The sequence below is a fragment of the Microbacterium sp. NPDC055357 genome (assembly GCF_053644835.1).
In genome coordinates this window covers 6,740-63,617 of record NZ_JBSHLZ010000009.1, presented here as the reverse complement: position 1 = coordinate 63,617, position 56,878 = coordinate 6,740, and the positions used below count along the sequence as shown (strand labels likewise).

The window sequence follows — 56,878 nt, the reverse complement described above, 5'->3', positions numbered from 1 at the left end:
CGGTGACCACGAGACTGAGAACGCGCCTTTGCCTCGGAGGTGCTCGATGTCGAGCCGTCCAGCCGCGAACGAGTGCTGTGACAGCGCGTGTCGTGCTGCCCGGCACCATCCGTCCGCGACGATATCGTCTGCGTCACAGAAAGCGATCCACTCCCCTCCGCTCTCTGAAACCCCGATGTTGCGCGCGGCGCCAGGCCCGCGCCTCGAGGAAGCATCCACGAGACGGATCTCGGGGTACCGTTCCGCCATCGTCCTGACGACGTCGACGGTCCTGTCGGTCGAGCCGTTGTCGCAGACGAGGATCTCACGTGGCGCGCTTGCTTGACGGGCGAGTGCCTCGAGCTGACGCCCCAGCGTCTCGGCCGCGTTGTACGCGGGGATGATGATGCTCATCATCGGGCGATCCGGCTCACCTGCCATGATGAGCCCGTCGGTCATCTCGACGGGCGCCAAGAGCGGCGAATACCCCGCTGATCAGCCCTCGTGCCTCAGTGAGGATCAGAGTCGGCCCAGCGAAGACACGCAGTCGTTGCAGCGGCGACAGTCGTGTGTCTTGGCGGGTGCGTGCGCGCAGCTCACTCCTCAGCCGGGAGAAGTGGCGGGGCTGATCGCGCAGCGCTGACCAGATGTATCGCGTCAGGAGCGGATCGCGCCATCCGAACAGGCGCACGAGCAGTACGACGTGGTTGCGTCGCGCATAGTAGATGTGACGCCGATCGAGCCGCTTCCTCCTGAGCATGTCGCGCGTAGCAGTCTGCGTCACGATGGCTGTGGGTTGCAGCACGAGCTTGCCGCCTGTCAGGCCCAGCCGCAGCGAGATGTCGGATTCCGCGGCGTGGCCCGTTCCGGGGTATCCTCCGCGGATGCCGCCGATAGCATCCAGCGCAGTGCGGCGGAAAGACATGTTCGCCGCGCCCTGGTGATCGACGTCGATCTGTCTTCCGGGATCTGCGGCGAAGTTGTCGGTGAGTCGACCGTCGGGTAGAAGTCGGCCGATTTCGCCGCGACCCTTGATCGCCTCGCCTTCGATGCCATGTAGGACGCGGCCGCACACCGCGACGACTCGTGGATCGGCGTACGGCACGGTCAACTCGCCGAGCCACCGTTCGTCGACGTGGGCGTCATCGCCGATGAAGGCGACGATGTCGCCCGACGTCGCGGCGTAGCCGGTGTGGCGAGGTTCCGGGGTGGGGCCGGAGTCTGACTTGTGCCGCACGAACCGTACGTCCGGAAACTCATCCGATAAAGATCTGCTCATCCGATCATCTGATGAATCGTCGACCACAACGGCCTCGAGCGGCGCGGGCACGAGCTTTTCGATGTGCTGAAGACAGGTTCGAAGGTGTTCGGGTCTGTCCGCCGTGACGATCACAACACTCACTGAAGCTGTCACGTCACGACTCCGGCGGACCGACACGGACGACACGGAACCAGTCTCGCCGCCGTAGGGGCGAACTGAGCGATGTCCGCCACGGGTGACGCTGTCGCTTCGCCCAGCGGGCGTATACGGCCGGTTTGGTGTAGTCGGCGGCGTGCCCCGACCAGCCGAACTTGCGGCGGATGGTGTCGTGGTCCCGCACCCACGAGTAGTGCAGCACCGCGGACTGCGGTGAGACGACCTCGTGCACGATCGTCTCGTGGTGGTGCGCGGGATCCGTGTTCCACGCACGCAGGTCGACTCGGTGAAGGGCGACGTCCGCTTGGCGGGCGTGCACGAGCGTGGTTCCCGCCCGCACCGCGAGGGGGCCGGGATACGACGCGGCAGGACGCAGGAAGCGCGTGCTGGCTTCCAGGTAGCGGTTACCGCCGACGTGTGCATACAGCCAACGCGACGGGTAGTACAGCGCGGATGCTCCCCTCGCCTCAGCGCGCAGGAGGGAGCCGAAGAATCGCGGTGCGTCGAGCATCACTTCGTCGGTGTCGAGTTGCAGCACCCAGTCCGCCCCGTCGGATGCGACGTCCAATGCCGTCTGACGCTGGAAGGTGTCGTTATCGAGGGGATGCTCATCGAGCCTTGCGAAGCTGCCCGGTGCGCGGACGCATTTGCCCTCGACGTCGAGCGCGTCGACGATGGCGAGACATTCTTCGACGGGCAGGTTGGTGCCGGTCCACGACTTCGCGTCCTGGTCGTAGGACAGCACGATGCGGTCCACGTGCGCGTAGTACGCCTTCAGGCTCTCGGCGAGGAACGCCGGGTCGGCCATGAGGGCGTACGCGGTGACGCGCATGTCAGATGTAGTCCGCGAACTCGCGCTCGTTCTTCTGGAAGACGAGCGTGCCGAGGAAGAACACGAGGGGCGCTCCGATGACGATTGCGAGGATCTGCCAGAGGGGAGGCGCGGGGGTGCCCAGTGCCGACCAGCGAAATGCCTCCAGGAACCACGTGACCGGGTTGATCTGGAACAGCCATCGGATGCTGTCCGGCACGGCCGACAGCGAGTAGGCGAGCGGACTGGCGTACATGAGCACCTGCAGGAACCACGGCAGCACGTACCCCACGTCGCGGTACTTGACGAGATACGCCGCAGCCGCGAGACCGAACCCGAGCCCGAGCAGCAGGATCAGCATGACCCATACCGGCAGCAAGAGGATCGCCCAACCGGGGTTGATGCCGAAGATGAACAGCAGCACGACCAGCAGAACGAAACCGACGAGGAAGTCGACGACGATCGACGCCAGGCTCGAGATCGGCACGAGCATGCGCGGAAAGAAGACCTTCTGCACGAGTGATTGGTTGGCGACCATCGACGATGAGGCGCGACCCAGCACACCGTTGAAGAGATTCCACGCGAGCATTGCGGCGAGGGTGAAGACGAAGGTCGGGATGCCGTCGGTCGAGAGTCCTGCGATGACGCCGAACACGATCGTGAAGATGCCGGCGGTGACGAGCGGCTGGAGGATCACCCACGTGACACCGAAGATCGTCTGGCGGTAGCGGACGATGATGTCTCGCTGCGCGAGCCGGACCGCTACTTCGCGTGCGCGCCAGATCTCGCGCCACGGCGGAAGATTCAGTCGCCCGGGAGGTGTGATGACGGTGCGCTGCACATCAGGTTCCATGTCAGACCCCCTCGTACTCGAAGTTCACGAACACGAGCCCCTTCTCGGTGCTGGAGGATTCGGTGAACTCGGGGTACGGCAGGTCGGGCAGCACTTCGAAGCGCCACGCGCCCTCCCAGGCATCGAGAATGCCGGCTTGGCAGGCGTAGAGATCGACCGTGTACTGTCCGGGCTTGAGCCAGAGGTCGCGAATGATGAGCCGGCCGGACTGGGGCTCTGCGGGATCGAACCAGGCGCCGACGAGCCGGGAGTCGCACTGGGCGATGACGGACCCCTGGTCGTTGTTGATGTGAGCCGACACGAAGTACGACCCGATGAGCTTCTTGCCTGGCGGAGCAGTGAAGTCGATGACGATGTCCTCGCCGGACTTGACGAACTCATCTTCCATCGAGACGCGTTCCAGGCGGAGTCGCCCATTGCCCGGCCGCTTGGTCGCATCGCTCTGCGCGAGCGCGAAGCTCTCGAAGCTGTCGCGATACGCCTGCAGTGTGCCCTCAACGCTGCCCGAGTACGCGAGCTTGCCGCGGTCCAGCAGCATCGCCGAACTGCACAGTGCTTGGACGGTCTGCAGCTGGTGGCTCACGTAGAGAACGGTTCGGCCGCCCGACGCCGCCTCGCGCATCTTCTGGATCGACCGCCGCTGGAACTCCGCGTCACCCACGGCGAGCACTTCATCGATCACAAGGATCTCGGTGTCGAGGTGCGCCGCGACCGAGAACGCCAGGCGCACGTACATGCCGGAGGAGTATCGCTTCACCGGCGTCGCGAGGAACTTCTCGATGCCCGAGAACTCGACGATCTCGTCATAGCGCTTCTGGATCTCTTTGCGGGTCATGCCGAGAATGGCGCCGTTGAGGTAGATGTTCTCCTTGCCGGTCAGCTCGGGGTGGAACCCGGTGCCGACCTCGAGGAGCGACCCGACGCGACCGTTCAACTCGATGCGCCCGCGAGAGGGTGCCGTCACCCGGGTGAGCAGCTTCAGCAGTGTCGACTTTCCCGCACCATTTCGTCCGACGATGCCGAGCGCCTCGCCTTGCGGCACGTCGAATGACACGTCGTCGAGCGCATCGAAAAGCGTGAACTTCGCGCGTCCGGTCGAGCGCACCCACTGGATCGCCGCTTGCGCGGCCGTCGTCGGTCTCTCGCCGAAGGCGCCCAGACGGTACGTCTTACCCAGCCGGTCGACCTTGATCGCGGCATCCCCCACAGTCTGCACAGGGAGAATCTACATGGTTAGAGGGCTCTCATCGTGTCGCGTCGGCGACATCGGCTCGTCGGAGCCTATAATTTCGCGACCCGCCGCCATACCTCGGCATGGTGTGCGGCGCTGCGCTCCCAGGTGAATCCCTGCGCGCGCAGCCGTCCCCGCTCGGCGAGCGCACCCACCGATGATTCGTCGGACGCCGCGTACACGAGGCCTTCCGCGATCGCCGCGCCAGACGGCTCGACGAGCACACCCGCATCGCCCACGACCTCGACGAGCGAGCTCGTGCGAGCCGCGACCACCGGGACGCCGACGGCCATCGCTTCGAGCGCGGGGAGTCCGAAGCCCTCGTAGAGCGAGGGCACGACGACGGCGGATGCTCCGGCGAGGAGTCCTGGGATGAGATCACCGCGCACGCGGCCCAGGAGGCGTGTGCGCGGCAGCTGTGCGAACAGTCGCGTGCGTCGTGGATGCTCCGGCCCGGACAGCACGAGAGTCAGATCGGGGCGTGCGGAAGCGACGTCAGCCCAAGCCTCCGCGAGCGCGTCGAGGTTCTTCCGTTTCGACGCGCCACCGGCGTGAAGAACATAAGAGCCGGTGATCCCCAGGTTCGACAGCGCACGCGAATCGAGAGCCTCAGCATCGAAGAAGCGCTGATCGACACCGTTGTGAATCGCTTCCACGCGATCGATGCCCAGGTACTCGGCAACGTCGTCGGCCGCGAACTGCGACGGGGCGATGACCGCGGCCGCGCGGCGCAATTCGTCGGCCGCGAACGGTTCGGGTAAGGACTCGTCGTCGAAGCGCCAGGCGACGGTGTCGTGGATCGTGATGATCTCGGGTACGCGGGCGGGGGGCATTCCGAACCCCATCCGGTGAACGATGTCGGCGCCGCGGTACATGGTGGCGCCGATGGCGCGTCGCACCGGTCGGGGCGCCCGCGAGAGCACCCACGTCGGCAGGCGCGTGGTTCCCGGCAGTTCGGAGCGCATCGAACGGACGATCTCGCGGCTCACCGACGAACCCGACCCGAGCGCGCGTGGTGCACGACGGATGATCTCCTCTTCGTACACCTGCTGACCCATCGGGGCAGCGGTGGCTATCGTGGCGAATGTGACGCGAATGGCGCGTGACCTCCGAATCGGTGCGGCGCAGGGCGCCAGGGTATCGAAGCGAGCGTAGTGGGAGAAGGTGCCGTGGCCGAGGTCGTGCTGGTGGCGAGTTCCTTCCTGCCCCGTGTGGGGGGCGTGGAGGAACACGTCCTGCACGTCGCCCGAGAGCTGCGCCGTCAGGGCGTCGACGTCGCGATTTGGACGGTCGATCAGCGGGATGACGTGCCCGCCGATGTCGACGGCATCCCGATTCGCGTGCTGCCGTGCCCGCTGCCCGCACGCTCGCTTCGCGCGCTCGCGTCTTTCGCATGGCGTGCGCCCCGTGCGCTGGGCAGATGGTTCGCCGCTGTGCGGCACGACCGCCCCGCGGTCCTGCACGTGCACTGCTTCGGGCCGAACGGAGTCTGGGCATCGGCGATCGCCCGGATGACCCGCCGGCGTCTGGTCGTGACGAGTCATGGCGAGACTCTCGGTGACGCCGACGACGTGTTCGGCGGTTCGGCACTGCTGCGTCGCGCACTGCGCGAAGCGCTCTCCCGTGCAGCAGTCGTGACCGCGCCCTCGCGCTCGACGCTCACCGACCTCGAATCCCGGTTCGGCTTGCGCGCCGGCGGCGGCGTCATCGTCGCCAACGGTGTGAACCTCGACGAACCGGCGGCCGATCCGCCCGCTGGCCTGCCCGAGCGCTACGTGCTCGCCTATGGACGACTGGTCAGGACGAAGGGTTTCGACCTGCTCCTCGACGCCTTCGCGGCGGCCGAGCTTCCGCCGGACGTGCACCTTGTGATCGGCGGCGACGGACCGGCGCGAACGGAACTCGAATCACTCGCCGAGCGTCTGGGAGTCCGCGAGCGGACCCATTTCTGCGGGCGGCTCTCCCGCGGCCAAGTCGTGACGGTGACCCGCGGGGCGCTCGCGCTCGGCGTGCCGAGTCGCGCGGAGTCTTTCGGCATCGTCGTGCTCGAAGGATGGCGGGCCGGCATCCCCGTGATAGCGACATCCCATGGCGGGCCGCCCGAGTTCGTCCGAGACGGGCGGGACGGATGGATCGTGGACCCATTCGACACGCCTGCGCTCGCCGCCGCGCTTCGACGAATCGTGGATGACCCCGAGAACGCGGCGACGGTGGCCTCCGCCGGCCGAGCGCGGGCGAAGGAGTACAGCTGGCGACGCATCGCACTCCAGTACGCGCAGCTTTACGCCCACGTCGGTGGCGTGCGCGCTCGCCGATAGCATCGCGGAATGACCCCGCGTGCCGACCTGGTGAGCGTCATCATCGCCACCAACCGCACCAGCCCGTTCCTCGCGGAAGCGCTGGACTCCGTGCGTGCCCAGACGCACCCGCACGTCGAGGTCATCGTCGTCGACGACGGATCACCGGACCCGAAAGAGGTCGCCGCCGCCGTATCCGTGCTGCCAGAGGTGGAACTCATGCGGCAGGAGTCGTCCGGCGTGAGCACCGCTCGCAACAGCGGCGCGCAGGTATCGACAGGCACGTACTTGGCCTTCCTCGACGACGACGACAGATGGCACCCTGATCGGCTCGCGGCGCACGTCGCGTTGCTCGAGGAACACGGTGATGCCGTGGCGGCATACTGCGGGATGCGCACGATCGGGGAAGACGGCGAGGTGCTGCTCGACGCGGATCAGGTGCCTGTCGACGGTCCGTCCGACATCGCGCGACGTCGCACCGGCATCATTCTGCCGAATCTCGTCATCCGGCGTTCGGCCTTCGACGCGGTGGGTGGTTTCGACCTCGGCCTGCAGTTCGCCGAGGACCTGGATCTGCTCATCCGGCTGTCTGCGCTCGGGCCTGTCGTGTTCGAGCCTCGGACGCTCGTCGACTACCGCGCTCACGAGCACAACACGACGCGTCGGCACCGCGACCTCGTGCGCGGCATCGCGACGGTGCTGAGTCGTCACCGCGAGCGCGCCGCCGGTGATGGTGACGCCGAGCTCATCGCGGCATTCGATGAGAGCATCCGCAAGAATGCGCGATTCGCGTGGTGGTCGGCGTCGCGCGCCGCGAAGGCGGCGCTGCGTGAACGCAAGCCGGCGAGGGCGATCGGTGAGCTGGCCTGGGCTCTGCGCGTCGCACCGGGCGGCCTCGTGGACGGCGCCTGGCGTCGAGTCCGCGGGATCCGTGGCTGACCTCGTCGCTAGGCTCGTGCCGGGAAGGAACGGCCAGTGAGAGTTCTGCGAGTCGCACATCATGCGGTGGTCACGGCCTGGCGTGAACGCGAGCGCCGGCTGCGGGCCCGCGGGGTCGACCTGCTCCTGATCTCCGCGAAGCGGTGGAACGAAGGCGGGCGCCGCGTATCGCTCCAGCCCGGCGCCGACCGATTCGTGCGGGGCGCAGCCACGGTCGGCACCCATCCGAACGCGTTCCTGTACGACCCGCGGCCGATCTGGCGTGCCCTGAAGCGCCGGCCCGACGTCATCGACCTGCACGAAGAGCCGTTCTCACTTGCGACCGCCGAGATGCTTCTGCTGCGTCGCCTGCGTCGCAGCCGCGCGCCGTACGTGCTCTACTCCGCGCAGAACATCGACAAGACCTACCCGATCCCGTTCCGTTGGCTCGAGCGCTACGCCCTGCGCCATGCCGCGGGCGCCTATGTCTGCAACCGCGAGGCGGGCGAGATCCTCGTGCGAAAGGGTCTGCGCGGTCCCGTCTCGCTCATTCCGCTGGGCGTGGATACCGCGGTGTTCGCGGCCGCGGACAAGACGGCTGCCGCGCCGACGCCGGTGATCGGATACGTGGGCCGGCTCGAGCCGCACAAGGGCGTCGCGACGCTGCTGCGCGCGGCAGCATCCAGACCCGACTGGCGCATCGAGATCACGGGCGAGGGGCCGCAGGAGCAGGAACTCGCCGCGCTCGCCGCCGAACTGGGCGTGTCCGACCGGGTCCTCTTCCTCGGCTTCGCGCAGGGCGCCGAGCTCGCCGAACGCTATCGCCGCCTGGATGTGGTCGCCGTGCCGTCGGTGCCCTGGCCCGGTTGGCTGGAGCAGTTCTGCAGGGTGGCCGTCGAGGCGATGGCATCCGGTGTCCCGGTCGTGGCGAGCCGCTCGGGTGCCATCCCCGACGTCGTCGGCGAGGCCGGCATCCTCGTCGAACCGGGCGATGCCCACGCGCTGCGCGACGGCATCGACCAGGCGCTCGAGCCCGGCACGTGGCGCGGCCTGCGTGCGCGCGGTCTCGAGCACGCTCAGAACTTCACCTGGGAGCGCGTCGCCGAGCAGCAGCTCGCTCTGTATCGCGAGGTCGCGCCGGCCAACGACACCGGTCGCGATCGTCCCGTCGAGGTCGTCGCGATCGCGTACGGGGATCCCGAGCTGCTCGACGGGGCGCTCGCGCACCTGGGTGACGGTTTTCCCGTGACGATCGTCGACAACTCCTCGTCTGCTGAGACCCGCGCGATGGCAGAGCGGCGCGGCGCGCACTACATCGACCCGGGCCGCAATCTCGGCTTCGGCGCCGGCGTCAACGTGGCGCTTCGCTCGCTCGCCGATCGCGGCGCCGAGGGGGCTGACGTGCTCCTTCTCAACCCCGACGCGCGCATCGCGCCGGACGCCGTCGGCGAGCTGCACCGCGTGCTGCACGGTTCGGGACGCATCGCGACCGTCGGTGCCACCCAGACCGAGCCCGGCTCAGGCTCACCCGTGCGGGTGTGGTGGCCGTTCCCGCGTCCTTTCCGTGCCTGGCTCGACGCCGTGGGGCTCGGGCGGCTCGACAGGGCGAAAGGGTTCGCGATCGGGTCGGTGCTGCTGCTGCGCGCCGAAGCGATCGCAGAGATCGGCCACTTCGACGAGCGGTTCTTCCTCTACGCAGAAGAGGTCGACTGGCAGAAGCGGGCGACGGATGCCGGTTGGCGTATCGCCGTGGCATCCGTCGAGGCCACTCACATCGGGGCAGGCACCGGAGGTGACGGCAGCGTGCGCGAGGCGCTGTTCTTCGCCAGCACCGAGGAGTACCAGCGCAAGCACTTCGGCGCTTTCGGATGGCAGTCGTTCCGTGTCGCGATGATCGTCGGTGCGACCATCCGCGGGGTGGTGCTGCGCGGCGCACGCGGTGACGACGCACGGCGCCGCCGCCGCATCTTCGTGCGCGGGCCGGTGCGGTACCGCACCGAGCTTCAGCGCTGATCCGGCAGGGGACTCGCGCGCTTCTCGTCGAGCACCTGCCGATAGACATCGAGCGTGCTCTTCGCCACGGCATCCCAGGTGTACGCGGACACGTCGCGCTGTGCGCGCGCGCCCATCGAACGACGCACGGCGGCATCCGTCACGAGGGGCTCGAGCGCACGCGCGATCTGCCGGCCGTCGCGCTCGATGAAGACGCCGTTCTCGCCGTCGACGACGAACTCCTCGGTGCCGTTGACCCGGGTCGTCGCCAGCGGCAGGCCGGCGCTGGCGGCTTCGAGCGTGACCAGCGCGAACGCTTCGTAGAGGGTCGGCAGCACGAAGACATCGGCGGCCTGGAAGTAGTCCTCCACGGTGCTCGAATGGCCGGCGAAGACGATCCGGTCGCCGACGCCGAGCGCCGCCGCTCGCGCTCGGTACGAGGTCTCGTCATCTCCTCCGACGACGAGCGCGCGGGCGGTCGGCGGCAGATGCGGCAGCGCGTCGATGAGAGGGGCGAGTCCTTTTCGTCGGAATTCCTTGCCCACCCAGAGCAGCACGACATCGTCGTCGGCGAAACCGTGACGGTTGCGGACTGCCTGGCGTCGCTCCGCGGCGTCCTGAGGCTGGAATCTGGCGGTGTCCACGGCATTGGGGATCACGGAGATGAGCTCAGGAGGAACGCCGTAGTGCTCGGTCACCTCACGGCCCACGCCATGAGAGACCGCGATGACGCGCCGGAATGCACCGGGGCGGTAGTTCGCCTTCTCGACATGCAGCACGGCGTGATGCAGAGGGTTCGCGATCGCGCGGACCGCCTCGCCGTTGCGGAACTTCATCTCCCACCACGCCCGATGACAGCTGTGCGCAGTGATGACGTCCTGAGTGCGCAGCGCGCACCCGCCCTGGTTGTGGAGCAGATCGAAGTGCTTGTGCTCGAGGTGCCGTGTCGCAGCCGAGGAGTATGTCAGGGGAACGAGGAAACCGGGCCCCCGCGGTTCCGGGACCCGCTCCCAGGCGAGTTCGGGACCGGGAACCGGGTCGACCCCGGTAGCCACCAGCGTCATGTCGATCGACGATGAGAGTCGACGGGCCACCTCGTATGACGCGCGCTCGATGCCCCCTTCGTTGTTGAAGCGGTATGACGACATCGCGACACGCACACGGCCATGCTAGCCAGCGGCTCCGCCGGGGCATCTCTCATAGACTGCAACCGGCCGAAGCGGAGGGCGAACGTATGCGAGTGACGCATCTGGTCTGCTCCGATGGGTTCGCCGGTGTGGAGCGCTACCTCGCAAACGTCGCGACCGGTTTGACCCGTGACGGCGTCGAGGTCACGGTCATCGGGGGCGACCGGCGGCAGATGACGTCCGCCCTCGCGAGCACGGGGGTCCGATGGATGCCCGGCGACGATATGCGCGAGGCGATGCGCACGCTCCGCGCCACCGCCGCGCCCGACGTGCTGCACACGCACATGTCCCAGGCCGACCTCGTGGGCTGGCTCTATCGACGCGCGCCACGTGCTCGTCGCGTGCGCCAGGTGAGCACGCGACATTTCGCGGGGCCGCGCGGACGCAGCCCGCTCTCTCGGGCCGCGTTCCGGCCCGTCGGCAGGTCGCTCGCCGCGCAGATCGCCATCTCGCAGTTCGTCGCCGAGAACGTCGAACCGCCCGCCGAGGTCGTGTACTCCGGCGTCGACTCGACGGATGCCGCACGCCCCCGCGAACCGTTCGTGCTGGCCGCGCAGCGCCTCGAACCCGAGAAGCACACGGCCGACGTCATCGATGCCTGGGCGCAGTCGCGCGGACCGCTCGACGGGTGGACGCTCAAGATCGCGGGCGACGGCGCCGAGCGGGCTGACCTGGAGAAACGCGCGAAGGAGCGCGGCGTGGGCGACAGCGTCGAGTTCCTGGGCCATCGCCCTGACGTTCCCGACCTGCTCGCGCGCGCGAGCATGGTCATCGCTCCCACCCGGCGCGAAGGGCTCGGAATACTCGTGCTCGAAGCGATGGCGCACGGTACTCCGGTCGTCGCCTCCGCGGGCGGCGGACACCTCGAGACCGTCGGAGTCGCGACCCCAGAGCTTCTCTTCCCGAGTGGCGACACGGCATATGCCGCACGAGTCATGGACTCGTTGATCGCCGATGACGGCCTGCGTGCTCGCGCGGGGGAGGCGGCCCGCGCGGCACAGCGCGGGCGCTTCACTCTCGATGCGCAGGTGCGTGGCATCCGTGCCGTTTATGACCGTCTCGGAGTCGGCGAATGAGCCGCGATCTCGTCGTTCTGTCGCTCGAGCCCTGGGACGACGTGTGGCGCCGGAACCAGTACCTCATCGACGGTCTTCTCCGCGGTGACGAGGATCTGCGCGTGCTGTTCGTCGAGCCCTCCAACGACCTGCTGCATTCCGCGGTCAGTGGACGCCGGATCCACCGCGGACGAGGCCTTCGTACGGAGCCGGGATATGAGGGGCGGCTGCACCTTCTGCAGCCGGACAAGCTCTTGCCGCGCCTCGCGGGACCGGCCGCCGACGCACTGTTGCGACGTCGCGTGCGAGGGGTGGCGGCATCGTTGGGGATGCACGCACCCGTGCTGTGGGTGAATGATCCCGGGTGGGCTGGCCTCGTCGCTCGGACGGACTGGCCGAGCCTTTACGACATGACCGACGATTGGCTCGCCGCGGATCGTCCGTCGCGCGAACTTCGACGGATCGCGGCCAACGAAGAGATCCTCATGCAGCGCACGGACGCCGTCGTCGTGTGCTCGACGGGGCTGCGCGACACTCGCGCGCCGCGACGCGACGTCGTGCTCATTCCCAACGCCGTCGACGTGGAGCGGTACCGGTGGCTCCGTGAACGTCCCGCCGATCTGCCGGAGCGCAGTGCGCTGTATCTCGGCACGCTCCATGAGGACAGGCTGGACGTCGGACTCGCCCTGCGCGCCGCCGATGAAGCGGCATCCGTAGGGGGGCGGATCGTCTTCGTCGGACCTGTCGCGCTCGCCGCCGAGAGCGCCGATCGGCTGGTGGATCACCCCGCGATCACGCTGCTCGGGCCTCGCGCGTGGACCGACGTTCCCGGCTATCTGCAACACGCGACGGCGCTTATCGTGCCGCACGTCGTGAACGACTTCACCGACAGCCTCGATCCCATAAAGCTGTACGAGTACCTGGCGGTCGGGCGCCCTGTCGTGAGCACCCCCGTCGCCGGCTTCCGTGATCTCGACACGGCTGCTGTGACGGTCGCCGGCGGCAGCGATTTCGTCGAGGCGGTCTCGGAGGTTCTCGTGAGCGAACCGGCACGGGCTGCGATGCCCGACGTGCCTGACTGGGCGGAGCGGGTCACGGCATACCAGCAGGTGCTGGAACCGCTACTCGAGCGCTGACGGCGTGGTAGGCCACGTGACGAGGAGTCGGGTCACCTCGTCACGTGGCCGAGTCGATGGGTCAGTACGCCCCTCGGGGGGCGATCATGACCTTGGCCGTACGCCACATGATCATCAGGTCGCTCATGACCGACCAGTTCTCGACATAGCGCAGGTCGAGGCGCACGCTCTCTTCCCACGAGAGGTCGCTGCGACCGCTGATCTGCCAGAGACCGGTGATACCGGGCTTGATGAACAGACGGCGATAGACCTTGCCGGCGTACTTGCGCACTTCGCTGGGAAGCGGTGGGCGGGGGCCGACGACGCTCATATCGCCGCGCAGGACATTCCAGAACTGAGGCAGCTCATCGATGGAGTACTTCCTCAGGAAGGCGCCGATGCGCGTCACCCGCGGATCGTTCTTGATCTTGAACAGCACGCCACTGCCCTCGTTCTGTGACTCGAGCTGGGCCCGCTGCTGTTCGGCGTCATTGCCCATCGTGCGGAATTTGAGGATGCCGAACTCCTGGCCGTCGCGGCCGATCCGCGTCTGGCGGAAGAAGACGGGTCCGCCGTCGTCGAGCTTGATGAGCATCGCCACGACAGGCATGACCAGCAGAGAGATCGGGATCATCACGAGGAGCGAGAACACGATGTCACCGACGCGCTTCAGCGCGTGATGACCGCCTTCGAACTCGGGGATCTTCACGTGGATGAGGGGGAGTCCATCGACCGGTGCGAGCGAGATGCGGGGCCCCGCGACATCCGCGATCCGACTCGACAGGACGAGCTCGGATGCCGTGCCCTCGAGCTCCCAGCTCAGCCGCTTGATGAAATCGGGGTCATCATCGGGGCGATTCGCCACGATGATCGTGTCGGCGCCGTGCGTGCGCGCGTGAGAGGCGACGGAGTTCATCGTGCCGACGACATCGTAGCTGCGGTCATGGGCGATGATCCGGTCGCGGGGGCCGTCGGAAGGCGCGACTCCGATGATCGTGTAGCCGCCGGACCCTGCCTCATCGAGCGTGCGCAGGACGTACTCGATGTCGTCACTCGATCCCGCGACGATCGCGCGCTTCGTGAAGGCGCCCGACGCCCGCTGGTTGTGGAGCCATTTGCGCAACATCCAGCGGCCGGCGATCAGGGCGACCGTGCCGGCCGGCAGCGCGAACAGGAGATCCGGCCGCAGCTGTTGCCACTGGAAGATCAGGAACAGCGCCGCAAGCAGGCCGAACGTGTGAGCGGAGGCATGCGCGACCCGCTTGTACTCGGTCGACCCCGACCCCATGACAGAGGTGGCGCGCGACTGCACGACCGTCAGCATGAGCATCCAGGTCGCGACGGTGAGGACGGCGATCAGCCCGCCCGTTGCGGACGCGCCGTCGACGAAGAAGGTGACACCGGTGGTGGCTGCGACCGAACCGATGATCACGAGCCCGTCCGTCACCTGCAGCCGCAAGGCGTACTGCCGTTCCCAGGCGCGGCGGCGTTCGAGCGCCTGCTCGACGCGCGGCACGAGCGTGAGTGTCGGTGCGGTGTCCACCGCGCGAGGTGCGGCGACAGGCGTGCCGAAACCGGCGAGCGTGTCGAGTCCTCGAAGAGTTCCTGCGCCCAGTTCGATCGCGCTCACGAGCCACCACCGCTACGGCGGGGGTCGCTGCGCAGGGCATCCCCAAATGCCATTGCCGAAAATTCCCCAGTGTTGCGCGGCGCCTATGCCATCGGGCTCCGCTGCCCCAGTGCACTCACGACAAGGCCCCAAACCTTATCTCGGGAGTGCATCCCACTGCGCCCCCCGGTGCGCCTATCACACTAGCGTGCAAGGTCGCTGGGGGGAAGGGTGAATTGTGCGTGACGTCTGGGACAACGAGAAGCGGGGGTGACGCACGTGGTGTGCGTCACCCCCGCGAGGGGTACTGCGGTTTACTCGAACAGTGACAGGGTCATCACCGAGGTGTAGCTGCCGGATGCGGCGGCCGATGCGGCGACCTTGAGGGTCAGGTCGGCGGTCGCGTCCCAGGCTCCCTGGTCGTAGGTGCCTTCCTGGTCGACGTTGGCGTAGAGCAGTTCCTGGTCGACGAGGCCGGGGCCTTCGTCCAGGACGCCGGGGACGTCGCCGCCGACGGAGACGGCGCCGTCGGTGTCCTGGGCGGTCTGCGGCGACCAGCCGAGGTGCTCTGCACCGATCGAGTTCGCACCGGAGGTGAACGCGCTGGCGGTGCCCATCACGTACCAGGGGGTGGTGGGAACGACGGCGCGGGTGTCGGTGACGGTCACGGTGGGCAGGGTGCCGGTGAACGAGCGGACCAGCGGGTCGCCCGAATCCTGCTCGGTGAGCGAGGTGTCGTTCGCGGCGACGCTCATGGCGAGCACGCCCGAGGGGTAGCGGTCGGTGACCTCGACGTTGATGTTCACCGAGCCGTCGTCGACGACCTCGTCGGCGGTGGCCACAGCAGCACCGGCCGAAGCCAGCAGCAGCGTGCCGAAAGCCATCGCGCCCACACGGGTGGCAGTCATTTTCTTCATGGGTATGTTCCTGTTCTTCGGGTCGTGGATCGGGTGATCCGGGAGTAGAGCTTGCGGTGAGCTCCCCGGGGTCGGATGCGGACACCCGACCCCGGGGAGACTATCGGGATGGGTTAACTTGCGGGGAACGCGCCGAACGGAGCGGTCTTCGTCTCGGTCACCGTCTCACCGTCGATGGTCCACGTCGTGGTGACCGTGGCCTCGCCGGCCGGAGCCGATGCGAGACGGGTGTTCATCGACACGGACACCGTCTTGCCGGGGGCGACGTTGGTGAACGTCTTGGTGCCGTAGGCGGTGGTGATGACGATGTTCGCCGGGACGTGCTCGTTGTTCGTCGCCGAGACCGACAGGTAGACCTTGCCGGCGAGGGTGCGCGGCTCGGTGCTGGTGTCGAACGTGGTCAGCGAGTCGGCAAGCTCACGCAGCGCGTCAGCGGCAGCACCCGAACCGGCCGCGACAGCGGCAGCCTCGAGAGCGGCCTTGGCCTGCGTGGTGCCGCCAGCCTCAGCAGCAGCGATCTGCGAACGCACCGTTGCCAGAGCGTCGCCCGACAGCGTGCCCGCACGCTCAGCCTGATCCACGAACGACTTCGCCACGTTGTAGCTGGCGTCGTGCGAGAACGACTCCTGGCCCTGGACGTTGACCTGCGGCGAAGCGAATTCGCTCGCTGCCGCGATCTCGTTGGCCGAGAGGTGCGCGCTCGGCGTGAGCTGGAACGTGTCGAAACCACGCGTCAACTCGGAGCCGTAGATGTTGCCGTTGTACCAGTACGTCGACCAGAAGCCACCGCTCGCGGCGCTCGTCGCGCTGATCGGGCCGCGGTCGAAGTAGCCGATCTCGACCGGGTTGGCCGAGTCGGTGAAGTCGAACACCGAGAGACCGCCCTGGTACCAGGCCTGGACCATGATGTCGCGACCCGGAACCGGAACCAGCGAACCGTTGTGCGCGACGCAGTTCTCGCGGTTGGTCTGCACGTTCGGGATCTTGTAGTAGCTGCGGAACTCCATCTTTCCGTCGACTATGTCGTAGATGGCGTTCGCGCCCCACTCCGGACGGTGGATCGACTGGCAGTAGGCACCGCCGCCGCCGCCCCACTCGTCGGTGAAGACGACCGTCGTGCCGTCGTTGTTGAACGTGGCCGAGTGCCAGTACGCGAAGTTGCCGTCGGCGACAGCATCGATGCGCTGCGGGTTGGCGGGATCGCTGATGTCGATCAGGATGCCGTTACCCGCGCACGCGCCGGCCGCGAGACCGATCTCGGCGTACACCGTGATGTCGTGACACTGGTTAGTGTTCGGGCTCGGCGACCAGCCGCCACCTGACGGGTGACGGGGGGCCGTGGGGCCGTTCTGCAAGCCGTTGACGGCACCGGTGACCGGGTCGGCGAACAGACGCGACTCCGTCACGACCGCGGCAGCTGCCGGGTCGGCGACGGGGACCTTGATGACCTCGATGCGCCAGCGCGACGGGTTCTCGGTGTCGGCTGCGCCGTTGCTGCAGCCCGCGAGCTGCGATGCCGCGCGGACGCCCGCGGTGCCCGAGACGTAGATGTAGATGTTCTCGGTGTCATCCGGGTCCTGCAGCACGGTGTGCGTGTGCGAGCCACGGCATGTCTGGACGGCCGCGACCTGCACAGGGTTGTAGATGTCGCTGATGTCGAACACGCGAACGCCGCGGAAGACCGTCGACTGCGGGTTCGTCGTGCAGTCCAGACGCGCGCTGGTCGCTTCGACCGACAGGAAGAGCAGGTCGCCGACGACGGAGGCGTCGTTCTGGCTGCCGGGACAGATGAACTGCGTGAGCAGTTCGGGGTTGGCCGGGTCTGCCACGTCGTAGAACTGGACGCCGTTGTAGTTTCCGACGATCGCCATGTCGTCCTTGAAGGCGAGGTCGGAGTTCGTGCCGAGGCCGGCGAGCTTCGGAAGCGTCGCGAGGTGCTCGACGTTGCTCGACGCGGTGCCCGCGTCGTACAGGCCTGAGCTCAGGCCTTCGCGGGGGTCGGCCGGAGCCGGGTCGGCGACAGCGGACGTCGCCGCCATCATCGAGACGCCGAGGGTGAGTGCGCCGGTGACGGCAAGCGCTCGCGTCCTCCAGCGCGCTCGGGGGGTGGTGCGTGAGTTCATGCGGGGGTTGCCCTTCGTGTCGGTCTTCATCGATCTGACAGGTACTAACTCAAGCGAAAGTGCGTTTCTCCGAGCGGGTTGCCCGGCCTCTGCGCACTTCGCGTACAGCACGGATATGCAGTTGTATGTTCGGGAATCTATAGGTTTGCTGAGAATCTCCGCTACCTTTCTCGTTACATTTCTGTTTCGACCTTCCAATCGGTGCACCGTCGCACTGCAAGATGGAGCCACCGAAACCCGACCGAGAGGCACCTCTCCATGCCCGTATCGCCCCGCTTCCTCCCCCTCGGCGCGGCGGTCGTGATCGCACTCGGGTTGACGGCGTGCACCGCCGAGCCCGAGGCATCCGCCCCCGTTCCCACCGCCCCCGTGATCCAGCCCGGGGCACCGGGCGAACCGAACCGGACCCTGTCGCCCGAAGAAGCCGCCGCGATCCAGTCGGAGCCGCACAACGATGCCGACGTCGTCTTCGTGCGCGACATGATGCACCACCACTCGCAGGCGCTGATCATGACGAGCTACGTCGAAGAACGCACGAGCAACCGTGACATCCGGCTGCTCGCCGAGCGGATGGACATGAGCCAGAGCGCCGAGCTCGAAAGGTTCGAGGCCTGGCTGCAGGCGCGCGGTGAGGCGCCTCGCGATCCGGATGCCGGACACGCGGCGCACGCCGACATGCCGGGCCTTCTGACCGATGCCGAGCTGGCGCAGCTCGAGGCGGCGCGCGATGCCGCATTCGACCGGCTGTTCCTCGAGCTCATGATCAAGCACCACGAGGGCGCTGTCGAGATGGTCATCGACCTGTATGCGTCTGGGGGCGGCCGGGAGACCGAGCTCGACGTCATGGCCGGTCACATCGAGGCCGATCAGGGCATCGAGATCAGCCGCATGCAGGAGATGCTCGCCGCGAGGTCCTGAAACCACCGCGGCGAGCATCTGAGCACTCAGGTTCCCGAGGTGTTCGCCCGCTGGGCTGCGGCGACGGCTTCTGCCACGGCGTCCGCCCGTGCCTGCGCGATGAGGGCCTCGGTCTTGCGCTTGCGTCGGCGACGGTCAAGGGCCGACAGCACGATCAGCAGCACGATGATCGCGATGACGACCAGCTGAGACCACGGCATCGTGATCACGGTCGCCTGAGCCTCGGAGGGCGCGATCTCGCCCACCTCGAGGTCTTCCGCGACGGATGCACCCTGCGAGACGACGTCGACGGTGGCGACGAACAGCGGCCAGACGCCGCGTACCTGCCGTTCGAAGGTGCGGGACTCGCCCGGTGCGATCTCGGTGATCGTCTCGGGGTCCAGCGTGCGTGCGAGCCAGCCGAAGGGACCCGAGACGGTGGCGAGCGATTCGACGCCGAGGCGCACGTTGCCGGTGTTCGAGACCTCGTAGGTGAGGGTCAGCGTGCCGGGCTCGAACGGGTTGATCGAGCCGGTGTAGGTGCCCGAGACGCTCGTCGTGAGCGCGGGGGCCATCTCGCCGGTGACGCGGGTCATGACGCGGAAGCCGACGCGGGACTCGACGCCCACCTCGCCGCCGCTGCGGATGCTGGCGGCCACGCCGGCGGGGTGGTCGCCCGGCGTCGCGTTCTCGGGCACGGTGATCGTGAAGGGAACGATCGCGTCGCCGCCCGAGGGTACCTCGATGCTGTCCTGGATCTCGATCCAGGTGCCCGCATCGACGGACTCCTGGTCCGAAGTCAGCATGTTGAACCGGCCCGTGGCCGTGAAGTAGCCGTCAGCGGCCGTGAGCTGGAACGTCACGGTCTCGCGGCTGAGGTTGCGCACGAGGAGGTGCTCTTCGACCGTCGAGCCGGGGTCGAGCTCGAGCTCGACCCACGAGCGACCGTCTTCGCCGACACCGTCGCTGGGCCGAACCATCCAGGTGATGGTGTCGTCTTGCGTGTCGGCGGCAGCGGCCGTCGCTGCGGGCGCGAACGGCACCGCGAAGAAAAGGAGTGCGAGTGAAGCGACGATCAGTCGTCGAAGAAAGCGTTGCATGAGACCTCGGGGGGAGTTTAGTCGGTCGCACGCGGAGAGGCCGCACCCGTGGGTACGGCCTCTCGCGTGTCGAGGTTTTACTCGAACAGTGACAGGGTCATCACCGAGGTGTAGCTGCCGGATGCGGCGGCCGATGCGGCGACCTTGAGGGTCAGGTCGGCGGTCGCGTCCCAGGCTCCCTGGTCGTAGGTGCCTTCCTGGTCGACGTTGGCGTAGAGCAGTTCCTGGTCGACGAGGCCGGGGCCTTCGTCCAGGACGCCGGGGACGTCGCCGCCGACGGAGACGGCGCCGTCGGTGTCCTGGGCGGTCTGCGGCGACCAGCCGAGGTGCTCTGCACCGATCGAGTTCGCACCGGAGGTGAACGCGCTGGCGGTGCCCATCACGTACCAGGGGGTGGTGGGAACGACGGCGCGGGTGTCGGTGACGGTCACGGTGGGCAGGGTGCCGGTGAACGAGCGGACCAGCGGGTCCTCCGTGTCGATCTCGGTGAGCGAGGTGTCGTTCGCGGCGACGCTCATGGCGAGCACGCCCGAGGGGTAGCGGTCGGTGACCTCGACGTTGATGTTCACCGAGCCGTCGTCGACGACCTCGTCGGCGGTGGCCACAGCAGCACCGGCCGAAGCCAGCAGCAGCGTGCCGAAAGCCATCGCGCCCACACGGGTGGCAGTCATTTTCTTCATGGGTATGTTCCTGTTCTTCGGGTCGTGGATCGGGTGATCCGGGAGTAGAGCTTGCGCTGAGCTCCCCGGGGTCGGATGCGGACACCCGACCCCGGGGAGACTATCGGGATGGGTTAACTTGCGGGGAACGCGCCGAACGGAGCGGTCTTCGTCTCGGTCACCGTCTCACCGTCGATGGTCCACGTCGTGGTGACCGTGGCCTCGCCGGCCGGAGCCGATGCGAGACGGGTGTTCATCGACACGGACACCGTCTTGCCGGGGGCGACGTTGGTGAACGTCTTGGTGCCGTAGGCGGTGGTGATGACGATGTTCGCCGGGACGTGCTCGTTGTTCGTCGCCGAGACCGACAGGTAGACCTTGCCGGCGAGGGTGCGCGGCTCGGTGCTGGTGTCGAACGTGGTCAGCGAGTCGGCAAGCTCACGCAGCGCGTCAGCGGCAGCACCCGAACCGGCCGCGACAGCGGCAGCCTCGAGAGCGGCCTTGGCCTGCGTGGTGCCGCCAGCCTCAGCAGCAGCGATCTGCGAACGCACCGTTGCCAGAGCCTCGCCCGACAGCGTGCCCGCACGCTCAGCCTGATCCACGAACGACTTCGCCACGTTGTAGCTGGCGTCGTGCGAGATCTTCGGCTGGTGCTGCGGGTTGAACTCGTCGATCTGGTACTCGGCAGCAGCCGCCAGCTCGTTCGCGCTCAGGTGCTCGCTCGGCGTGAGTGCGAGGCTGTCGAAGCCACGACCGATCTCGGAACCGAAGACGTGACCGTTGTACCAGTACGCCGACCAGTACCCGGCCAGCGTCAGGGCGTTGGGGTTGATCGGGCCGCGGTCGAAGTAGCCGATCTCGACCGGGTTGGAGCTGTCGGTGAAGTCGAACACCGAGAGACCACCCTGGTACCAAGCCTGGACCATGATGTCGCGACCCGGAACCGGAACCAGCGAACCGTTGTGCGCGACGCAGTTCTCCTGCGCCGTCTGCGGTGCGGGCATCTTGTAGTAGCTGCGGAACTCGAGCTTGCCGTCCACGATGTCGAAGATGGCGTTCGCGCCCCAGTTGAGCGGGTCGATCGCGCGGCAGCGAGCACCGCTTCCGCCGCCCCACTCGTCGGTGAAGACGACCTTGGTGCCATCGTTGTTGAACGTGGCCGAGTGCCAGTACGCGAAGCGCGGGTCGGTGACCGCATCGAGGCGAACCGGGTTGGCCGGGTCGCTGATGTCGATCAGGATGCCGTTGCCCTCACAGGCACCGGCAGCGAGGCCGATCTCGGGGTACGACGTGATGTCGTGGCAGGCGTCCGCCGCGGAGGTGGACTGCATGCCCTCACCGTGGCTGCCGCCGGGCCACAGGCCCGCGGGGCTACCCGTCGCCGGGTCGCTGAAGATGCGGGCGTGGTTGACGATCGCCGCACCGGCCGGGTTGGCCAGCGGAACCTTGATGACCTCGACGAGGAAGCGCGCGCCCAGGATGGGGTTGCCCTCGGCGTCGAGCTGCGACTCGATCGTGTTGCCGGCGACGTTCGTGCAGCCGCCCTCGACGTTCGTCGTCGTCGTGCGGACGCCAGCGGTGCCCGAGACGTAGACGTAGACGTTGTCGGCGTCATCGGCATCCTCGACGACCGTGTGCGTGTGCGAGCCGCGGCACGTCTGAACGGCCGTCACCTGGAACGGGTTGTTGATGTCACTGATGTCGAAGATGCGGACACCGCGGAAGTTCTGCGGGTCGGTGACAGGAGTGTTGCTGGCCGATCCGCAGTCGAGGCGGCCGGGGGCCGATTCGACCGACATGAACAGCAGGTTGCCGTAGACGGAGACGTCGCCCTGTCCACCGGGACACAGGAACGAACCCGTCAGCGTCGGCGCTGCGGGGTTCGAGATGTCATAGATCTGGAAGCCGTTGTAGTTTCCGTTGATCGCGTAGTTTCCGGTGTACGCCATGTCGGAGTTGTAGTTGCCGAAGCCTTCGGGCTTGGCCTGCGTCGAGAGCAGATCGACGTTGCTGGCGGCGGTACCGGCGTCGTACAGGCCGGGGGCCAGCCCCTCGCGGGGGTCTGTCGGGGTGTCGGCCGTTGCGACGGTGGCGGTAGCCGTCACCATCGACATACCGAGGGCGACGGCGCCCACGGTGGCCAGTGCGCGCGCCTTCCAGCGTGCGCGTTCGGGTCGTGTGTTCATGCGGAGAGTAGGCCTTTCAATCGTCATCGATTTGTTGCGTCATTGCGTTGGCCGAAGAGCACTCCGCAACCCGAGACCGGATCGCGGTGTGCGCTTCGCATACTTCACGAATATGCAGTTATATGTAGGGGAATCTATAGGTCTGCTGGGAACAGCGCTACCCACAATGCGATTCCCTGTCATATAACCGATGATGAATCGAACGCTCGAAGACGAGAGGTGCAGGACGATGGCGCGATGGACCCGGCTGATTTCGACGGGTGCGGCGCTCATGCTCGCGGTCGGCCTCACCTCCTGCACGAGCGAGGCTGAGGCGGCACCGACATCGACGGCGCCGGTCGTGCAACTGGGGGGTCCGGGCGAGCCGAACCGCACCCTCTCGCCCGAAGAGGCGGCCGCGATCCAGGGCCCGCCCTATGTTGAAGAAGACGTCGTCTTCGTCCGCGACATGCTGCACCATCACTCGCAGGCGATCATCATGACCGACCTCGTGGCCGAGCGCTCCGACGACGAAGAAGTCAGGATGCTCGCGCAGCGCATGGCCATCGGTCAGGAAGAAGAGATGCGCCAGATGGAGTCCTGGCTGCAGGACCGCGGCGAGCCGGCTCGCGATCCGGATGCCGGACACGATGCGCACGCCGGCATGCCGGGCCTGCTCACCGAGGCCGAACTCGACGCTCTCGCCACCGCCGAGGGCAAGGCGTTCGACCGGATGTTCCTCGAGCTCATGATCAAGCACCATGAGGGTGCCGTCACGATGGTCGTCGACCTCTACGCGTCGGGCGGTGGCCAGGAAGTCGCGATCGACACGATCGCCCGCCACGTCGAGGGCGACCAGAACATCGAGATCAAGCGCATGCAGGGAATGCTCGCCGACCGCTCCTGACGGGTCCGGCCAGGGCGCGGCATCCGATAACGCTCAGACGTGAAGCCAGGCTCGAGTCTGGGGAATGGCCAGCGCCACGGCGAGCGCGATGACCGGAAGCCACAGGGCGGTGGCGCCGGCGAGTGAGAAGGCTCCGGCACCCGCGACGGCGCCCAGAGCGATCGCCAGCCACAGCACCAGGTGACGCGCCCATGCCCACGGGGGTCCGCCCTTGAGCGCGGCGACGAGGGCGGTCGCGAACTTGACGAGTGCGCCGGTCATATAGGTGATCCCGAACGTGACTTCGCCGCCGCGGGCGAAGACGGTGTTGAGCGCGCCCATCGCCGCAGCGAGCAGCGCTCCGGTCACCCACGTCCAGCCGGGGATCGAGGTGGCAGCTGCCGCGGTCATCCCGACCAGCACGAGGATGAGCACACGGGTCTCGCCGCGCATCCGACCGCCCGGAAGGCTGGTGCCGATCATCGCACCGACGACGAACGCCGCGATGAGGAGGAGGGCGGTCCCCGCGGCGACGAGGCTCGCCCCGGCGAGGTCGACACTCGCGCGCGTCGTGTTTCCGCTCATGAACGAGACGAAGTAGCCGCCGAGGTAGACGAACCCGAAGCCGTCGACGAACCCCGCGAAAGCGGAGAGCACCGCGGCTGCCGTGAACGTGCGACGGCTCAACGATCGGACCATGCGTTCTCTCCCCACCGGGCTTCCCTCAGAGGGGAAAAGCGAAACCCCCGCCATGTAGAAGCTAGGCGAGGGTTTCTAGAGTGACTGTAATGATCACCCGTGTGGCTCCGACGGGCGTCGATCCCGTGACCTCACGATTTTCAGTCGTGCGCTCTACCAACTGAGCTACAGAGCCGAGTGGCATCCGAGAATGTCACTCCTGAGACGAAAGGCCCTCTCGTAAGAAAGGGCCCGTCGCTCAGAGCGACCCTGACGGGACTTGAACCCGCGACCTCCGCCGTGACAGGGCGGCACGCTAACCAACTGCGCTACAGGGCCATGCGTATTGAATTGTATGCGGAGTATGTGACCCCAACGGGATTCGAACCCGTGCTACCGCCGTGAAAGGGCGGCGTCCTAGGCCGCTAAACGATGGGGCCGAATGAACCTTGGACCGTTCAGACCCGCCGTTCACTTACCGACGCTCAAGCATACGAGATGATTCGGCAATGTGCCAATCGAAGGCGTGCCGTCACGGTCGCAGGGGGCGGGGAGGCGAGACTTGCCCGTGCGCGGCACAGATCCGACCGGCAGGCTGGGGTGCGGCATCCCCGTTGCGTCTGTGAATGATGTTGCTAGTGTGAACGAGGTTGTTTCTCTCGGCAGGAGGTTGCGGTGAACCCCGAGCAGGCCCACGACGAGTGCGGCTGCGCGCCCTCCGAGTCGGAGCGGCGCCGTCTGTGGCCGTCGCTCAGCCGGCGCTCCGCGCTCGGCCTCGGCGTGCTCGGCGCGGCCATCGTCGGCGGTCTTGCCGGACCCCTCGTCGCTCCCGCGTTCGCCGCGTCGTATCCCACGTGGGACGAAGTGCAGCGCGCCAAGGCCAACGAAGCGGCGAAGGCCGCGCAGGTCGCCAAGATCGAGAGCCTCATCTCGTCGCTCACCACAGAGGTGGCGCGCAAGAACGCCCTCGCCGAGCAGGCCGCCGACGAGTACTTCGTCGCGCAGCAGGAGTACCTCGAAGCCGCCTACCGTGTGGAGCAGCTGCAGGCCGAAGCCGATGCGCAGGCGGGTGTCGCGAAGGATGCCGCCGACAAGGCCGGCCGCGTCGCCGCTCAGCTGTACCGCAACGGCGGTGACGACACCTCGCTCGAACTGTTCTTCGCGGGCTCCGCAGCGTCCGCCGACGACCTCCTGGCTCGCCTCGGCACGATGGACAAGCTGCTCGAGCGCAACAACGACGTGTACGCGCAGGCCATCACGGCCCGCGACGCAGCACAGGGCATCAGCGACCAGGCCGAGATCCAGCGGCAGGAGCGCGATCGGCTGCAGGTGATCGCGGAAGAGAAGATGGCCGCCGCGCAGAAAGCCGCTGACGCGGCCGCGGCCGCCCTCGCCGAGCAGGAGCAGTACCTCGGCACGCTCGAGGCGCAGCTCGCCGCTCTCAAGGACAAGACCAGCAAGACGGTCGCGCAGTACGAAGAAGGCGAGCGGATCCGCAAGGAAGCCGAACGCCGCGCCGCCGAAGAAGCCGCCCGCAAGGCCAGGGAAGAGGCCGCCGCGATCGGTGGCGGCGGTGGTGGCGGCGGCGGTGGTGGCGGCGGCGGCGGTGGCGGTGGTGCCGTCGGCGGCAGCGGTTGGGCGCGACCGTCGAACGGGCGCTTCACCTCGGGGTACGGTCCCCGCACGGGTCAATGCGGCCCGCAGGGCTGTGCGAGCACGTGGCACCTCGGAACCGACATGGCCGCAGGCTGCGGAGCAGGCATCTACGCCGCTTCGGCCGGCACGGTCTCGATGGCGCAGGTCTACAGCGGGTACGGCAACTACATCCGCATCGAGCACGGTGGCGGCATCGCCACCGGCTACGCGCACGCGGCGCAGCTGCTCGTCGGCCGCGGGCAGTGGGTCAACGCGGGGCAGCTCATCGCGCTCGAGGGCATGACCGGTCGGTCCTTCGGCTGCCACCTGCACTTCGAGGTCTACACCCCCGGCGGCACGACCAACCCGCAGAACTTCATGTCTGCCCGCGGCATCTGGCTCTGACCCCGGCCCCGGCCCCGGCCCCGCTCCCGTGCGCCCCGGCGCACTCCCGCCCCGTGCCTTGTGCCGCCGCCCTCTCGTTGACTTGCGTCCTATGTCGGCGACGCGCCGGGCGCCGCGCGCACAAGGCGCAAGTCGGGCCCGGGGAGGGCGGGAGGGGTGCCGCCGCCCTCTCCTTGACTTGCGTCCTATGTCGGCGACGCGCCGGGCGCCGCGCGCACAAGGCGCAAGTCGGGCCGGGAGGGGGAGGGTGTGATCACACCCCGGAAACTGACTTGCGCCCTATGCTGACGATGCGCCGGGAGGCGCGGGCATAGGGCGCAAGTGACCTCGAGGAGTGCGCGTCAGAGCGTGTTGGGCGCGACGCCCTCACCCTGGGTCTTGGTCTGGCCCTCGTGCTCGGCGAAGCGTTCGAACGCCTCGGACACGAGACGCTCGGCTTCGGCGGCGCCGGCCCAGTCGTCGACCTTGACCCACTTGTTGGGCTCGAGGTCCTTGTAGTGCTCGAAGAAGTGCGAGATCTCGTTCTTGGTCCACTCGTCGATGTCGTCGACGTCCTGGATGTGGTCCCAGCGCGGGTCCTTCGCGAGCACGGCGACGACCTTGTCGTCGCCGCCGGCCTCGTCGCTCATCTTGAGCACGGCGACGGGGCGCACGCTCGCGAGGATTCCGGGATACAGGTCGCGGTCGAGCAGCACGAGGACGTCGAGCGGGTCGCCGTCCTCACCGAGGGTGTTCTCGAAGAAGCCGTAGTTCGTGGGGTAGCCGAACACCGTATAGAGGATGCGGTCGAGGAAGACGCGGCCCGTGCCGTGGTCGACCTCGTACTTGACGCGGCTGCCCCGCGGGATCTCGATGACGGCGTCGTACGCGCCCATGCTTGTGCTCCTAGAATCAGGGAAAAGGCCGCGACCAGCCTAGTCGCGAGGGTCCGCGGCGCAGAATGTGCACGCGGCTGCGCGGGTACCGTGGTGAGGTGACCGACCACAGACCGGGCCTGCACCCCGCCGTCGCCGACGTTCGCCGGGCCGTACGCGGCGCACTCGCGGCCGTGCCCGACGGCTCGGCCGTCGTCGTGGGGCTCTCCGGCGGGGCTGATTCGCTCGCGCTCGCCGCCGCGACGGCGTTCGAGGCCGCAGCGCGCGGGATCCGGGCCACGGCGGTCATCGTCGACCACGGGCTGCAAGAGGGATCGGGCGACGTCGCCGCCGCGGCGGCGGGTCAGGCCGAACGCCTCGGCCTGCGCGCACGTGTCGTGCGCGTCGAGGTGGGCGCCGACGGGGGGCCCGAGGCCGCGGCGCGCACCGCGCGCTACGACGCGCTGCGGGAAGCGGCATCCGAGCTCGGTGCCGGGGCGGTCCTCGTCGGGCACACCCGCGACGATCAGGCCGAGACCGTGCTGCTCGGGCTCGCGCGCGGCTCGGGGACCGCGAGCCTGCGGGGGATGGCGGTCAGCTCCGACCTCGGCGGGCTCTTGCTGCTCAGGCCTCTTCTCGGTCTGGCACGCGCGACGACGCGTGCCGCGTGCGAGGCGGAAGGGCTCCCGGTGTGGGACGACCCCCACAACGACGACCCTCGCTACGCCCGGATCCGCGTGCGCGAGACGGTGCTGCCGATGCTCGAACGCGAACTGGGCCCGGGGATCGCCGACGCCCTCGCCCGCACCGCCGCCCAACTGCGCGAGGACTCCGAGGCGTTCGACGAGATGATCGCCGAGACGATCGAGGACATCGTCGAGCACGCCGAAGCCGGTATCGCCGTGTCCGTCGCGGCGCTCGCGGCCAACCCGGCGGCGCTGCGTCACCGCATCATCCGGCACGTCGTGGCCAGCGAGTTCCACGAGAGCCTGACGCGGGCGCAGACCCTCGAGGTCGCCCGGCTCGTCACCGACTGGTCGGGGCAGGGCCCGCTCGACCTTCCCGGCTGCACCGCGCGCCGCGAGGGCAGTCGCATCGTCCTCGCCGCGCGTATCTGACCGCCCCGGGGTGTCCCGCGCGGGGTCTCCCCGGCGGATTCTCGCCGCCCGCGGTGGCGGCTGCGCGGCGACCCGCGGCAGCGGTCTTGACACCCGTGAGAGCCCCGACCTACACTCGCTGACACGCTCTCCATTCATAAGCTGAATGAATATGCAAAAGCGCGGCACGCGGTTCGACGGTGAAAGCAGGGTCCATGGGTGCGTTCTCGGAGATCGACGATCCGACCGATCTGGCGGCTATTCGATCGGCGATCGCGGCGGGGGAGCGGCCCGAGGCCCTGACGGAGCTCGGACTGAAGCGTCTTGTGATCGAAGACGACGCCTCGGCGCACGCGGCCGTCGAGATGGCGGGGCTCTTGCGCGACGGCGTCGCGCGGACCGACCGCCCGGTCGTGGCTGTGCTCGTCGACGCGACGCCGATCCTGTCGGACGGTCAGCCGCTCAAGCCCCGTGTGATCGAGCAGCTTTCACGCGAGTTCGAGGTGGCCGAGGTCGTCCTCGGCCAGCCGGGGCACCTGCACGTCGACGACGACGTGCTGCGGGTCGCGATCGATGCGGTGCGCGGTGCAGACGGCATCGTCTCGGTCGGCTCGGGCACGATCTCCGACATCGCCAAACTCGCGTCGGCGGGCGCTGGTGACCTGCCGCTCGTGATCGTCCAGACGGCGGCGTCGGTCGACGGCTACACCGACAACGTGTCGGTCGTGTTGCGCGCCGGTGCCAAGCGCACGATCGACTCCCGCTGGCCCGACGTCGTGCTCGCCGACACCACCGTCATCCGAACGGCGCCGCGCGAGCTCAACGCTGCGGGCTTCGGGGAGCTGCAGTCGCTCTTCACAGCCCCGGCCGACTGGTGGCTCGCCTCGCAGGTAGGCACCGACGCTAGCTTCCACACGACGCCTCGCGATCTGCTGCAGGAGTTCGCAGGCGATCCCGCCGATTGGGGCGCCGGGCTTGGCTCGGGTGCCCCTAGCGCCGTCGAGCAGCTCACACGCGTGCTCGCGATCCGCGGCATCGGCACGGGCATTGCCGGCTCGACCGCGTGCCTCTCCGGCGTCGAGCACCTCGTCAGCCACATGCTCGACATGCGCGCCGTCGCGACCGGCCGCGACGTAGGCCTGCACGGTGCGCAGGTCGGCGTCGCCTCCGTGGTCGCCGCGAGCGCCTGGGAGCACTTGCTCGACCAGATCCGCGCGGGGCGCGACATCACGGCACCCGGTGACGATGCACACGCCCGCGTGCTCCAGGCCTTTGCCGTGTGCGATCCGACCGGCGCTCTGGGCGCGGAGTGCTGGGGGGACTACTCCGCCAAGCGCGCCGCGTGGGCCGCCGCCGGCGACGCGCCGCTGCGGCTGCTCGACGATGCAGACGCGCTCACAGAACGGCTCGGCGGCATGCTGCCTGACCGGCGGGCGCTCGCGTCCGCCCTCGCGGTCGGTGAAGCGCCGCTGCGCGTCTCGGATCTCGGCGACTGGGTCACCTCCGACGTCTGGCGCTGGGCCGTCGCGAACTGCCTGTACATGCGCAACCGCGTGACGGTCATCGATCTGCTCGCCGAGGCAGGCTGGTGGGCCGAGAATGACGTCGCCGCCGTGATCGCCCGTGCCGAGGACGCCGTCGCGGAGGCCTCCGGAGCCACGCCGTGACCGACCTCGTGCTCGCCGTCGACTGTTCGACCACGGGTGCGAAGTGCATCGCGTGGGATCTCCACGGCCATGCGGTCGCGAGCGGTCGCAGCGAGCTGCCGCTGTCGATCCCGCATCCAGGCTGGGGTGAGCAGGATCCGCGCGACTGGTGGGATGCCACGGCCTCGGCCATCCGCGAATGCGTCGGACGGATCGACCCCGACCGCGTGAGGGCGCTCGCCGTGACGCACCAGCGCGAGAGCTTCGCGTGCATCGACGCGGAGGGCGAGGCGCTGCGCCCCGCGATGCTGTGGCTGGATGCGCGCGCGGGCGCGCAGGTCGACCGCTTCGGGTCTGCGCGCATCCACGAGCTCACAGGCAAGCCCCCGAACCCTACGCCCGCCCTCTACAAGCTGCTGTGGCTCGCCGAGCACGAGCCGGCAACGCTCGCCCGGACGGCGAAGGTCGTCGACGTGCACGGCTACCTCGTGCACCGCCTCACTGGGCGGTGGGCGACCTCAACGGCGAGCGCCGACCCGCTCGGGCTCATGGACTTCGTGAAGGGCTCCTACTCGCCCGAGGTGCTCGAGCTCGTCGGGCTCACGGAGGACCGTCTCGCCGACCTCGTGCCGCCCGGCGACCCGATCGGCACGCTGACGCCGAGCGCCGCCGACGAGCTCGGGCTCGCAGCATCCGTCGTCATCGTCTCGGGGTCGGGCGACGGCCAGTCTGCAGGTCTGGGCGCCGGCGTCACGGCACCCGGGGACGCCTACCTCAATCTCGGTACGGGGCTCATCTCGGGCATCTTCAGCCCCACGTACCGTCCGCGCCTGTCGCACCGCTCCATGGCCGGAGCAATTGCGGGAAGCGTCAACAACGAGCTCTTCGTGGGGGCGGGCACGTTCCTGGTGTCGTGGTTCCTCAACGAGATCGCGGCGGGCGAGCCCGATGGCGTTCCGCGCGAGCAGTACTGGCAGGCGCGGGCCGCCGACATCGCACCCGGTGCTGAGGGGCTCTTCGTCGTCCCTTATTGGAACGGTCAGCTCACGCCACTGTGGGACCACCGCGCGCGCGGTGTGATGATCGGTTTCGGCGGCGTCCACACGCGTGCGCACATTTACCGCGCCGTGCTCGAGGGGATCGCCTTCGAGCTGCGCTGGTGCCTCGAGCACGCCGAGCCTCACTTCGACGAGCGCGTGCGCGAGTTCGTCGCGATGGGCGGGGGTGCACGCAGCCCACTGTGGTGCCAGATCTTCGCCGACGTGCTGGGTCGGCCGCTCGTGCTCGCGGGACATGACGAGGCGACGGCGCTCGGGGTGGGGATCCTCGCCGCAGCGGGCGCGGGCCTGCACGCGAACGTGACGGATGCCGCGGCGCACATGACGCGCCGAGGGCACCGGTACGAACCCGACCCCGCGGCCGTCCGCCGCTACGACGCGCTGTACGGGGTTTATCGCGAGGTCTACCCCGCCGTTCGACCGCTCTTTCCTGCCATCGAGGAGGTGGTCGATGTCTGACATCGACGCGCTGCGCCGCCGCCCCGAGGGTTGGTTCGACGCCTACCTGTTCGACCTCGACGGCACCGTCTATCTCGGCGACGAGCTGCTGCCGGGTGCGCGCGACCTTCTCGATGAGCTGCGCGACCGCGGGGCGCGGCGGGTGTTCCTCTCGAACAACCCGACGCGCGACCCCGAGATGTACCTCGACAAGCTCACGCGCCTCGGCATCGCCGTCGAGCCCGCAGAGATCGTCAACACCGTCGTCAGCACGGTCGGGTGGCTACAGGCGCAGCATCCGGGCGCCGTCGTCTATCCGATCGCCGAGGCGCCCCTCGTTCGTGCGCTCGCCGCGGCGGGCATCCAAATGAGCGACGATCCTGCCCAGATCGACATCGTCATCGCGAGCTACGATCGGTCCTTCGACTACCGCAAGTTGCAGACGGCGTTTGACGCGCTGTGGCAACACGGTCGTGCGATCCTCATCACGACGAACCCCGATCGATACTGCCCGTTTCCCGGCGGACGAGGAGAGCCCGATGCTGCGGGTATCGTCGCAGCCCTCGAGGCGACGACCGGAGTGCGGTGCTCGGCGAATATGGGCAAGCCCGGCCGGATCATGATCGACGCCGTCAGGGGCATGCTCGGCCCGGAGGTGGAGCGCGTCGTCATGGTGGGCGACCGCCTCGAAACCGACGTGCGGATGGGGATCGAAGCCGGTATCGGCACAGCCCTCGTGCTGACGGGCGACTCGCAGCTCGCCGATGTCGATCGCTGCGATCCGGGCCTTCGGCCGCAGTTCATCCTCGACCGTATCGACGAGCTCGTGCCCGTTCCGGCGCTTGCACGTCCGCAGATCGCGCCGTAGAATACCCATACACACGCGGAATAGATATTCCCACGACGGAGAGAAGGTCGACCGATGGACGGTTTGTCCGACGAGTTCCTGCTCGAGATGCAGCGCAGGATGTTGCGCATCCGCGCGTTCGATGAGCGCGCCTCCAAGATGGTCAAGCGCGGGCACATCCCCGGCACCGTGCACACCTCGATCGGCCAGGAAGCGCAGGTCGTCGGCGCCACGATGGCCCTGCGCGACGGCGACTACATGACGGGGAATCATCGCAGCCACGGACACCCCATCGGCAAGGGTTCGCCGCTCGGGCCACTCATGGCCGAGCTGCAGGGCAAAGCCACCGGCGTCTGCAAGGGCAAGGGCGGGTCACTCCACCTCGCCGACTTCGCCGTCGGCAGCCTTGGGGAGTCGGGCATCGTCGGCTCGTCGATCCCGATCGCGATGGGCGCCGCTCTGTCGTCGCAGGTTCTCGGCCGCGACTCGGTCGCGCTCGCCTTCTTCGGTGACGGCGCCGCCAATCAGGGGGTGCTCTACGAATCGATGAACATGTCCGGCGTGTGGAAGCTCCCCGTGATCTTCCTCTGCGAGAACAACCAGTACGCTCTGTCGACCCCCGCGCACACCGTCACGAGCGGCGTCATCGCCGACCGCGCCGCCGGCTTCGGGATGCCCGGTGTCCGCGTCGAAGAGGGCCAGGACGTACTCGCGGTGTATGCAGCTGTCGCGAGCGCCGTGGAGCGCGCGCGCAGCGGCGGCGGTCCGACGCTCGTCGAGGTCGTCACCTACCGCTACAACGAGCACTCCGAGGGACTGCGCCTGGGCACTGACTACCGCCCCGCCGACGAGCGCGAGGCCTGGCTCAAGAAGGATCCGCTCGTGCTCTTCCGCGAGCACCTCGTTGCGAACGGCCACACCGCCGAGGCGATGGACGCCCTCGAGGCCGACGTCATCGCCGAGGTCGACGAGGCCGTCCGGTTCTCGGAGGAAAGCCCCTACCCCGACCCTTCGGTCGCCTTCGAAGACCTCTACACCGAGACGGAGTACGCAGCATGAGCGTCATGAGCTTCCTCGGCGCGATCGGCGCCGCCCAGCGCGAGGCGATGGACGCCGACGAGCGCGTCATCATCATCGGCGAAGACGTCGAGGCCAACGTCTACGGCACGACGGGCGGTGGGAAATCCCGGGCTGAGACGGGTGACTTCGTCCAGATGTACGGGCGCAACCGCATCCGGAATACCCCCATCTCCGAGGAGGGCGTCGTCGGTGCCGCGGCGGGTGCCGCCATGACCGGGCTGCGCCCGATCGTCGACCTGTCGTACTCGAGCTTCCTCTACATGGCGATGGACCAGCTCGTGAATCAGGTCGCCAAGAACCGCTACATGTTCGGCGGTCAGGCATCGATGCCCGCAGTCTTCCGTTCTGCGATGTTCTACGGGCTCAACACCGGCGCCCACCACTCCGACCGGCCATACCCGATGTTCATGAACGTCCCGGGACTGAAGATCATGGTGCCTTCGCGTCCCACCGACGCGAAGGGTCTTCTGCGCACCGCGATCGACATGGACGATCCGGTCCTCACCTTCGAAGCCTGCATCCTGTGGGGCAGCAAGGAGGAGGTTCCCGACGAGGAGTTCCAGATCCCGTTCGGTGTCGCCCGCACGGCACGCGAGGGGACCGACGTGACGATCGTCGCGATCTCGAGCTCGGTGCCCGAAGCGCTCGCCGCGGCCGAGCAGCTCGCTGCCGAAGGAGTGTCGGCCGAGGTCATCGACCCGCGCACCCTCGTTCCGCTGGACCGCGACGCGATCCTGCGCTCGGTGGCAAAGACCGGTCGCCTCGTCATCGCCGAGCCCGCGCACCGCACGTGCGGCGCCGCCGCCGAGATCAGCGCGATCGCCTCGGAAGAGGTCTTCGACGCCCTCCGTGCGCCGATCGTGCGCCTCACCGCGCCCGACATGCAGATCCCCTTCAGCCCCGCGCTGGAGAAGCAGATGTATCCCAATAAGGACGGGATCGCCGCCGCCGTGCGCCGTGTCACCGGCCTGACCGCGCCCGCGCTCGCGGACGCCTGAGCGACGAACGACAAGGAGAGAACCATGGCACGAGTGGAAGTCCTGCTCCCCCAGTGGGGCATGGGAATGAGCGAAGGCTCGATCATCGAGTGGCACAAGAAGGTCGGCGATCAGGTCACCGAAGATGAGCCGTTGGCCGAAGTCGAGGCAGAGAAGGTCGAAGAGACCCTCGAGGCCCCCGCGACCGGCACCCTGACCGAGATTCTGGTCGAAGAGGGCGACTCCGTCCAGGTGCGCAGCATCGTCGCGATCATCGAGACGGACTGACCCGCACGAGTGTGGATGGGCGAAGAAGCCCGAGAAGGAGATAAGCACATCATGGCTCGAGTCGACCCCCTAGGTCTGATCGCCGCCGCGCAGGCCGGCGGATACGCCGTCGGCGCGTTCAACATGCACAACCCCGAGACGACGCAGGCGCTCATCCGCGCGGCACAGGCCGCAGAGGCGCCGGTATTCCTGCAGGTAGGCCGGGCCATCGTGCCACACATGGGTCTGCGCGCCGCGTACGAGATGACCCGCCGCGAGCTGGACGCGTCCGGCCTAGAAGCGCCCATCCACCTCGATCACGGAACCTACGACGAGGTGTTCGAGGCGATCCGGCTCGGATTCGACTCGATCATGTTCGACGGTGCCCACCTCGACTTCGAAGAGAACATCCGTGTCACCGCCGAAGTGGTCCGCGTCGCGCACGCCTTCGGGATTCCCGTTGAGGCGGAGCTCGGTCGCATCCCGGATGCCGCAGACGATATCCGCTGGGAGGACTACTACACGAGCGTCGAAGAGGCCGAGCGCTTCGTCGCCGAGACGGGTGTAGACCTGCTCGCGATCTCGGCGGGCGTCATGCACGGGGTGACCGGCATCGAGCCGCAGCCGCTCGACATCGATCGTATCCGGGCGATCCGGGATGCGACCGGGATCCCGCTCGTGCTGCACGGCGCGTCCGGCGTTCCGGTGGACCAGCTCTCTGCCGCGATCGAGGCCGGCGTACACAAGCTCAACGCCGACACCGATCTGCGCCATGCCTTCCGCGCTGGCGTCGAAGGTGTCTGGGCGCAGGGCGACCGGCAGTTCGAAGAGGCCATGGCGGCCGGCCGTGACCGGATGATCGCCGCGACGGTGCAGAAGATGCAGGAGTACGGTTGTGCCGGCCGGGCCGCCAGCTCCTCGACACCTGCCGAAACGGCGGTGCTGGTGTGACCGAGCTGGCCGAAGAGGGCATCGTCGAGCCGCTCAAGGGGATGCGCCGCACCGCGGCGCGCCGAATGGTGCAGGCGTGGGCGGCTCCGGTGTTTCACGTCTCGACCGAGATCGACATGTCCTCGGCACTGCAGGTTCGCACCGTCGAACCGACGGCGAACGTCACCGATGCGATCCTCCGGGCCGTCGCGCGGGCGCTGAAAGAAGTGCCCGACGTCAATGTGCACGTCGCCGAGGACGCGGTCGTGCGCTTCGAGAAGGCCAACGTCGGAATCGCCGTCGACACGCCCAAGGGTCTCGTCGTCCCCGTCGTGCACGATATCTCGGACGGACGTCTTGCCGACATCGCGCGGGCACGCGCCGACGTCGTGGCGCGCGCTCGAGATGGAGCCCTAACGCGCGACGACATCACTGGCGGCACGATCACCGTCTCAAACCTCGGCATGATGGGCGTCACTCGCTTCGACGCAATCCTCAATGTCCCTCAAGCGGCCATTCTCGCCGTCGGCGCGACGGTGCAGCGCTTCGTGCATCGCGACGGCGACGGCGTGTGGGCTCCGATCGCCGAGTTCACCCTCACGTGCGACCATCGTGCCCTTGACGGCGCGACCGGTGCCCGGTTCCTCACTGCACTCAAGAGCGCGCTCGAGGAGCCGCTCTCCTGACCCGCCGCGGCGAGTCTGCCCCGCTGCGCCCCGCACCGACGCGTTCCACGCGGCACCGGTGCGGGGTGCATGCTATTCACGGTGGCCCGCCGCCGGCATTGTCGGGCAACGAGTCGGAGACGCAGATGAATCTGGACGGCCTGCAGCACCCTCGGCTGCATGCGGCATCCACCACCGTGGTGCGCCAGCGACTCCCCCCGCGAGCCGGGGAGCGGGCCGCCGAAGACGAGGTACTGACCTCGCTCGACGTGCTTTATGCCCTTGCCGAGCACAGGGCGCCAGAACGTCTTGTGCGGGCCTTCCGCCCTGCCCCGACACTCGCCTTCAGCCGGCGCGAGAGCCTGCACCCCGGCTTCGCCGCCGCAGAGCGGGCCGCACGCAACGCGGGCTACGAACCGATCATCCGGCCCGCCGGTGGGCGCGCCGTCGCGCTGGACGCCGACTGGATCGTGCTCGACATCGCGACCATCGAACCGCAGCGGCTCGACAACCGCGACGTGTTCGTGGAACACGGTGAGGAGTTCGTCGCGCTCCTGCGTGGCTGGGGCGTGGACGCGCGGTTCGGTCCCGTTCCGGGGGAGTACTGCCCCGGTGACTACAGCGTCAACGCTCGGGGACGCGTGAAGCTGGTGGGTACCGCACAGCGGGTCGCGCGCGGAGTGCGCCTGTACAGCGCGAGTCTTCCGCTTCGTGTGTCGGATGGCGCCGCCGAGATGCTCTCCCGGGTCAACGCTCTGCTTGAGCTCGACTGGGACCCCACGACGCTCGGCTCACTCGCCGAGGAGATCGACATGACGGATACTGCCGTCGAAGACGCCCTGCTCTCGCGCTTCGCAGGCCCCGACATCGTGGAGCGCACGCTCGAAGCGATCCTGCGCGGCGTTTGACCCGGCCTGGCGCTCAGGCCGACAACGCAGGAAAGGTGTCCCCGCCGGTTCCGGCGGGGACGTCCTTTTGCGTGGGGGAGCGGTGCTATCTTCCGCCGCTTTGAGCCTTCGAGGACTGGCGGTCGGTCATGACGGCCGCGACGATGACGGCACCGAGGACGACGGGCTGGAGGTTCGGCGAGACGCCCAGCAGCGACATCCCGTTGTTCAGCACGCCGATGATGAGCAGACCGACGAACGTGCCGAGCACCGAACCGGTGCCACCGGCGAGGCTTGCGCCACCGATGACGACGACGGCGATGACGTTCAGCAGGTCGGCGGTGCCGGCTGTCGGCTGTGCGGAGTCGAGGCGCGACGTGACCAGAAGACCGGCGACGGCGGCGAGGAATCCGGCCAGCGTGTAGACCACGAGCTTCGTACGGCGCACGTGGATGCCCGAGAGCCGTGCGACCTCTTCGTTGCCGCCGATCGCGTACAGCGCGCGACCGCCGGGGCGGAACCGCAGCCAGAAAGCGGCGATGAGGAAGACCGCGACGAGGATGATCCCCTGGATCGGGATTCCCAGGACGCTCATGCGGGTGATGGCGGTGAACCACGACGGGAAGCCGTTGACCGTGTTTCCGCCGGTGATGAAGACGGCCAGACCCGTCGCGGCCGACATCGTGGCCAAGGTCGCGATGAACGGTTGCAGCCTGCCATAGGTGATCAGGATGCCGTTGAGCAGACCGATTCCGGCGCCGGTCGCGAGCCCGAGCACGACGGCGAGCTCGAACGGCAGACCCGAATAGCTGTACAGGTAGGCCATCACCATCGAGCTGAGCGCGAGGACGGCGCCGACGGACAGGTCGATGCCGGCGACGATGATGACCATCAGCGCACCGACCGACATGACGCCGATCGCCGAGATCTGGGTCAGGATGTTCAGCAGGTTTCGCGAGGTCAGGAAGTACGGCGACAGGAACGACAGCAGCACGAAGATCACGACGAGGCCCACCAGTGGGCCGGGGATCTTCGACATCACGCGTCGGAAACGGCTGTCGCCGGAGCCGCCGTCGCTGGGAACGGTGCGCTGCGCGACCGTCGCTGGGCTCGGGCTCGCCGGATCGGTCGAGGTCGAGGGTTCGGAAACGCTCATCGTCTCATCTCCTGGAACAGGTTCGGGTTCAAATGTGGGCTGTCTCGGCGTGCTGGGGCAGCGCGAGACGCATGACGGCTTCGGGGGTGGCCGCTTCGCGGTCGAGGATTCCCTGCTGGCGCCCGCCCGACATGACGAGCACTCGGTGGGACAGCCCGAGGACTTCCTCGAGCTCGGACGAGACGACGATGACGGCGACGCCCTCTTCGGCCAGGCGACCGATGGCGGCGTAGATCGTCATCTTGGCACCGACGTCGACTCCGCGCGTGGGCTCATCGAGGATGAGCACCTTGGGCTTCTCGATGAGCCACTTCGCGAGCAGGACCTTCTGCTGGTTGCCTCCGGACAGGCGACCGACCGCGACGTCGGCCTGGCCGCGGATGTCAAGCTCGGCCCGGTGCTCGCGGTAGGTCTTGGCGAGCTCCTTGTGAGTGACGATGCCCCGGCGTGACAGCTGCTTCTGCCACGGGAGGGTCATGTTCTCGGTGCTGTCCCGGTCGAGCAGGAGACCCTGCGACTTGCGGTCTTCGGGCACCATCGCGATTCCGGCTTTGATGCCGTCGCGCGGGTTGCGGATGCGGACGACCTTGCCGTCGACGCGGATCTCGCCGGTGTCGGCGCGATCCGCTCCGGCGATCGCGCGGACCACTTCGCTGCGGCCGGCTCCGACGAGGCCGGCGATGCCGAGGATCTCACCGGCCCGGACTTCGAAATCGATGCCCTCGAAGGCGCCTTCCCGACCCAGGCCCGAGACCTGGATGACGGTCTTCTCGGCGGCGGGGGGAGGGGTGTCGTGGCCGTAGGTGAAGTCACGACCCACCATTGCGCGGACGATGTCGTCACGGGGCACGTCTCCGGTGTCCCAGCGTGCCGCCTCGTGCCCGTCACGAAGGCAGAGGATCGCGTCGGAGAGGCGGGTGATCTCTTCGATCCGGTGCGAGATGTAGACGATTCCTGCTCCGGCGGCCTTGAGCGCCTCGATCTGATCGAAGACTCGGGCCGTCTCGGACTTGCCGAGCGAAGCAGAGGGCTCGTCGAAGATGATGTAGCGCGGGTCACGACTGAGCGCACGCGCGATCTCGATCTCCTGCTGAGCGGCGATCGAGAGGTCGCCCACTCGCTGGCGGGGGCTCATTCGCGATCCGAGACGGCTGAGCACGGCTTCGGTGTCGGCGTGCAGGCGGTCGCGATCGATGGCGCCCCGCTTGAGCGGCAGGCGCCCGATGAAGATGTTCTCGGCGACCGACAGCTCGGGCACCATCCGGATCTCCTGGTGGATGAGGACCACACCCGACCGCAGTGCGTCACCGGGCGATCGCGGGTCGTAGACCTCGCCGTCGATCATCATCGAGCCCTCGTCGGGCTGGACGAGGCCGGCGATCATTCCCGAGGTCGTCGACTTTCCCGCACCGTTCTCGCCGACCAGGCCGAGCACGGACCCGGGCGTCAGGGTGATGTCGATGTCTTTGACGACGGTGACACCGCCGTAGCGCTTCGTCAGGCCCGTGCACACGAGACCCGTCGCGGGGGATGCTGCGCGTTCAGCCATGGGGTTGTTCCTTCCGGACGGGTGGTGCGGCGCACATTGCACCGCACCACCCGGTAGAAATACGGGCTACTTCGTGCCCACGTTCGGACCGTAGAACTTCGTCGGGTCGTTCTCGGCGACGTTGGCCTCGTTGACCAGCACGGCATCCTGGTACTGCTCGGCGGGGATGTCGTCACCCTCGCCCTCGAGAAGCGCGATGGCGTTCTCGACAGCGAGCTGACCCATCATGTAGGGCTGCTGGGCCATCGTGGCCTGAGTGAGCCCGTCGGCGATCGCCTGGAACATCGTCGGGAAGCCGTCGATGCCCACGAAGAACATCCCGTCGCGGCCGGCCTGCTGCGCAGCCTTGGCCGCACCCATCGCCATGGCGTCGCTCTCGCCGAAGATCGCCTTGAGGTTCGGGTGAGCCGTCAGGATGTTCTGCGACGCCTCGAATGCCTGGGTCTCGTCCCAGCCGGCGCTCTCCCACTGCACATCGATGACACCGGGGTTCTCGTCGAGTGCCTTCTGGCAGCCCTCGGAGCGCTGCAGCTCTGCCGTCGAACCGAGCGGCCCCTGCAGGACGGCGATCTCACCCTCGTTGTCGAACTGCTCGAACATCCAGGTGCACACCTCGTAGGCGGCCTTGACGCTGTCGGTGGCGATGAACGTGCGGATCTCCGCGTCCTCGGTCTCGGGCTTCTGGTCCACCGCGACCACGGGGACGCCCGCGTCGTTCGCGAGGCGCACGCCGGCGGCGGCAGCGGTGGCGTCCTGGGGAGTGTAGATGAGCACGCCGACCTGCTGGGTCAGCAGGTTCTGCACCTGGTTGACCTGGCGGTTGGCGTCGTTGTCGGCCGACTCGACGATGAGCTTGTACCCCGCCTCTTCGGCGGCGGCCTTCATGCCGTCGACGGCGGCGATGTAGAAGAGCGACTTCTGGTCGGCCACCGAGACGCCGATCACCTTCGAGTCGATGGGTCCGCCGTCCGTGCCTCCGCCGGATTCCGTCGTGCTGCATCCGGCGAGGCCGAGCGCGGCGATCGCGAGTCCTGCGAGGAGTGCGGCCCCGCGACGCTTGCTGTGAGTGGTCATTCGTTTCTCCTTCGAAACCTTGGTGAAGGTGGCATCTGAATAGCTATGCGAGTATCGAATGTAGATGCCGTTGGAGCGATGCTAAGCGCCGCCCCGCCGGGTGTCAAGCGTCTGGCGTGGCTGTGGGGAGGCGCGCCGAGTGGACCCCGATGGGGGGTGGTCGACGCGTAGGGATCAGGCCGCTGAGGGGCCTTTGGAGAGAAGGTAGCGAGCTGTCTCCTCGTCGGTCACGAGGACATTGATCCATCCGCCGCGGACGGCGGCGAGCACGGCGTCGTGCTTGCCGGCGCCGCCAGAGACGCCGATGCGCCGCTCGGCGCGGCGGATCTCGTCGAGGCTGACACCGAGCACGAGTTCGTCGAGCTCGCTCGCGATCGGCTGACCGTCGGCATCCATGAATCGAAGGTTGATCTCGCCGACGGCGCCGAGTGAGCGTACGTAGTCGAACTGCTCCTGCGTGAAGAAGTTGTCGCCGCCCACGAGCGGGGGCACGATGGTGCAGTTGCCGATGCCGACCAGGGCGATGTCCAGTTCGGGCATCGTCTCGAGCGCGCGGCGCGCATGCGGATCACTTGCCAGGATGGCGTCGCGCATCTCGGGTGTCGGGACGACGCCGGGAACGCGCAGGAACAGCGCTTCTGCATCGGTCAGCTGGGCCAGTCGCTCAGTGGCAACCGTTGCTTCGTGCTGAATGGCCGGTTGTCCGACGCCGCCGAGAAGCTCGACGACTGCCCGTGCCTTGGCCCGGGGGAAGCGCTGCAGGTTGGCCACGAAGCTGCGCAGCGAGCGGCTCCAGGATGTGAAGCCGATGGTCTTGCCGTCGATCGGCGCCAGCTGGAAGATCGGGGCGAGGGCCCGCCCGACGTGGTCAGTGCGTTCCCGCTCGGACTCGTCGATCGCGTCGACGATGTGCGCCTCGAGTAGACCGAAGGCCTGCTCCAGGCTCTGTTCGAGGTCGGCGTTGAGCCCCGCAGGTGGCACGACGATCGTGCGAACGATTCCGGCGTCTTCGGCTGATGAGAGCAGGCGTGAGACCCGCGCCTGAGAGAGGCCCAGTGTGCGCGCGATCTCCGTCTGCACCATTCCGCGCGTGTGGTAGAGGTGCGAGACCTTCGTCATCATGCGCTGGCCGTCGGGGTCGTTGCGGTCCTGGGGCATCGATCGCCTTTCCTGTCTCCGCCTGGGATCTGAGTCATTCTGTCAGACTGGAGCGGGCATCTCGGGTCCTCGCGGTCCCTTCGCCCCGTTCCCCTCGGCGGTTCACGCGCTACACTAGTGGAAGGTCATTCAGTTAACGACTGAATATTCACGCCATCGTCGAGGAGGCATTGTGACCAAGACTGGACAGCTCACGTACGACGTCGTCGTGATCGGCGCGGGGATCAACGGGCTCGGCATCGCCCGCGATGCCGCTGAGCGGGGCCTGTCTGTCGCACTGGTGGAGCAGGAGGACTTCTGCGCGGGCGTATCGGCCTGGTCTGGCCGGCTTGTGCACGGCGGACTGCGGTACCTCGAGCGCGGCGACATCGGCTTGGTACGCGAATCTCTTCGAGAGCGCGAGCTGCTGTTCCGGGTCGCGCCGCACCTGGTCAAGCCGGTCCGCCTCATCATGCCCTTCTACTCGCGCAACACGCGCCCGTCGTGGATGATCCGGCTCGGCATGCTCGCCTATGACGTGCTCTCGGCTGACAAATCGGTGCCGTGGCACCGCATCCTCTCGACCCGCACCGTCAAAGCCCGCTTCCGAGGAATGACAGAGTCGGGACTCAGCGGCGCCGCCCTGTTCACCGACGGACAGGTCGAATACGCCGAACGGCTGTGCACCGAGCTCGCCGTCGCCGCAGCCGATGCCGGCGCGCGAATCTTCATCCACACGAAGGCGGTCGGGGTCCTCCGCGACGGTACCGCGGTGACGGGCATCCGCGTCCGCTCTTCCGACGGTGTCGAACGCGACCTGCGCGCGCGGCTCACGATCAACGCGGGAGGGCCGTGGGTCGACGCGGTCTTGGCGGGCGACGGCGGTGCTCCGGTGGCATCCCCCCGTCTCATCGGCGGAGCGAAGGGCAGCCACATTATCGTCGATCCGTTCCCGGGCGCGCCCCGAGACGTCGTGTACTACGAGTCGCAGACGGACGGGCGCCTGGTGCTCGTCATCCCATGGATGGGGCGCTACCTCATCGGCACGACCGACATCAAGTACGACCTGGATCCGGATTCGGCGCGCGCGGACAGCTCGGAGATCGACTACCTGCTCTCTGAGGCGAATACGCTCATGCCCGAGGCCCACCTCACGGTCGACGACGTGCTTTACACCTACAGCGGTGTGCGACCGTTGCCGTACGCTCCCGACACACCGGAGTGGAAGGTGCCCCGCAGCCACATCGTCCGCGACCACGCGAAGGATGGATACCCCGGCGTCCTGTCCATCGTCGGCGGAAAGCTCACGACGTACCGGCAGCTCGCCGAAGACGCTACGGACATCGCCGTGAAGAAGCTTCGTGCGCGAGCACCCAAGAAGCCGATCAGCAGACAGCAGCCCTTCCCCGGTGCGCGTGCGGCGGATCTCGCGGCGTTCGAGCGGGCGTTCCTCGCCAACGACGTGCTCGACCGCGATACGTCGCATCGCCTATGGGCTCTGTACGGCACGCGCGCTCAACGCGTGCTCGAGATCGCGCAGGCCGACCCCGCGCTGGCCGAGCGCTTCGACCCGGAGAGCTCCGCGATCGCCGCCGAACTGGTTTTCGCGGTCGACCACGAGTTCGCCGAGACGCTCACGGACGTCTTCGCCCGCCGCACCCTGCTCGCATTCGAGCCGGGCCACGGCCTGGGCGGGGCGGAGCGCGCCGCGGAGATTCTGGCACCCCATCGTGGGTGGGACGATACGCGGCGCTCAGCCGAGATTGCGGGCTACCGTGAATGGCTCGATCACCTGCGCGTTCCCGAGCGCGCCTGACTCGAAATGGAGTCCGCCGTGACCGGCAGATATGTCGTCGCCCTCGACGAGGGATCCAGCAGCGCCCGCGCGATCGTCATCGACGACGCAGGTCGCACCGTCGGTGAAGCGTCGGCGCCGGTCGCCACGATCTTCCCGCGCGAAGGGTGGGTCGAGTTCGACCCACAGGAGATGTGGGACGCACCGCGCCGCTCGCTCGTCCTCGCGCTCGAGCGTGCCGGCATCACGGCGGCCGATGTCGCCGCTGTCGGGGTGACGTCGCACCGAGAAACCATCGTGATGTGGGACCGCTCGACGGGGGTGCCCGTCTACAACGCCGTGACCTGGATGTCGAAGCAGACCGACGACATCGTGCGAGAGTGGTCCGAGCGCGGCCTCGACGACGAGTTCCGCTCGCGCACCGGCGTGCGCAACGACTCCTTCTATTCGGCGCCGAAGATCGCCTGGCTGTTGCGCCACGTTCCCGGAGTGCGCGAGCGCGCGGAGCGCGGTGAGCTAGCCATCGGCACTCCTGACACGTGGATGCTGTGGAACCTGACGGGCGGCACGGCGCATCGCACCGAGCCCAGCGCGGCGTCCCGCACGGGGCTCATGAGCCTCGCGCGCGCCCAATGGGACGAAGAGTTCTGCGCGATGCTCGACATCCCCACGAGTCTGCTGCCCGAGATCGTGCCGTCCGCAGGCTGGTTCGGCGACGTCGCGCACGACGTGCTTCCGGCGCCGCATCCCGTTCCCGTGACCGCCGTCCTCGGCGACCAGCAGGCGGGGCTGTTCGGCCAGGCCTGCCTCGAAGCCGGCAGTGCCAAGAACACCTTCGGAACGGCTGGGGTGCTGACGGTGAACATGGGCGACGTGCCGCGCACTCTGCCGGGCATGTGCAGCAGCGTCGCGTGGCAGTTCGGCGACAAGGTGACCTACGAAGCGGAGGGCGTCGTCTTCCACAGCGGACAGACGATCCAGTGGCTCCGCGACCGTCTGGGCATCCTCTCGGATGCGGGCGACAGTGAGGCCGTCGCATCCAGCGTGCCCGACACGGGCGGGGTCTATCTCGTGCCGGGATTCGCCGGGCTGTTCGACCCGCACTGGGATCGCAACGCTCGGGGGGCCATCGTGGGCCTCACGCTCGAGTCCTCGGCGGCGCACGTCGTGCGTGCGGGGATCGAGGCGATGGCGTACCAGACACGCGACAACGTCGACAATCTGCGTCGCCATGGCGTCGAGATCCCGATGCTCAAGGTCGACGGTGGGGCGACACGAAACGATCTGCTGTGCCAGTTCCAGGCCGACATCCTCGGCATTCCGGTCTCGCGGCCGGTCGGTCTCGAGCGCACGGCGCTGGGCATCGCCCACCTCGCCGGCAGCGAAGTGGGCATGTGGGCGCGGGATGACATCCACGACCGGTGGCAGCTCGAGCGCATCTTCGAGCCACTCATGCCGGCTGAGCAGCGCGAAGAGCTGTACCGGGGCTGGTCCGATGCCGTCGCGGCGGTCCGAGGGCTGCCGCCCCGCGTCCGCGCCTAGATTGTCCGGCCGGAAGCGACATGGGCATTCCTCCCCATGGGACCGCTCGTGCGAATGAATAGTCTGGGCTCGTGCCAGATGTGCAGTACAGCGACTCCGACTTCACCACCGCGGTGACGGAGTTGCGCGCGGCGGCGGCCCGCGCAGCCGACGGAGCGCGCCCCGACAACGCCGTCGTGAAGTCCGACGTCGTCGAGGCGGCGCTCGGCGACGTCGACGAGCTCGTCCGGGCCGCGATGGACGCCCTGTCCGAAGCGGGCGACGAGCTCGCGACCGACACGGGCATCGTGCACAGCGAACTGCAGCGCACCGACGCCGAACTCGCGGGAGGTGGCGCATGAGCCTTCCCGGAATCGATCAGGATCCGGCGCAGGGCGATGCCGGCGGCATCCGCGATCTGGCGAGCCTGTTCCGCTCCCGCTCGACCGCGCAGCGCGACCGCAGCGCCGCCTCGGGCCGCGCGCTCGCCGCCCTCGGGCCCGTCATCGCCGAGAGCGCCGAGGCGCTTCGCCCCCGCATCACGGTGCTGTCCGAACGGTTCACCCGCACTTCGGATGCCGCCGATTCGGCAGCGGGGATCCTCGACGACTACGCCACCTCACTCGAAGACCTGCAGGCCCGCGCCGCCGCAGCGCTCGCCACGGCGCAGACCCGGTACGACGCGATCTGGGCGCGGCGCGGCGAAGCACTCAACCAGGCGTCCGAGACGATCGTCGGCTGGGCCCTCGGGTGGGACGACGTGTTGCCCGACTGGCTCTACCTCGACAAGCCCCACTACCTCGCACGCTGGCGGGGCGCGATCGAGTCGTACCGCACGGCGCAGTCCGCCTACAACGACCTGCAGGTCGAGCGCGACGAGCTCGACAGTGCGACCGCGGCTCGGCTGCGCAGCATCCACCTCGTCGCCGAACTTACGAACGACGGCCGGATCGGTCGCGGCGGCTATTTCGCGTCGGCGGCACTGTGGGCCGAGGACACCGACTCGATCACGGCCGAGCAGCTGGCGGGCCTCGGTGATCCGCACCTCATCCGTCAGGTGTGGGACAGCCTCGACCGCGCCCAGCGCGATGCGCTCATCGAGGCGTCGCCGAAGATCATCGGCAACCTCGACGGCATCCCGATCGCCGACCGGGTCACGGCGAACCACATCAACATCGAAGACGAGATCCGCGCCCGTCAGGCCGAGATCGAGCGCATCGAACAGATGCGCGCTGACGCGAAGGACCGCGCCTATTACGGTCACGACGGCATCGACGCCGAGTACGACAAGCTCGTCGCCGAGCAGCAGACGCTCATCGACTACTACGAGGGACTGCTGACACAAGAAGTGCGCTTCATCGACGAGAACGGTGTGCCGAGCTCGTACACGGGGTCGCGCGTCGTCGTCTTCGACCCGGCGCAGAGTGCGATCGCGACCTACCACGGGCCGATCGACCCCGAGACGGGGGACATCCCGTCGTGGGTCACGTCGGTGGCGATCTCGGTGCCCGGCACGGGCGCGAACATGACCGACTTCGCCGACGACCGTGCCGCCGATCTGTACCAGGCGGCGGGCTCGACATCGGCGGTCTTCCAGTGGGCGGGCGGGCCCTTCCCGCAGGACATCCCGGCCGCGATGGACCCCTCTTACTCCCACGCGCTCGCCCCCAGGCTGCGCGACTTCGCCGGGGGAATCGTCACACCGACGGGCTCGACCCTGACGGTGCTCGGCCACAGCTACGGCGGTGCGACCGTCGGACTCGCCGAGCAGGCCGGCCTCAAGGCCGACCGCATCCTCTACGTCGCGGCGGCGGGCATGGGCGACGGCGTCTCGGGCGTGAGCGACTTCCCGCACACCTCCGGCGTGCCGCACTATGCGCTGATGAGCCGCAACGACGGCGTCGTGGGCCTCATCCAGGGCAACGCCGGCGACCTGCACGCGCTGCACGGCCAGTCGACGCTCACCGCCGGCGGCGTCATCCGGCTCGAGACGGGCATGATCGACGGCAGCGACCTGGGCAGCACCGACATCGAAGACCACAACGTGCCGGGCAACTGGATGCCGCCCGCGATCGACAGCCACAGCTCGGTCTTCACACCGGGGTCGACGTCGTTCAATAACATGGTCGCCGTGATCACGGGCGGACAAGTCGAGCTCTTCGCCCCCGACGAGGTCATCGTCACGTCGGGTGGCGTCGTGACGATCGACGGCATCGACCTCAGCACCTACTCGCCCACCTATACACAGGTCGAGTGACGGATGCGACGACTCATCGCCGTCCTCGCGACGGCCGCCCTCGCCCTCACCCTCGGAGGTTGCAGCATGACGACGACGAGCAGACTCGACGAGTACGCCGCAGCGACCGACGCGCTCATGGCCGACACGGTCGCCGTGATCCCCACCGACCTCGTCGACGAGGTCGGGTTCTCCGAGTCCGAACCGCGCTACGAGTCGCCCCTGGGCGCCGGGTCGGCAGAGGATGCCGCGTGGTGGCAGGCGCTCGAGAGCATCGTGCTCGTGTCGCAGTCCGACGCGTCGGCCGATGCCGCCGCCGCGATCACCGAGCACCTCGTCACCGATGGGTGGACGACGTCGCGCGTGCGCGAGACCGACGGCGGCCGCCGGATCGCCGACGGCTTCCGCCGCGAGATCGACGGGGGCGACTGGTACATCGAACTCACGTGGGTGATGACCGCGCCCGACAAGGCCGAGGTCGTCGAGGTGCTCGTCGTGAGTCCCCAGACCGTGCGCGGCGACGCCTAGACTCGTCGCATGCGGGCTGCGGACATCCAGAGCGAACTGACCGAGATCCTCCTCACCCAGGAGGAGATCCACGAGAAGCTGCAAGAGGTCGCGGATCGCGTCGCAGAGGATTACGCCGGCAAGGATCTGCTGCTGGTCGGTGTACTCAAGGGCGCCATCATGGTCATGGCCGACTTCTCGCGGGCGCTGCCGATGACGGCACCGATGGACTGGATGGCCGTGTCCTCGTACGGCACGGGCACGAAATCGAGCGGCGTCGTCCAGATCCGCAAGGACCTCGACACCGATCTGCACGACAAGCACGTGCTGATCATCGAGGACATCATCGACTCGGGCCTGACCCTCAGCTGGCTGCTCGAGAACTTCGAAGCTCGTGGTGCGGCATCCGTCGAGGTGTTCGCGCTGCTGCGCAAGCCCGAGGCCGCGAAGGTCGAGGTGCGCTGCAAGTACGTCGGGTTCGACATCCCGAACGAGTTCGTCATCGGCTACGGCCTCGACTACGCCGAGCGCTACCGCAACCTGCGCGACGTCGCGATCCTCGCGCCCCACGTCTACAGCTGACGCCAGTCGAGAGCGATGCGCGGGCCCTGCGAGGCTGGCATCGGGTCTGGCGGGAGTGGCGGCCGAAGGCCGGCGCGGGGGCATGCCGAGCAGGGCCCGCGCATCGCGACCCTTCGGCAGGCTCAGGGGCCGGGGGAGTGGCGGGCGACCCTTCGGCAGGCTCAGGGACCGCGACAGGCTCAGGGACCGGGCGGGGTCAGGGGCCGTGGCAGGCGCAGGGGCCGGTGGGTGGGGTACGCCGTGGGCGAATGCACAGGATCGGCATAGCGTGCCCGCGATACCCTGAAAACACTGTCGCGGGGACACGTGCGCCCTTTTCGACGGTTCGTTCGACGAAAGGGACCGGCGCTCGCCGTCACCATGAAGGCCAAGAAGCTCACCCGCAATCCGTTCGTGTACGTCGTGCTCATCGGCGTGCTGCTCATCGTGGGCTTCACGCTCATCTCGAGTCTCGGCGGGGCGAAGCAGATCACGACGCAGCAGGGTCTCGAGCTTCTGCGCGGCAGCACCGTGACCGAGGTGACGACGACCGACGGCGACCAGCGCGTCGACATGGCGCTGTCCAAGCCCTTCGAGGGCGCGAACGACGTGCAGTTCTACTACGTCTCCGCCCGTGCCGACGAGGTCGTCTCGGCGATCAACGCCGCGAACCCCAAGGACGGCTTCAACGACGCCGTCCCGCGAGCGTCGTGGTTCGACGGCATCCTCTCGCTCATGATCCCGATCCTGCTGCTGGGTCTGCTGTTCTGGTTCCTCATGTCCAGCGCGCAGGGCGGCGGGTCGAAGGTCATGCAGTTCGGCAAGTCGCGTGCGAAGCTCGTGACGAAGGAGATGCCGCAGGTCACGTTCCAGGACGTCGCCGGCTCGGATGAGGCGCTCGAAGAGCTGCAGGAGATCAAGGACTTCCTCAAGGACCCCGCGAAGTTCCAGGCCGTCGGAGCCCGGATCCCCAAGGGCGTGCTGCTGTACGGCCCGCCCGGAACGGGTAAGACGCTTCTCGCGCGCGCGGTCGCGGGCGAGGCCGGCGTGCCGTTCTACTCGATCTCGGGCTCGGACTTCGTCGAGATGTTCGTCGGCGTCGGCGCATCGCGCGTGCGCGACCTGTTCACGCAGGCGAAGGAGAATTCCCCCGCCATCATCTTCATCGACGAGATCGACGCCGTCGGCCGTCACCGTGGCGCCGGCATGGGCGGCGGGCACGACGAGCGCGAGCAGACGCTCAACCAGATGCTCGTCGAGATGGACGGCTTCGACCCCAAGGTCAACGTCATCGTCATCGCGGCGACGAACCGCCCCGACATCCTCGACCCGGCTCTGCTGCGTCCGGGCCGCTTCGACCGCCAGATCGGCGTGGACGCCCCCGATCTTCAGGGTCGCAAGCGCATCCTCGAGGTGCACGGCCGCGGCAAGCCGCTCGCCGACAGCGTCGACCTCGAGGTCGTCGCCCGCAAGACTCCCGGCTTCACGGGCGCTGACCTCGCGAACGTCCTCAACGAGGCGGCACTGCTCACGGCGCGAAGCAACGCGCAACTCATCGACAACCGCGCGCTCGACGAGGCGATCGATCGCGTGCTCGCCGGCCCGCAGCGGCGCACCCGCGTCATGAAGGACAAAGAGAAGCTGATCACGGCCTACCACGAGGGCGGCCACGCGCTCGCGGCCGCGGCGATGAACCACACCGACCCGGTCACGAAGGTCACGATCCTCCCGCGCGGCAAGGCGCTCGGCTACACGATGGTGCTGCCGCTCGATGACAAGTACTCGATCACACGCAACGAGCTGCAGGACCAGCTCGCCTACGCGATGGGCGGCCGCGTCGCCGAGGAGATCGTCTTCCACGACCCCACGACCGGCGCCTCGAACGACATCGAGAAGGCGACCGGCATCGCGCGCAAGATGGTGACCGAGTACGGCATGACGATGGACGTCGGACCGGTCAAGCTCGGACAGTCGTCGGGCGAGGTCTTCATGGGCCGCGACATGGGTCACGGCCGTGACTTCTCGGAGCGCATCGCCGAACGCGTCGACGCCGAGGTGCGCGCGCTCATCGAGCAGGCGCACAACGAGGCCTACGAAGTGCTCAACGCCAACCGCGACGTGCTCGACAAGCTCGCCCTCGAGCTGCTCGAGAAGGAGACGCTCGACCACCTGCAGCTCGCCGAGATCTTCAAGGACATCAGGAAGCTGCCGCCCCGCCCGCAGTGGCTCTCGAGCGAGCAGCGGCCCGTGTCGCAGCTGCCGCCCGTCGACGTGCCTCGCCGCCGCGAAGACGCGGGGCTCGCGGCATCCGTCGAGTCGGATCCGCAGGCCGCCGCCGAGAAGTCGGCGACGCGCCGTCCTGCCGGTCAGGCGCGTCCCGCGACCGCGTAGGCTCGCGGCGTGGCCGTCGATCGTGAGCGCGTCGCGGGTCTGGTCCGCGAGCTTCTCGAGGCGATCGGGGAGGACCCCGATCGTGCCGGCCTGCGCGTGACGCCGCAGCGCGTCGCCGACGCGTACGCCGAGTTCTTCTCGGGAGTGGGGCAGGATGCCGCCGAGCCGCTCGCGCACACGATCTCGGTCGCACGCGGGCCGGCGCCGGACACCCTGCCGTCCGGTGCCGTGATGCTGCGCGACATCCGCTTCCGCTCGGTGTGCGAGCACCACCTGCTGCCGTTCCGCGGGCGCGCGCACATCGCGTACCTGCCCGGGGAGCAGGTCGTGGGCCTCGGCGCATTGCCCAAGGTCGTCGACATCCTCGCATCGCGCCCGCAGGTTCAGGAGCGTCTGGGCGAGCAGATCGCCGACACGATCTCGGGGTCGCTCGACACGCGCGGCGTGCTGGTCGTGCTCGACGCGTCGCACGAGTGCGTCACGATGCGCGGGGGGCAGCAGGCGGATGCCACGACCGTCACGATCGCGGCGCGCGGCGAGTTCGCCGACGCCGCGGCCCGCACCGAGATCATGGTGCTCGTGGGAGCGACGCGCGAATGACCCTCGTCATGGGGATCGTCAACGTGACCCCCGACTCGTTCAGCGACGGCGGGCGTCACCACGACGCCGATGCCGCGGTCGCGCACGGTCTGCGGCTGCTCGCCGAGGGCGCCGACCTGCTCGACGTGGGCGGCGAGTCCACACGTCCCGGCGCGGAGCGCGTCGAGGCCGCCCTCGAGCGCGAGCGCGTGCTGCCCGTCGTCGCGGCGCTCGCCGAGGCCGGCGCCATGATCAGCATCGACACCCTGAACGCGTCGACGGCGCTCGCGGCGATCGATGCCGGAGCGCGCATCGTCAACGACGTCTCGGGGGGCCTTGCCGACCCCGACATGCTCGCGGCCGTCGCCGCGACCGACACCGACATCGCCCTCGGGCACTGGCGCGGACCGTCGGCCGACATGTACGCGCGTGCGACCTACGACGATGTCGTGGCCGATGTGCTCGACGAGCTGCGCGAGCGGGTCGCGGCGGCCGGTGCCGCCGGCATCCCGCCCGCGCGCGTCATCGTCGACCCGGGCATCGGGTTCGGCAAGCGCGGCGCGCAGAACTGGACAGTGCTTCGCGCCACCGAGCGTGTCGCGGGGCTCGGGCACCGTGTGCTCATCGGCACGAGTCGCAAGGGATTCCTCGCCGAGACGCTCGCGACGGACTCGGACGCGCCGATCGGGCAGGAGCGCCGCGACCTCGCGACGGCCGTCACGAGCGTGCTCGCGGCACAGGGCGGCGCGTGGGCCGTGCGCGTCCACGACGCCGCGGCGACGCGCGATGCCCTGCGCATCGCCGCCGCGTGGGAAGGAGACGATCGATGGACGCCGTCGACGAGATCACGCTGACGGGAGTGCGCGCGTTCGGGCGCCACGGGGTGTATCCCGATGAACGCCGCGACGGGCAGGAGTTCGTCGTCGACGTCACGATGAGGGTGGATGCCGCGCGCGCGGCCGCGTCGGACGACGTGGCCGACACCGTGCACTACGGCGAGCTCGCCGAACGCCTCGTCGAGATCGTCGAGGGCGACCCCGTCGACCTCATCGAGACCCTCGCGAGCCGCATCGCCGACGACGTGCTGGCGCACGATCTCGTGCAGGGAGTCGTCGTCACGGTGCACAAGCCGAACGCGCCGATCACGGTGCCGTTCGCGGATGTCTCCGTCACGGTGCGCCGCGGAACGGCGGGATCACGATGAGCCGCCGTCTCGCGCAGGGCATCGAATCGGCCCCCGCCCCGGCCGGGCCGACGGTCGACGCCGTCGTGGCCCTCGGCGCCAACCTCGGCGACCGCGCCGCGACGCTCGCCAAGGCGATCGAGGGGCTCGCTCGCCTTCCGCTCACGGGCGACGTGCGGGCGTCTGCCCCCGTCGAGTCCGTCGCCGTGAAGCCCGAGGGTCCGGATGCCGCCGCGCCCGCCTACCTCAACGCCGTCGCGCTGCTGCGCACCCGGCTCGCGCCCTCGGTGCTGCTGTCGTACCTGCACGCGATCGAGGCAGCGCACGGCCGCGAGCGTCGCGCGCGCTGGGACGACCGGACGCTCGACCTCGACCTGATCGCCTACGGCGACCTCGCGAGCGACGACCCGCAGCTGACGCTGCCGCACCCGCGGGCAGCCGAGCGCGACTTCGTGCTCATCCCGTGGCTCGCGGTCGCGCCCGACGCCGTCCTGCCCGGCCGCGGTCGCGTCGACGAACTGCTGGCACGCCTGCGGGGGCGGGCGTGAAGCGCACGGGCGCGGGCGTCCTCATCGGCGCGGCTGTGCTGGGCGCGGCGAGCGGATTCGCGCTCGACCAGGCGCTCACGGCCGCGGGCCGGCCGACCTTCACGCCCGCCGTGACGCTGCCGATCCTGCTCATCTGCCTCGCGGGGCTGGTGCTCGCCCTGGCGATCCCCATCCGCCGCGCGACGCGGGGGGCGACCGGGGTCATCGTGAATCCGTTCCGCGCGCTGCGCACCGCGATGCTCGCGAAGGCGTCGAGCATCGTCGGCGCCGCGCTCGGCGGTTTCGGCGCCGGTCTCGGCATCTTCCTCGTGACCCTGCCCGTGACGCCCTCGCTAGGCTCGACGGGTACCGTCATCGCGACGGCCGCCTGCGGGGTGCTGCTCATGGCGGCAGCGCTCGTGGCGGAGCACCTGTGCACGATCCGGAAGGACCACGATGACGAACAGCCCGGAGGCGACGACCCCGGACTCGAACCCCGCGCACACTGACGCCGCACCCGCGACGCCGGTCGAGAGCGCGGCGGCGGCGCCCGTTCCCGTCGCGGACGCGGAATCGGCTCCGGGCTCGGCGAGTGCTCCGGCCCCGGCGACCCGGGCCGAGCGGCGGGCTGCCGCCGCGGCATCCGAGGCCGAGAGTGTGCCGTACGGGCCCGACGCGACCCTCGACGAGGGCACGTTCGATCGCATCAAGGAGCCGCGCGCCGAGGGTCGGCTGCCGCTCGGCGACGGCACATGGCACCAGCTCGCGCGGCAGTACGTGCGCGTGCAGCTCATCGTCACGGGGTTCTTCCTCGCGCTCGTCGTCGCCGCGATGCTCGTGCTCGGGCTCGTGCTGAACCAGGTCTGGGTGTGGATCCCGGGCGGGATCGGCACGGCGCTGCTGATCTTCACGCTCGTCATCACACCCCGTCAGGCCCGCTCGTACGGCTACCAGCTCCGCCGCGACGACCTCGTGTTCCGCCGCGGCATCCTGTGGCAGCGGGTCGTCGCCGTGCCGTACGGCCGCATGCAGCTCGTCGACATCACGCACGGCCCCCTCGACCGCGGATTCGGCATCGCCCAGCTCAAGCTCGTCACGGCCGCGGCCGCCACCGGCGTCACGATCCCCGGGCTGACGCAGGATGCCGCCGAGCGTCTGCGCAACACCCTGATCGACGTCGCCGAAACCCGCCGGACCGGACTGTGACGGGCATCCCCGCCGAAGGTCCGCCGCCCCCCGCCCGCCGCCTGGTGCGGTCGCCGCTGAGCGATGGCGAATGGCACCGGATGCACCCGCTCACGCCGCTGCTGCGCGGCGGGTTCGCCCTCGTCGTCGTGGCCGGCATCATCATCGCGAACTTCCGCGACCGGCTCATCGAGCTGTTCCTGCCCGCGATGGACGGCTACGGCGACTATTCCGGCGACCCCATCGACTGGGTGGTGTCCAACGACCTGCTGCTGGTGGCCCTGTTCGCCGTGCTCGGCGTCGTGATCCTGCTGATCGGGATCTTCTACGTGTCGTGGCGGTTCCACACGTTCCGCATCACGGGCGATGACGTCGAGGTGCGCAGCGGCGTGCTGTTCCGCACGCACCGCCGAGCGCCGCTGGACCGCGTGCAGGGGGTCAACCTCACGCGCCCCATGATCGCTCGGCTGCTCGGGCTCGCCAAGCTCGAAGTCGTCGGCGCGGGCCTGGACTCCAACGTCAAGCTCGAGTACCTGTCGACGCCGAACGCCGAGGCCGTGCGCGCCGACATCCTGCGGCTCGCCTCGGGTGCGCAGCTCGGCGACGCCGCACCGGATGCCGCCGGCCCGAGCGGATCGCGCGTCTCCGCCGCGGCATCCATCGTCAGCGCCGGCATCTCGGGGATCATCGACGGTGCGGACCAGTCCGACGTCGAGCCCGAATCGGTCGTGCACATCCCCGTGGGGCGGCTCATCGGGTCGCAGCTGCTGAGCGGTTCGACCATCGCGCTCGTGCTCGCGATCATCGCGATCATCGTCGGATCGATCTTCGGTACGCCGTGGATCCTCTTCGGCATGGTGCCCGCCGCCATCGGCTTCGGGGCGTACTGGGCGCGCAGCATCACGCGATCGCTGCGCTACTCGATCGCACCGACCTCGAGCGGCGTGCGCATCACGTTCGGGCTCTTCACGACCATCACCGAGATCCTGCCGCCCGGCCGCGTGCACGCCGTGCAGGTGTCGCAGTCGATCCTGTGGCGTCGGTTCGGCTGGTGGGCCGTCTCGGTCAACCGGCTGTCGGGCCGCAGCGCGACCGATGTCAATTCCGATCAGTTCGCGACGGTGCTGCCGGTCGGCACCCGTGCCGACGTCGAGCGCGTGCTCGGGCTCCTGCTGCCCGGGTTTCCGCAGGACGACTGGCCGCTCGTCATCGAGCAGGGGCTGCTGCGCCCGAGCGCCGACGACCCGTTCACCACGACACCCCGGCGGGCGCGTCTGCTGCGCCCCCTCTCGTGGCGGCGGAACGGCTTTCAGCTCACGCCGCACGCCCTCCTCGTGCGTCGCGGCGCCATCTGGCGCAAGCTCGGGATCTTCCCCCTCGCGCGTCTGCAGAGCGTCGCGATCGCGCAGGGTCCCGTCGACCGGCGCCTGCGGATCGCGAACCTGCAGCCGCACACGATCCTCGGCCCCGTCTCCGGGGCGCTCGGGATCATCGACCGCGATGCCGTGCTCGACGTGTTCGGCGAGGTGATCGCCGCGGCGAACGCGGCCGCCGCCGTCGACAGCAGTCACCGGTGGGCGGGGAGAGCGTCGGCCCTGGCGGACCAGGTCGCGGCGGAGTCGGCGGATGCCGGGCCCGGCACGTGGGCGCCCGGCGCCGGGGCGGGTGGACCGGTGGTCACGCCCGACGGCGGTGCGCCGACGTTCGCCGAGGCGGGGCCTGCCGCGGGTGCGGGGGCTGCCGCGGGTGCGGGGCCTGCCGCGGAGGCGGGGCCTGCCGCGGGGGCCGGGCCTGCCGCGGAGGCGGGGCCTGCCGAGGATGCAGGGTCGTCTCAGGGTGCGGGGCCTGCCGCGGAGGCGGGGCCTGCCGAGGGGGCCGGGTTGCCCCAGGCCGACGCGTGGGCGCCGGTCTCTGCCGTGGCGGCACCCGACCGCGTCGTGCCGGACTCCGCCGATGCCGCGGCTGTCGAGGTCAGCGCCGGCGAGGCCGAGGCGCAGGACGCGGCCGGTGCGGACGGCGAGGCCGAGGAGCCGCGCGCATGAATCGCGACGGCAGGCTCGGGGTCGGCATCATCGGCTCGGGTCGCGTCGGCCCGATCGTGGGACTCGCGCTCGCGGGCGCCGGTCACGCGCTCGTCGGGGTGACGCGCGGCTCGGACGACGCCCGCGTCGAGGCGCTCCTGCCCGGCGTGCCCCTGCTCGATCCGCTCGAGGTCGTCAGGCGAAGCGAGCTCGTCGTGATCGCCGTGCCGCACGACCAGCTCGCCGGTCTCGTGGCCGGTCTCGCCGACGTCGGCGCGTGGCAGGCCGGGCAGCTCGTGCTGCACACGGATCCGGCCGAGGGAACCGGCATCCTGGGTCCCGCTGTCGCCGGCGGCGCGATCCCGCTCGCGGTGCATCCGGCGATCGCGTTCACCGGCACGTCGATCGACCTGCGCCGTCTCGCGGGCGGCTTCGCCGCCGTCACGGCACCCGCGCCCGTGCTGCCGATCGGGCAGGCGCTCGCCGTCGAGCTGGGCTGCGAGCCCGTCGTCATCGCCGAGGCCGACCGGGCGGCGTACGCCGAGGCGATCGCGACGGCGACCGACTTCTCGCGCTCGATCGTGCGTCAGTCCACGTCGCTGCTCGCCGCCGTCGGTGTCGAGAACCCGGGCTCGTACCTCTCGACGCTCGTCCACGCGACGATCGACGACGCCCTCACCTCCGGCCCCGCCTGACCCCTTCCCGGGGGAACGTCAAAAAGGGGCCGAGAAAAGGGGGGGTGCCCTCGGCTTTTTGGCTGCTTTTCTTTTTTCCTTTTCCC

At 68.8% G+C, this 56,878-nt stretch carries 52 protein-coding genes and 3 tRNA genes (1 of these 55 only partly in view); 33 read left to right on the top strand and 22 right to left on the bottom strand.

The window, feature by feature from the left end; translation table 11 throughout:
• The 6 genes from ACWICD_RS12015 to ACWICD_RS11990 form a co-directional block, all read right to left on the bottom strand.
• Positions 1-396 carry the 5' portion of a glycosyltransferase gene (locus tag ACWICD_RS12015; protein ID WP_376128249.1) on the bottom strand. Its footprint begins 510 nt before the window's first position, so the window shows 396 of its 906 coding nt (coding positions 1-396); the start codon lies at positions 394-396; its stop codon lies off the left edge, out of view.
• A gap of 13 nt (positions 397-409) precedes the next feature.
• Positions 410-1,372: a glycosyltransferase family 2 protein gene (locus ACWICD_RS12010; RefSeq protein ID WP_454140297.1), complete on the bottom strand. Its 963-nt coding sequence runs from the start codon at positions 1,370-1,372 to the stop codon at positions 410-412.
• A gap of 22 nt (positions 1,373-1,394) precedes the next feature.
• Positions 1,395-2,228 (bottom strand): hypothetical protein, encoded by an 834-nt coding sequence (locus tag ACWICD_RS12005; protein ID WP_376128246.1) that lies wholly within the window; start codon positions 2,226-2,228, stop codon positions 1,395-1,397.
• A 1-nt stretch (position 2,229) separates the two neighbouring features.
• Positions 2,230-3,060: an ABC transporter permease gene (locus ACWICD_RS12000; protein WP_376128245.1), complete on the bottom strand. Its 831-nt coding sequence runs from the start codon at positions 3,058-3,060 to the stop codon at positions 2,230-2,232.
• A gap of 1 nt (position 3,061) precedes the next feature.
• On the bottom strand, positions 3,062-4,276 hold the full coding sequence (locus tag ACWICD_RS11995; RefSeq protein WP_376128243.1) for an ABC transporter ATP-binding protein: 1,215 nt from the start codon (positions 4,274-4,276) through the stop codon (positions 3,062-3,064).
• A gap of 65 nt (positions 4,277-4,341) precedes the next feature.
• Positions 4,342-5,349 (bottom strand): glycosyltransferase family 4 protein, encoded by a 1,008-nt coding sequence (locus tag ACWICD_RS11990; protein ID WP_454140296.1) that lies wholly within the window; start codon positions 5,347-5,349, stop codon positions 4,342-4,344.
• 111 nt (positions 5,350-5,460) lie between these two features.
• On the opposite strand from ACWICD_RS11990, the gene ACWICD_RS11985 reads away from it, so the two are divergent.
• The 3 genes from ACWICD_RS11985 to ACWICD_RS11975 are packed head-to-tail and all read left to right on the top strand — an operon-like array spanning position 5,461 to position 9,519.
• Complete coding sequence (locus ACWICD_RS11985) at positions 5,461-6,609, top strand: glycosyltransferase family 4 protein (RefSeq protein ID WP_454140295.1); 1,149 nt, start codon at positions 5,461-5,463, stop codon at positions 6,607-6,609.
• A 9-nt stretch (positions 6,610-6,618) separates the two neighbouring features.
• Complete coding sequence (locus tag ACWICD_RS11980) at positions 6,619-7,527, top strand: glycosyltransferase family 2 protein (protein ID WP_454140294.1); 909 nt, start codon at positions 6,619-6,621, stop codon at positions 7,525-7,527.
• A 36-nt stretch (positions 7,528-7,563) separates the two neighbouring features.
• Positions 7,564-9,519, top strand: coding sequence for a glycosyltransferase (locus tag ACWICD_RS11975; RefSeq protein WP_454140293.1), 1,956 nt, complete (start codon positions 7,564-7,566; stop codon positions 9,517-9,519).
• On the opposite strand, the gene ACWICD_RS11970 is transcribed toward ACWICD_RS11975, so the two are convergent.
• Positions 9,510-10,646 carry a glycosyltransferase family 4 protein gene (locus ACWICD_RS11970; protein WP_454140319.1) on the bottom strand — a complete coding sequence of 379 codons (1,137 nt, stop codon included), beginning with the start codon at positions 10,644-10,646 and terminating at the stop codon, positions 9,510-9,512. The genes ACWICD_RS11975 and ACWICD_RS11970 overlap by 10 nt on opposite strands.
• A gap of 92 nt (positions 10,647-10,738) precedes the next feature.
• On the opposite strand from ACWICD_RS11970, the gene ACWICD_RS11965 reads away from it, so the two are divergent.
• Both ACWICD_RS11965 and ACWICD_RS11960 read left to right on the top strand, forming a co-directional pair.
• Complete coding sequence (locus ACWICD_RS11965) at positions 10,739-11,761, top strand: glycosyltransferase family 4 protein (RefSeq protein ID WP_376128234.1); 1,023 nt, start codon at positions 10,739-10,741, stop codon at positions 11,759-11,761.
• Positions 11,758-12,876 carry a glycosyltransferase gene (locus ACWICD_RS11960; protein ID WP_376128232.1) on the top strand — a complete coding sequence of 373 codons (1,119 nt, stop codon included), beginning with the start codon at positions 11,758-11,760 and terminating at the stop codon, positions 12,874-12,876. The genes ACWICD_RS11965 and ACWICD_RS11960 overlap by 4 nt, the downstream gene beginning before the upstream one ends.
• 61 nt (positions 12,877-12,937) lie before the next feature.
• Here ACWICD_RS11960 and ACWICD_RS11955 read toward each other — a convergent pair whose 3' ends face one another.
• From ACWICD_RS11955 to ACWICD_RS11945, 3 genes are all read right to left on the bottom strand, one after another.
• Positions 12,938-14,485, bottom strand: a complete 1,548-nt coding sequence (locus ACWICD_RS11955) for a sugar transferase (RefSeq protein WP_376128230.1) — start codon at positions 14,483-14,485, stop codon at positions 12,938-12,940.
• A gap of 293 nt (positions 14,486-14,778) precedes the next feature.
• Positions 14,779-15,381, bottom strand: a complete 603-nt coding sequence (locus tag ACWICD_RS11950; RefSeq protein ID WP_454140292.1) for a hypothetical protein — start codon at positions 15,379-15,381, stop codon at positions 14,779-14,781.
• 113 nt (positions 15,382-15,494) lie between these two features.
• Entirely contained in the window at positions 15,495-17,534 is a 2,040-nt protein-coding gene (locus ACWICD_RS11945) for an LVIVD repeat-containing protein (RefSeq protein ID WP_454140291.1), read from the bottom strand.
• A gap of 228 nt (positions 17,535-17,762) precedes the next feature.
• Between ACWICD_RS11945 and ACWICD_RS11940 the strand changes: the two genes are divergently transcribed.
• Entirely contained in the window at positions 17,763-18,422 is a 660-nt protein-coding gene (locus ACWICD_RS11940; protein WP_376128876.1) for a DUF305 domain-containing protein, read from the top strand.
• A gap of 26 nt (positions 18,423-18,448) precedes the next feature.
• Here ACWICD_RS11940 and ACWICD_RS11935 read toward each other — a convergent pair whose 3' ends face one another.
• From ACWICD_RS11935 to ACWICD_RS11925, 3 genes are all read right to left on the bottom strand, one after another.
• Positions 18,449-19,501 (bottom strand): COG1470 family protein, encoded by a 1,053-nt coding sequence (locus tag ACWICD_RS11935; RefSeq protein ID WP_454140290.1) that lies wholly within the window; start codon positions 19,499-19,501, stop codon positions 18,449-18,451.
• Between the two features lie 77 nt (positions 19,502-19,578).
• Positions 19,579-20,181 carry a hypothetical protein gene (locus ACWICD_RS11930; protein ID WP_454140289.1) on the bottom strand — a complete coding sequence of 201 codons (603 nt, stop codon included), beginning with the start codon at positions 20,179-20,181 and terminating at the stop codon, positions 19,579-19,581.
• A 113-nt stretch (positions 20,182-20,294) separates the two neighbouring features.
• Positions 20,295-22,346: an LVIVD repeat-containing protein gene (locus ACWICD_RS11925; RefSeq protein ID WP_376128871.1), complete on the bottom strand. Its 2,052-nt coding sequence runs from the start codon at positions 22,344-22,346 to the stop codon at positions 20,295-20,297.
• Between the two features lie 229 nt (positions 22,347-22,575).
• Between ACWICD_RS11925 and ACWICD_RS11920 the strand changes: the two genes are divergently transcribed.
• A complete protein-coding gene (locus ACWICD_RS11920) occupies positions 22,576-23,232 on the top strand; it encodes a DUF305 domain-containing protein (protein WP_376128869.1) in 657 nt (218 codons plus the stop codon).
• Between the two features lie 33 nt (positions 23,233-23,265).
• Here ACWICD_RS11920 and ACWICD_RS11915 read toward each other — a convergent pair whose 3' ends face one another.
• The 4 genes from ACWICD_RS11915 to ACWICD_RS11900 all read right to left on the bottom strand — a co-directional run bounded on the left by ACWICD_RS11915 (position 23,266) and on the right by ACWICD_RS11900 (position 24,329).
• Positions 23,266-23,910 carry a YoaK family protein gene (locus tag ACWICD_RS11915; protein ID WP_454140288.1) on the bottom strand — a complete coding sequence of 215 codons (645 nt, stop codon included), beginning with the start codon at positions 23,908-23,910 and terminating at the stop codon, positions 23,266-23,268.
• Positions 23,911-24,012: 102 nt separating this feature from the next.
• A tRNA-Phe gene (locus ACWICD_RS11910) sits at positions 24,013-24,085 on the bottom strand.
• 69 nt (positions 24,086-24,154) lie between these two features.
• Positions 24,155-24,228, bottom strand: a tRNA-Asp gene (locus ACWICD_RS11905).
• 28 nt (positions 24,229-24,256) lie between these two features.
• Positions 24,257-24,329, bottom strand: a tRNA-Glu gene (locus ACWICD_RS11900).
• A gap of 235 nt (positions 24,330-24,564) precedes the next feature.
• On the opposite strand from ACWICD_RS11900, the gene ACWICD_RS11895 reads away from it, so the two are divergent.
• Positions 24,565-25,929 (top strand): M23 family metallopeptidase, encoded by a 1,365-nt coding sequence (locus tag ACWICD_RS11895; protein WP_454140287.1) that lies wholly within the window; start codon positions 24,565-24,567, stop codon positions 25,927-25,929.
• 341 nt (positions 25,930-26,270) lie between these two features.
• Here ACWICD_RS11895 and ACWICD_RS11890 read toward each other — a convergent pair whose 3' ends face one another.
• Entirely contained in the window at positions 26,271-26,804 is a 534-nt protein-coding gene (locus ACWICD_RS11890; protein ID WP_454140286.1) for an inorganic diphosphatase, read from the bottom strand.
• Positions 26,805-26,869: 65 nt separating this feature from the next.
• Here ACWICD_RS11890 and tilS point away from each other — a divergent pair, with 65 nt between their 5' ends.
• The 10 genes from tilS (at position 26,870) to ACWICD_RS11840 (ending at position 36,696) form a co-directional block, all read left to right on the top strand.
• Positions 26,870-27,901 carry a tRNA lysidine(34) synthetase TilS gene (gene tilS, locus ACWICD_RS11885; protein ID WP_454140285.1) on the top strand — a complete coding sequence of 344 codons (1,032 nt, stop codon included), beginning with the start codon at positions 26,870-26,872 and terminating at the stop codon, positions 27,899-27,901.
• A gap of 194 nt (positions 27,902-28,095) precedes the next feature.
• Entirely contained in the window at positions 28,096-29,547 is a 1,452-nt protein-coding gene (locus ACWICD_RS11880; protein ID WP_454140284.1) for an iron-containing alcohol dehydrogenase, read from the top strand.
• A complete protein-coding gene (locus ACWICD_RS11875) occupies positions 29,544-31,043 on the top strand; it encodes a xylulokinase (RefSeq protein WP_454140283.1) in 1,500 nt (499 codons plus the stop codon). Before ACWICD_RS11880 ends, ACWICD_RS11875 begins: the two co-directional genes overlap by 4 nt.
• Positions 31,036-31,890, top strand: a complete 855-nt coding sequence (locus ACWICD_RS11870) for an HAD-IIA family hydrolase (RefSeq protein WP_454140282.1) — start codon at positions 31,036-31,038, stop codon at positions 31,888-31,890. The genes ACWICD_RS11875 and ACWICD_RS11870 overlap by 8 nt, the downstream gene beginning before the upstream one ends.
• Before the next feature lie 54 nt (positions 31,891-31,944).
• Complete coding sequence (locus ACWICD_RS11865) at positions 31,945-32,928, top strand: thiamine pyrophosphate-dependent dehydrogenase E1 component subunit alpha (RefSeq protein ID WP_376128836.1); 984 nt, start codon at positions 31,945-31,947, stop codon at positions 32,926-32,928.
• A 5-nt stretch (positions 32,929-32,933) separates the two neighbouring features.
• Positions 32,934-33,947 (top strand): alpha-ketoacid dehydrogenase subunit beta, encoded by a 1,014-nt coding sequence (locus ACWICD_RS11860; protein WP_454140281.1) that lies wholly within the window; start codon positions 32,934-32,936, stop codon positions 33,945-33,947.
• 24 nt (positions 33,948-33,971) lie between these two features.
• Positions 33,972-34,214, top strand: a complete 243-nt coding sequence (locus ACWICD_RS11855; protein WP_454140280.1) for a lipoyl domain-containing protein — start codon at positions 33,972-33,974, stop codon at positions 34,212-34,214.
• Positions 34,215-34,265: 51 nt separating this feature from the next.
• Entirely contained in the window at positions 34,266-35,144 is an 879-nt protein-coding gene (locus ACWICD_RS11850; protein WP_454140279.1) for a class II fructose-bisphosphate aldolase, read from the top strand.
• Positions 35,141-35,809 (top strand): 2-oxo acid dehydrogenase subunit E2, encoded by a 669-nt coding sequence (locus tag ACWICD_RS11845; protein ID WP_376128828.1) that lies wholly within the window; start codon positions 35,141-35,143, stop codon positions 35,807-35,809. The genes ACWICD_RS11850 and ACWICD_RS11845 overlap by 4 nt, the downstream gene beginning before the upstream one ends.
• Before the next feature lie 125 nt (positions 35,810-35,934).
• Positions 35,935-36,696: a lipoyl protein ligase domain-containing protein gene (locus ACWICD_RS11840; protein ID WP_454140278.1), complete on the top strand. Its 762-nt coding sequence runs from the start codon at positions 35,935-35,937 to the stop codon at positions 36,694-36,696.
• An 85-nt stretch (positions 36,697-36,781) separates the two neighbouring features.
• Here the strand turns inward: ACWICD_RS11840 and ACWICD_RS11835 are convergent, their stop codons facing one another.
• From ACWICD_RS11835 to ACWICD_RS11820, 4 genes are all read right to left on the bottom strand, one after another.
• Positions 36,782-37,831 (bottom strand): ABC transporter permease, encoded by a 1,050-nt coding sequence (locus tag ACWICD_RS11835; protein WP_376128825.1) that lies wholly within the window; start codon positions 37,829-37,831, stop codon positions 36,782-36,784.
• Positions 37,832-37,859: 28 nt separating this feature from the next.
• Positions 37,860-39,380: a sugar ABC transporter ATP-binding protein gene (locus tag ACWICD_RS11830; protein ID WP_376128823.1), complete on the bottom strand. Its 1,521-nt coding sequence runs from the start codon at positions 39,378-39,380 to the stop codon at positions 37,860-37,862.
• A gap of 66 nt (positions 39,381-39,446) precedes the next feature.
• On the bottom strand, positions 39,447-40,454 hold the full coding sequence (locus ACWICD_RS11825) for a substrate-binding domain-containing protein (RefSeq protein ID WP_376128821.1): 1,008 nt from the start codon (positions 40,452-40,454) through the stop codon (positions 39,447-39,449).
• 174 nt (positions 40,455-40,628) lie between these two features.
• Positions 40,629-41,612 carry a sugar-binding transcriptional regulator gene (locus tag ACWICD_RS11820; RefSeq protein ID WP_454140277.1) on the bottom strand — a complete coding sequence of 328 codons (984 nt, stop codon included), beginning with the start codon at positions 41,610-41,612 and terminating at the stop codon, positions 40,629-40,631.
• Positions 41,613-41,784: 172 nt separating this feature from the next.
• On the opposite strand from ACWICD_RS11820, the gene glpD reads away from it, so the two are divergent.
• From glpD to ACWICD_RS11745, 15 genes are all read left to right on the top strand, one after another.
• Complete coding sequence (gene glpD / locus ACWICD_RS11815; RefSeq protein ID WP_376128817.1) at positions 41,785-43,407, top strand: glycerol-3-phosphate dehydrogenase; 1,623 nt, start codon at positions 41,785-41,787, stop codon at positions 43,405-43,407.
• 18 nt (positions 43,408-43,425) lie between these two features.
• Positions 43,426-44,928 (top strand): FGGY family carbohydrate kinase, encoded by a 1,503-nt coding sequence (locus ACWICD_RS11810; RefSeq protein ID WP_376128815.1) that lies wholly within the window; start codon positions 43,426-43,428, stop codon positions 44,926-44,928.
• Positions 44,929-44,999: 71 nt separating this feature from the next.
• On the top strand, positions 45,000-45,269 hold the full coding sequence (locus ACWICD_RS11805) for a hypothetical protein (protein WP_376128813.1): 270 nt from the start codon (positions 45,000-45,002) through the stop codon (positions 45,267-45,269).
• Positions 45,266-47,164: an alpha/beta hydrolase gene (locus ACWICD_RS11800; RefSeq protein ID WP_376128812.1), complete on the top strand. Its 1,899-nt coding sequence runs from the start codon at positions 45,266-45,268 to the stop codon at positions 47,162-47,164. The genes ACWICD_RS11805 and ACWICD_RS11800 overlap by 4 nt, the downstream gene beginning before the upstream one ends.
• A gap of 3 nt (positions 47,165-47,167) precedes the next feature.
• Positions 47,168-47,671 carry a hypothetical protein gene (locus ACWICD_RS11795; protein WP_454140276.1) on the top strand — a complete coding sequence of 168 codons (504 nt, stop codon included), beginning with the start codon at positions 47,168-47,170 and terminating at the stop codon, positions 47,669-47,671.
• Positions 47,672-47,680: 9 nt separating this feature from the next.
• A complete protein-coding gene (hpt, locus tag ACWICD_RS11790) occupies positions 47,681-48,232 on the top strand; it encodes a hypoxanthine phosphoribosyltransferase (RefSeq protein ID WP_376128808.1) in 552 nt (183 codons plus the stop codon).
• Positions 48,233-48,592: 360 nt separating this feature from the next.
• The gene (gene ftsH, locus ACWICD_RS11785) at positions 48,593-50,602 is read left to right on the top strand and encodes an ATP-dependent zinc metalloprotease FtsH (protein WP_376128807.1); all 2,010 of its coding nucleotides are present in this window, start codon (positions 48,593-48,595) and stop codon (positions 50,600-50,602) included.
• Between the two features lie 9 nt (positions 50,603-50,611).
• Entirely contained in the window at positions 50,612-51,202 is a 591-nt protein-coding gene (gene folE, locus ACWICD_RS11780) for a GTP cyclohydrolase I (protein ID WP_454140275.1), read from the top strand.
• Positions 51,199-52,035 (top strand): dihydropteroate synthase, encoded by an 837-nt coding sequence (gene folP, locus ACWICD_RS11775; protein ID WP_376128803.1) that lies wholly within the window; start codon positions 51,199-51,201, stop codon positions 52,033-52,035. Before folE ends, folP begins: the two co-directional genes overlap by 4 nt.
• Complete coding sequence (gene folB, locus ACWICD_RS11770) at positions 52,008-52,385, top strand: dihydroneopterin aldolase (protein WP_454140274.1); 378 nt, start codon at positions 52,008-52,010, stop codon at positions 52,383-52,385. The genes folP and folB overlap by 28 nt, the downstream gene beginning before the upstream one ends.
• On the top strand, positions 52,382-52,912 hold the full coding sequence (folK, locus tag ACWICD_RS11765; protein WP_454140273.1) for a 2-amino-4-hydroxy-6-hydroxymethyldihydropteridine diphosphokinase: 531 nt from the start codon (positions 52,382-52,384) through the stop codon (positions 52,910-52,912). Before folB ends, folK begins: the two co-directional genes overlap by 4 nt.
• On the top strand, positions 52,909-53,400 hold the full coding sequence (locus ACWICD_RS11760) for a DUF3180 domain-containing protein (RefSeq protein ID WP_454140272.1): 492 nt from the start codon (positions 52,909-52,911) through the stop codon (positions 53,398-53,400). Before folK ends, ACWICD_RS11760 begins: the two co-directional genes overlap by 4 nt.
• Before the next feature lie 196 nt (positions 53,401-53,596).
• A complete protein-coding gene (locus ACWICD_RS11755) occupies positions 53,597-54,097 on the top strand; it encodes a PH domain-containing protein (protein WP_376128878.1) in 501 nt (166 codons plus the stop codon).
• Positions 54,094-56,118, top strand: a complete 2,025-nt coding sequence (locus ACWICD_RS11750) for a PH domain-containing protein (protein WP_454140271.1) — start codon at positions 54,094-54,096, stop codon at positions 56,116-56,118. The genes ACWICD_RS11755 and ACWICD_RS11750 overlap by 4 nt, the downstream gene beginning before the upstream one ends.
• Positions 56,115-56,792, top strand: coding sequence for a DUF2520 domain-containing protein (locus ACWICD_RS11745; protein ID WP_376128795.1), 678 nt, complete (start codon positions 56,115-56,117; stop codon positions 56,790-56,792). Before ACWICD_RS11750 ends, ACWICD_RS11745 begins: the two co-directional genes overlap by 4 nt.
• The last annotated feature ends 86 nt before the right edge of the window (positions 56,793-56,878 follow it).

What these genes read in the sequence shown, in the direction of transcription:
- ACWICD_RS12005 (WP_376128246.1), bottom strand. Translation starts at nt 2,228, where the DNA reads ATGCGCGTCACCGCGTACGCCCTCATGGCCGACCCGGCGTTCCTCGCC.
- ACWICD_RS12000 (WP_376128245.1), bottom strand. Translation starts at nt 3,060, where the DNA reads ATGGAACCTGATGTGCAGCGCACCGTCATCACACCTCCCGGGCGACTG.
- ACWICD_RS11990 (WP_454140296.1), bottom strand. Translation starts at nt 5,349, where the DNA reads ATGGGTCAGCAGGTGTACGAAGAGGAGATCATCCGTCGTGCACCACGC.
- ACWICD_RS11980 (WP_454140294.1), top strand. Translation starts at nt 6,619, where the DNA reads ATGACCCCGCGTGCCGACCTGGTGAGCGTCATCATCGCCACCAACCGC.
- ACWICD_RS11970 (WP_454140319.1), bottom strand. Translation starts at nt 10,646, where the DNA reads ATGTCGTCATACCGCTTCAACAACGAAGGGGGCATCGAGCGCGCGTCA.
- ACWICD_RS11960 (WP_376128232.1), top strand. Translation starts at nt 11,758, where the DNA reads ATGAGCCGCGATCTCGTCGTTCTGTCGCTCGAGCCCTGGGACGACGTG.
- ACWICD_RS11950 (WP_454140292.1), bottom strand. Translation starts at nt 15,381, where the DNA reads ATGAAGAAAATGACTGCCACCCGTGTGGGCGCGATGGCTTTCGGCACG.
- ACWICD_RS11945 (WP_454140291.1), bottom strand. Translation starts at nt 17,534, where the DNA reads ATGAAGACCGACACGAAGGGCAACCCCCGCATGAACTCACGCACCACC.
- ACWICD_RS11940 (WP_376128876.1), top strand. Translation starts at nt 17,763, where the DNA reads ATGCCCGTATCGCCCCGCTTCCTCCCCCTCGGCGCGGCGGTCGTGATC.
- ACWICD_RS11935 (WP_454140290.1), bottom strand. Translation starts at nt 19,501, where the DNA reads ATGCAACGCTTTCTTCGACGACTGATCGTCGCTTCACTCGCACTCCTT.
- ACWICD_RS11930 (WP_454140289.1), bottom strand. Translation starts at nt 20,181, where the DNA reads ATGAAGAAAATGACTGCCACCCGTGTGGGCGCGATGGCTTTCGGCACG.
- ACWICD_RS11925 (WP_376128871.1), bottom strand. Translation starts at nt 22,346, where the DNA reads ATGAACACACGACCCGAACGCGCACGCTGGAAGGCGCGCGCACTGGCC.
- ACWICD_RS11920 (WP_376128869.1), top strand. Translation starts at nt 22,576, where the DNA reads ATGGCGCGATGGACCCGGCTGATTTCGACGGGTGCGGCGCTCATGCTC.
- ACWICD_RS11915 (WP_454140288.1), bottom strand. Translation starts at nt 23,910, where the DNA reads ATGGTCCGATCGTTGAGCCGTCGCACGTTCACGGCAGCCGCGGTGCTC.
- ACWICD_RS11890 (WP_454140286.1), bottom strand. Translation starts at nt 26,804, where the DNA reads ATGGGCGCGTACGACGCCGTCATCGAGATCCCGCGGGGCAGCCGCGTC.
- tilS (WP_454140285.1), top strand. Translation starts at nt 26,870, where the DNA reads ATGTGCACGCGGCTGCGCGGGTACCGTGGTGAGGTGACCGACCACAGA.
- ACWICD_RS11880 (WP_454140284.1), top strand. Translation starts at nt 28,096, where the DNA reads ATGGGTGCGTTCTCGGAGATCGACGATCCGACCGATCTGGCGGCTATT.
- ACWICD_RS11870 (WP_454140282.1), top strand. Translation starts at nt 31,036, where the DNA reads ATGTCTGACATCGACGCGCTGCGCCGCCGCCCCGAGGGTTGGTTCGAC.
- ACWICD_RS11865 (WP_376128836.1), top strand. Translation starts at nt 31,945, where the DNA reads ATGGACGGTTTGTCCGACGAGTTCCTGCTCGAGATGCAGCGCAGGATG.
- ACWICD_RS11860 (WP_454140281.1), top strand. Translation starts at nt 32,934, where the DNA reads ATGAGCTTCCTCGGCGCGATCGGCGCCGCCCAGCGCGAGGCGATGGAC.
- ACWICD_RS11855 (WP_454140280.1), top strand. Translation starts at nt 33,972, where the DNA reads ATGGCACGAGTGGAAGTCCTGCTCCCCCAGTGGGGCATGGGAATGAGC.
- ACWICD_RS11850 (WP_454140279.1), top strand. Translation starts at nt 34,266, where the DNA reads ATGGCTCGAGTCGACCCCCTAGGTCTGATCGCCGCCGCGCAGGCCGGC.
- ACWICD_RS11840 (WP_454140278.1), top strand. Translation starts at nt 35,935, where the DNA reads ATGAATCTGGACGGCCTGCAGCACCCTCGGCTGCATGCGGCATCCACC.
- ACWICD_RS11835 (WP_376128825.1), bottom strand. Translation starts at nt 37,831, where the DNA reads ATGAGCGTTTCCGAACCCTCGACCTCGACCGATCCGGCGAGCCCGAGC.
- ACWICD_RS11830 (WP_376128823.1), bottom strand. Translation starts at nt 39,380, where the DNA reads ATGGCTGAACGCGCAGCATCCCCCGCGACGGGTCTCGTGTGCACGGGC.
- ACWICD_RS11825 (WP_376128821.1), bottom strand. Translation starts at nt 40,454, where the DNA reads ATGACCACTCACAGCAAGCGTCGCGGGGCCGCACTCCTCGCAGGACTC.
- ACWICD_RS11820 (WP_454140277.1), bottom strand. Translation starts at nt 41,612, where the DNA reads ATGCCCCAGGACCGCAACGACCCCGACGGCCAGCGCATGATGACGAAG.
- ACWICD_RS11800 (WP_376128812.1), top strand. Translation starts at nt 45,266, where the DNA reads ATGAGCCTTCCCGGAATCGATCAGGATCCGGCGCAGGGCGATGCCGGC.
- ACWICD_RS11795 (WP_454140276.1), top strand. Translation starts at nt 47,168, where the DNA reads ATGCGACGACTCATCGCCGTCCTCGCGACGGCCGCCCTCGCCCTCACC.
- hpt (WP_376128808.1), top strand. Translation starts at nt 47,681, where the DNA reads ATGCGGGCTGCGGACATCCAGAGCGAACTGACCGAGATCCTCCTCACC.
- ftsH (WP_376128807.1), top strand. Translation starts at nt 48,593, where the DNA reads ATGAAGGCCAAGAAGCTCACCCGCAATCCGTTCGTGTACGTCGTGCTC.
- folP (WP_376128803.1), top strand. Translation starts at nt 51,199, where the DNA reads ATGACCCTCGTCATGGGGATCGTCAACGTGACCCCCGACTCGTTCAGC.
- folB (WP_454140274.1), top strand. Translation starts at nt 52,008, where the DNA reads ATGGACGCCGTCGACGAGATCACGCTGACGGGAGTGCGCGCGTTCGGG.
- folK (WP_454140273.1), top strand. Translation starts at nt 52,382, where the DNA reads ATGAGCCGCCGTCTCGCGCAGGGCATCGAATCGGCCCCCGCCCCGGCC.
- ACWICD_RS11745 (WP_376128795.1), top strand. Translation starts at nt 56,115, where the DNA reads ATGAATCGCGACGGCAGGCTCGGGGTCGGCATCATCGGCTCGGGTCGC.